We start from the raw sequence: 57,671 nt of genomic DNA on the forward strand, positions 1-57,671 counted from the left end.
GATAGATTCAATGCCGGGTGTTTACCATTTTTCTATAGATTTGCTTGTAGAAGAAGTTAAAGAAGTGCGTGACCTTGGAATTCCTGCTATTTTACTTTTTGGTGTGCCTTCATATAAAGATGAATTAGGGTCAGAGGCTTATAGTGAGGAAGGCATCGTTCAAAAAGCGGTGAGAGAAATAAAAGAAAAAGTGCCTGAAATTGTGGTAATAACAGATGTGTGTATGTGTGGGTATACAATTCATGGTCACTGTGGAATTGTTGAAAATGGACAAGTTGTAAATGACAAAACGATAGATTACATCGCTAAAATAGCCTTGTCCCATGTTGAGGCAGGGGCGGATATTGTAGCGCCTTCTGACATGATGGATGGAAGAGTAGCTGCCATAAGAAAGCTTTTAGATAGTAAAGGATTTGTAAACACACCTATTATGGCTTACAGTGCTAAATACGCTTCCTCTTTTTATGGACCTTTTAGAGAAGCAGCAAATTCTTTCCCACAATTTGGCGACAGAAAGTCTTATCAAATGGACTATGGAAACTCCAACGAAGCCTTAAGAGAAATAGCTCTTGACATTGAAGAAGGAGCAGATATTGTCATGGTAAAGCCGGCACTTTCTTATCTTGATATTATAAGGCGGGTAAAGGATAATTTCAACATTCCTATTGCTGCTTATAATGTAAGTGGAGAATATTCAATGGTAAAGGCGGCAGCTAAGATGGGTTGGATTGATGAAAAATCGGTAGTCTTAGAAATACTCACTTCAATTAAAAGGGCAGGGGCAGACATAGTTATAACCTACTTTGCAAAGGATGTTGCAAAATGGTTTATTACCCTATAATGCTTAATATAAAAAACAAAAAATGCCTTGTTGTAGGGGGTGGCAAAGTTGCTCTTAGAAAAATTTTATCTCTTGTTGAAGGAGAAGCTTTAGTTACTGCCATTTCTCCTTCTTTTGATGAGGAAATACTTAAGCTTTCAGCAAAAGAAAAGGTGGAACTTATAAGACGTGAGTATCAACAAGGGGATGTAAGGGGATTTTTTGTTGCGATTGCTGCTACAGATGATGAGAAGGTAAATAAACTTGTTGCGTCAGATGGAGAAAAATACAATGTGCTTGTAAATGTGGTTGATGATAAAGACCTTTCTTCTTTTATTGTACCTGCCATTGTAAAAAGGGGAGACTTAATTATTTCTATATCTACAAGTGGCAAAAGTCCACTTCTTTCGAGAATGATAAAAGAAAAATTGGAGTCAATTTTCAATGACGAGTATGAAAAACTATTACAAAAGCTATACCAGAAGAGGATAGAATTAAAGGAAAAAGATTTTGCTGAAGAAGAGAAAATGGCTATTTACAGAAAAATTATTGAGAAAAGCGGGCTGTTAAGAGGTGATTCTGTGAAAACTGATAAATCACAAAAGCTTTTTGAAAAAGCTAAAAAACTTATGCCGGGTGGTGTCAATAGCCCTGTAAGGGCTTTTAAATCAGTAGGAGCTACTCCTGTTTTTATAAAAAAGGGGCAAGGAAGTCATATATGGGATGAAGATGGCAATGAATACATAGACTACGTTCTTTCATGGGGACCGCTAATACTTGGGCATTCACATCCACAGGTGGTAGAAGCTATTAAAAAACAGGCACAACTTGGGACCAGTTTTGGAGCCTGCACAGAGTTAGAAGTTAAGATGGCGGAAAAAGTAATTGAGGCTGTTCCATCTGTAGAAGTTGTCAGAATGGTAAATTCAGGAACAGAAGCCACCATGAGTGCTATAAGGCTTGCAAGGGGGTATACGGGCAGAGACATCATTGTAAAATTTGAAGGATGTTATCACGGACATTCTGACAGCTTACTTATAAAAGCAGGCTCAGGGGCACTTACTTTTGGAATTCCTGATTCAAAGGGCGTGACAAAAGAGGTAGCAAAGGATACAATTATAGCGAGATACAATGACATCAAAATGGTAGAAGACATTTTTAAAGTTTATGGTGAAAATATTGCTGGTGTCATTGTAGAGCCTGTTGCCGGAAACATGGGTACTGTTTTGCCTGATGAAGAGTTTTTAAAAGGATTGAGAGAGATTACTACAAAGTATGGGGCACTTTTAATTTTTGATGAAGTGATGACAGGTTTTAGAGTGTCTTATTCGGGGGCACAAGGATTTTACAACGTCATGCCTGACATTACCACACTTGGGAAAATCATTGGAGGTGGACTTCCTGTCGGTGCCTATGGAGGAAGAGAAGAGATAATGAGGTTGGTTTCTCCTGATGGGCCTGTGTACCAAGCAGGGACTTTGTCTGGCAATCCTCTTGCAATGGCAGCAGGCTTTGAGACTTTAAAAATATTATCTGAGGATCCGACCCTTTATGAAGAATTAGATAAAAAAGCAGAAAAACTATGTAATGGGTTAAAAGAGAGCATGGTTCAAAATGGAATTGATGTTACAATAAATAGAATAGGCAGCATGATGTGTATGTTTTTTAATAAAGAGAGTGTGCATGACTATGATTCTGCACTAAAATCGAATACTACTTTATACGCTAAATATTTTAGAGAGATGCTTAAAAGAGGAATATACATGCCGCCTTCACAATTTGAAACCTTCTTTTTGTCAACTGCTCACACAGATGATGACATTGAAAAAACGATTGAAACAAGTTTTGAAGTGGCGAAAATTATAAGTCAGCAATTAGAATAAAGGCATTTCGGTTTGTGCAAAATGTCAAACTGAATGAGTTATCTACAAAATCTTAGCACAGATAGAATTCTTGCCTTTTATTGACAACCTAATTTATAAAATGATATGCTTTATTTAAAGGAAGAATTGAATAACAAGCAAATACAGGTGCCCAATTTTGCAGTCAAAATTGGGTTAAAAGGGAAGCCAGGTGAAAGTCCTGCACGGTCCCGCCACTGTGATGGTGAGCTCTTTACATTATGCCACTGTCCGGCACTCAGCGAATACTTGGTGAATGCCGGGTGGGAAGGCGTAAAGAGCGATGAACCTAAGTCAGGAGACCTGCCTGTATTTGTGTTACACTTACTCTACGGTCGATAGAGGAGGTGTTATAAAAGGATACCTATGTATTTTTTAACCTCTTAACGCCGTTGGTAAGTTAAGAGGCTTTATTTTTGCTTAAATTTCATAAAAAGAGGTGTGTAGTGTGAAAAAATGGAAATGGGTATTGTTTACAGCATTTGCGCTACTTTTAATAGCGCCGGAAATTGCCTATTCCATGCACATAATGGAAGGGTTTCTTCCTCTTAAATGGTGCATAATATGGGATATAGCTTCTTTGCCTTTTGTGGTTGTGGGACTTATAGCGATAAACAAAAAGGTAAAGGAAAATCCAAAGCTTAAAATGCTTTTGGGTTTTGCAGGTGCTTTTGCTTTTGTGCTTTCGGCCTTGAAAATCCCTTCAGTTACAGGAAGTTGTTCGCATCCAACCGGTGTAGGGCTTGGAGCTATACTCTTTGGACCTTTTGTTATGAGTGTTTTAGGCCTTATAGTGCTTTTGTTTCAGGCACTGCTTTTAGCTCATGGGGGTATAACAACTTTGGGTGCTAATACATTTTCCATGGCTATAGTAGGGCCAATTGCTTCCTATTATATATTTAAAGGAATAAAAAAAGCAGGTGGTCCAAATTGGCTTGCAGTATTTTTAGCTGCCTCAATTGGGGATTTGCTTACATATGTGACAACATCCCTCCAACTTGCTATTGCTTTTCCTACTGAAGTAGGCGGATTTACAGCCTCATTTTTAAAATTCATGGGGATATTTGCAGTGACACAGGTACCTTTGGCAATAAGTGAGGGGCTTTTAACTGTGCTTGTAATTAATATGCTAACTGCCTACAGCAAAGAGGAACTCATTGAGCTTAACGTTTTAGAGAAAGAAGGTAAGGCAGTATGAAGGATAAAAAGTTTTTAATGAAAAATTTGATATTAGGTTTGTTGGTCATTTTGCTGATCGTGTTTCCTCTTGTTACTATTAAAAACGCTGAATTTGCTGGCGCAGATGACAGGGCGACACAGGCTATTGCTGAGGTAGACAAAAATTATAAGCCATGGTTTGAACCAATTTGGGAGCCACCAAGCGGAGAAATTGAAAGCCTTTTGTTTGCGCTCCAAGCTGCAATTGGCGCAGGATTTTTAGGATATTATATAGGTGTTGCGAAGTGGAGAAAAAATGTTAATAGATAGTTACTCTTACACAAACAGGATGTACAATGTACATCCTGTTGAAAAACTTTTATTTGCCCTTTTAACAATGATTTTGTGCTTTGAATTTGATGCCTATACTAATATTGCAGTAATTATTTTGATGTTTGTGGTAACTGTATTTAAAGCGAAAATTCCAGCAAGAGTGTACATTAAGCTTATGCTAATTCCTTTTTCTTTTTTGATAATAAGCATATTGACACTTATCATAAATGTTATAGGGGATAAGAGTGTTGCATTAATAAGCCTTAATATTTTTGGAGTAACTTTAGGAATTACTGAAAAAGGCATTAATACTGCTGTTATTTTATTTTTCAGAGTTTTAGCAGTAGTGTCTTGTTTGTATTTTCTCGCTCTTACTACTCCTGTAGTTGACATTATAAATGTCTTAAAGAAATTAAAAATTCCTTCACTATTTTTGGAGTTACTTCAGCTAATTTACAGATTGATATTTGTTTTAGTCGAGGCTGCTGAGGAAATCTATATATCTCAGGATTCAAGATTGGGATATGCCACATTAAAAAATAGTTATAGGTCTTTAGGCTTTTTGATATCTTCTCTTTTTATTAAGTCTTACAAAGATTCACAGGATTTATATGTGGCTTTAGAAGCAAGGGGTTATAACGGAGAACTAAAAGTCATCGGTAAAGATTACAAATTTTGTTATAAAAATATAATATTTATTATTTTGATAGAACTAATTTTAATAAGCATATCAATGCTTTTAAGAAGGTGAACTATGAAAAAGCAATTTATATTAGAAGCGATAGATGTTACTTTTGAGTACAGCGACGGTACAAAAGCTTTAGATGGCGTAAATATATCGATAGAGAAGGGTAAAAAGACTGCAGTTTTAGGTCCAAACGGTGTAGGTAAAACAACACTGTTTTTGCACTTCAATGGAATTTTGAAACCTAAATCAGGAAAAATATTGTATAACGGGGAAGAAATAAAATACAATCGTACCGAACTTACCAAACTCAGAAAGAATGTGGGTATTGTTTTTCAAAATCCTGACATACAGCTTTTTTCTGCCAGTGTATACCAAGAGATTTCTTTTGGACCTATGAATTTGGGTTATCCAGAAAATATAGTAAAAGAAAAAGTGGAAAAAGCTATGAAACAAATGAGAATTATTGATTTAAAAGACAAGCCCACTCATTTTTTAAGCTATGGACAGAAAAAAAGCGTCTCAATAGCTGATATCATAGCTATGGAGCCTGAAGTCATTATACTGGATGAGCCAACGGTTTATTTAGATCCTAAGCATGTACAAGAAATCATGGGTTTGTTTGACAAATTAGCTGAAGAGGAAAAGACAATCATTTTATCAACTCATGATGTGGACTTTGCTTATTCATGGGCTGACTATATATATGTCATGAGGAAGGGAAAAGTTGTTGCAAAAGGCGAACCAGCAGTTGTTTTTACTAACGAAAAAGAACTCGATTGGAGTGATTTGAGAAAGCCTATGCTTTTGGAAATATATGAAATTTTAAAAGAAAAAGGAATTATGAATGGAAGTAATATACCAAAAAATATAGAGGAATTAAAAAAATGTATAAAATAAAAAGCTGCTGAAGCCTTAGCAGCTTTTATTCTATTTTATTTTCTTTTTGTCCTGAAGAGAATAATTGCTGTAAAATATCCAAAGAGAGCGCTGTCATCTTCCATTGACACGGGATGGGCAACGCCTATTCTACTACTAGGGGTATTACAGCAACATTTGCTGAAAGTGTTATAAAAGTGTCGGCAGAGCCCGCCCACGCTCCTACAGGGGAAGACACATACTACTTTTTACATTATCTCTTCCAAGGTCTTTTTAATTTCAAGAAGAAAACTTTCTGTATTTACAACAGTTTTATTTGGCAAATCAGAGAGAGCTGCTAAATCTTTTGTCATTATACCTTTTTCAATTGTTTGAAGAGATGCATTTTCCAGTTTGTCAGCAAAGTTTACGAGGCTTTCTATTCCGTCAAGTTCTCCTCTCTTTTTCAAAGCACCTGTCCATGCGAAAATTGTAGCAATAGAATTTGTAGAGGTCTCTTCTCCTTTAAGGTATTTGTAATAATGCCTTGTAACTGTTCCATGAGCTGCTTCAAATTCGTATTTGCCATCAGGAGATACTAGCACAGATGTCATCATGGCGAGGCTTCCAAATGCTGTTGCTACCATATCTGACATTACATCGCCGTCATAATTTTTGCATGCCCAAATCATTCCGCCTTCAGACCTTATAATTCGAGCCACAGCATCGTCAATAAGAGTATAGAAATATTCAATTCCCGCTTTCTCAAATTTTTCTTTATATTCATTTTCGTATATTTCCTGGAATATGTCTTTAAATCTGTGGTCATAAATTTTTGATATGGTGTCTTTGGTTGCGAACCACAAATCTTGCTTTGTATCTAAGGCATAGTTAAAACATGCTCTTGCAAAACTCTTTATCGATTCATCAGTGTTGTGCATGCCAAGGATGACACCAGGACCTTCAAATTCATGTATTGTTTGCCTTGACACTTCACCTGTTTCAGAGGTAAAAACAAGTTCTGCTTTTCCTTTGTTTTCAACCCGATATTCTACATCTTTATAAATGTCTCCATAGGCATGCCTTGCAATTGTAATGGGCTTTTTCCATGTTTTTACGAGAGGTTTAATACTTTCCACAATAATAGGTGTGCGAAAAACTGTGCCATCAAGTATTGCTCTGATTGTACCATTAGGGCTTTTCCACATTTTTTTAAGGTTGTATTCTTCAACTCTCTGGGCATTTGGAGTAATTGTTGCACATTTTACGCCGACACCATATTTTTTGATGGCATATGCCGCATTAACCGTGACCTGATCCTCTGTTTTATCTCTGTTTTTAATTCCAAGGTCATAATATTCCGTTTTAAGGTCTATATAGGGCTCTAAAAGTATTTCTTTTATCAATTTCCATATGATTCTTGTCATTTCGTCCCCGTCCATTTCAACGAGGGGTACCTTCATTTGAATTTTGTTAGCCATTTACTTCTCTCCTTTGTCTAAGATATAACAAAAACTTCGAAAATTTATCAATACAAATTGATAAAGCATAACTTGAATATTATTATATAGGATAAGTCATGTTTTCGCAACAGAAAAGTTATCTTATCCTAATTAATGGTCATTTTTTAATCAGTCCCTCCAAATAATAATCATAAAAGAATTTGAGAGTAATTCCATAGTCTCCATGGTATTTAAAAACTTTTTCTTTAAAATCCGCCAGTTTCAAATAATCACTGCAATATAATAATTCTCCCGTATAAATGACATTGTGTTGAAGGTTTAAAGGAGCTTTATTTAAATTTATCACATCAATGTCATCTCTTTTTGAATATTTCACTTATTTTAACTTCTAATGTAAGTTCTTCCTCCAATGAGACATTTTTATTGTATAAAACTGCAAAATCAATATCGCTGTTTTTGTTTTGATATTCCGTGGCACTACCAGATAACATTAGCCATATAATTGTAAAATATTAGGCGAAAAATGCATTTTCGTTCCCAAAAATGACACTTTCGTTCCAAAATCCACAAATTTAATTTCAAATATTGTATAATATTTAAAAAGTGTTTTTACATTTTTAGGGGTATAAAAAATGGACTTTTTATGTCCGCAGGAGGAATTACTTTCTTCTTATAAACGATGCAGTAAAATGGGTATTGACCATTCAATAACTGCGCCATTAATAATGCTAAAATCAAGCAGATTTAGAAATGATGTAATTATTCTTTCGATAGACAATAACAAGGAGGAATGAAAGATTTGCTTACTGTCAAAAATTTGTACAAAAAATACAATAAAAGCAAGATTATAGCTTTAAACAATGTATCCATGAATATAAATAAAGGGGAAATAGTAGGACTTCTTGGACCGAATGGAGCGGGTAAAACCACTTTACTTAAAATAATATGCGGTTTAACAATTCCTGATTCAGGTGAAGTTATTGTATCCAATGTCAAAATGGAGGATAAAACTCGATTGAAAATGATGGAAAAAATAGGCGTCGTACTCGAAGGCAACAGAAATTTATACTGGGCTATTTCGGTTCTTGATAATTATTATTATTTTGGAAGTATAAAAGGGAAAACAGGGAGAGAAATAAAGAAAAATATAGAAAAATACGCAGACATTCTAAAAACAAAAGAATTATTAACACGAAAAGTAAACACGCTTTCAATGGGTCAAAAACAAAGAGTAGCAATAACTGCTTCTTTACTTCACGAACCGGAGCTTTTAATTTTGGATGAACCTTTTAATGGATTAGATATAGAATCGCGTATTTTACTTACCAGTGCTGTTAAGACCTTGAGAGAGGAGATGAAAATAACAATATTGATTGCTTCTCATGATGTAGATTTTTTGAGAAAGACAGTTGACAGATTTATAATAATAAACAATGGGAACATCGTAGATGAATTCGCAAATATCAATATTACAGCAGAAGACATAGAAAATAAATATAAAATACATGCAAATTTAAAGGAGGCTTAAATATGTTCAAATATTTAAACATTGTAATAGCTGAAATAAGAAGAAGTTTAAAGGAAAGTTTTTCATATAAAATGGGTTTGGTCAGTGATATTGTAGTGTTAACACTTCTTTATGCTGGACTTATTTTCATGGATACGGGTAGTATGTTAGGAGAATATTATAACAATCCTGGAAATTCTAAAACGCTCCTTCTTTTGGGGTATATTTTTTGGAGTTATTCGATAGCAGCTATAAGTGGAGTAAGCAGTGAAATCAGTATAGAAGCAGTTAAAGGTACTTTGGAACAAAAATTTATGGCAGTAATTCCTTACCCTTTTCTTATAGCAGGAAATATAATTAGTAGCCTTCTATTAAGCAGTATCGTAGCTGCTGTAATAATTGCTTTTTCAAACCTAATTATAGGAGTGAGTATTACAGTAAATGGAAAAGTTATACTATCCCTTTTAATGACCTTAGTTGGAATGTATGGCATGGGTCTTATTTTGGGAGGACTTTCCCTAATAGCAAAAAGAATTAATCAATTAACACTACTTATACAAATCCTGCTTCTTTTTGTAACAGACACATTGAGTAAAACATCTCCTTCTAGCGCAATTAGTTGCATTATACCTCTTACAGTGGGAAATGATATAGCAAGAAAATCTGTAAGTAATATTGTTATTTCTTACAATGAGTGGCTGATGCTTATACTTGTGAGTATGCTGTGGTTTGTAGTTGGTTCGGCGATTTTTGGCATGAGTAGTAGATATGCCAGGAAAAATGGATTATTGGGTACATATTAGCTTTCTTTGGACTGGAGGAATCGCCGTTGTGAGCATGAGTTAATTAATACCTATCTCTAAGGAACAACCTATTTAACAACACACCACTGATAAATCCTCCTATGTGTGCCCACCAGGCTATTCCACCAACCGTTGTACTACCAATGACAGAATAGACCGTGCCGGAATAGAGCTGTGTCAGGAACCATAGGAAGAGGTAGACCACGGCGGGTATAGGAAGGAAGACTGGAACCAGGAAAAAGCTTGGTACCAGCGTAATTATCCTTGCCGACGGGAATAATACGAAATATGCACCCATAACGCCTGCAATAGCTCCAGAAGCCCCTACCACCGGCACTGGTGAGATGGGATTAAAAGCCATGTGAAATACACCTGCGATTACCCCACTAAGGAGGTAGAAAATGAGGAATTTTATATGACCCATCCTATCTTCAACATTATCTCCAAAAAGCCAAAGTATCCACATGTTGCTAATTAGGTGAAGTGTGTTACCGTGAAGAAACATACTGGTGATAAAAGGGTATAAGTCGCTGCTAGAAAAGGGTACACCGGATATAACCAGTTTTGTAACTTTTGCTGGTATAAGCCCGTATTTGTAAACAAACCCGGCAAAAGTGCTGTATGAAGCACTTGAAAGAGTGAAGAAGATGAGCGAATTTATTATTATGAGCAAGAGCGTAATGAGGGGTGGTCGTCTGCTTGGTATATTATCCCTGATTGGAAACATTTTTAACCCTCCACTTTTTTTATTCTACTTTTGCAGGAAAACCGAGTTCCGTATCAAATCAAAATTATATTAAGATTATAGCACAAGTAATTCTGAAAAAGTAATATTTTAATGATTAAGTAAATCTATTAAGTATCAAGAAAAGAGGAGGGCATTCTCCTCAATTTTTATAATTTCTAATTGTAAAATATTAGGCGAAAAATGCATTTTCGTTCCCCAAAATGACACTTTCGTTCCAAATTTCACAAATTTTGCTCTAAATATTGTATAATATTAAAAATGGTTCAATCTTTTTGGGGGTATAAAAAATGAATTTTTTATGCCTACAAGGGGAACTAATTTCTTCATATGAGCGATGTAGGGAAATTGGTATTGACCCTTCAATAACTCTGCCATTGGTGATATTAAATCCAGAAGATTTGCAAAAGAAAATACATACAAATAAAGAGCTCATAGAAGCTTTTCATATGAGTGTAGAAGAGGATTGGGCAAAAGGTGAGTATCTATTTTTGCTTAGCGATATTTACAAGGCATTATAGTTTAAAATACTATACGAAAGTATAGTGGATTTTATAGGAAGCGAGTGTTATAATTATAACGACTCTTTGGTTAATATTTTTAGCTCTTATATTTGCTTGATGTATGAAAAGAAAAAAGCTAAATGAAGAGAAAAACGTAATATAAGAAGGGAGAAAAATTTTGTGCGAGCAATAAATTTTTTAGGCAAAAATAACTGGTTATTTGCTGTTTTCACATTTATCATAAACATCATTTTTTATAAGGCATTGCCTGAGAATGTTGCTATTCAGTGGCACTTTGATGGTAGTATTTCAAATACTGTCTCTAAAATGACATTTGTTTTTATACTTCCTTTAATACAATTGTTATTTTATGGATATGTAAGGATCAAGACAAAAAGTATAGGGGAAACACTTTATACGTATTTATACGCTATTTTTGTTAATCTGCTTATGCTAATTGTAGATGTAATAATTCTTATAATAAATTTAAAAAGCGTTTTGAAAGGGTAATTGTAATTTTAACTTTTTGAAAACATTTTATAGTAAAATAAGTAAATAAAGGTGGATGGTACTAAAATGTCAAGAAGAATAATAAATTATTTTTATAAATGTGGTTATATTTTTCCAGTTATAACCTTTATTATAAATATTTTCGCATATAAGTATCTACCTGAAAGTATACCACTTCAAAGGGATACATTTGGAAATATAAATTATGCTGTATCTAAGTTGGAATTTATATTTTTTATACCTATATTGCAGTTGTTTTCTTATATTGCAATAAAATATCCTCAAGCAAAAGGGAAAAAGAAAATTTTTCATGGGACATATGATATTGCAGCAGGGGCTATACTTTTATTTTTTGACATTTTTCTATTGTATGTTTTTATACGAAAATAGTACCCTTTCTGATTATAAATAGTTAGAACTGTTAGAAGGCAACCTGATAGAGATATGTTAAAACTATGTTAAATTTTGCTACGCTTTGGAAATAAAAGAAGGATTTTAAGGAATTTTGTAGAATTTATAGTATTGTGTAAAAAATTTCTTGTCTAATAACTTCCAAATGGAGGTAATTTTATGGGATTAAAAATTAGAGAAGCTATTATTTCGGACTATGAAAATTTATTATTACTAGTGAAGGAAGTGCATGAGATTCATTATAAAGCTAGGCCAGATTATTACAAAGATACCGATATTCCACTGGACAAAGAAGATTTTATAAATAAGTTGTCTCACACAGAGTATAAAATTATGGTTGCAGAAAATGAAAACGATGAGATAGCAGGGTATATAATTTATAAAATAAAAAAGATTGAAGAGCATCCGCTTCTTGTTGACAGAGTAGTAGTATATATAGAAGATTTATGCGTAGCAGGAAGATTTAAAAGAAAAGGTATTGGAAAGAAACTTTTAGAAAGTGCTATTGAATATGGGAAAGAAATTAATGCTTCTTCAATTGAATTGACTGTATGGGCTTTTAATGAAAAAGCAATAAAATTTTATGAATCCCTGTCTTTCAAGCCTCAAAGTATAAAAATGGAAATGATTTTATAATCTAAAAGGGGTGCTTTAAATGTTTTTTGTAATGGTACTTGTTGATGTAATTATAGTATTTTCGTTCTTGTTTATAGCACTGAGAAAGGGAGATATACATATAAAAAACAAGATGTGGGTGTATTTGTTCATTTCTGGTTTTTTATTTCAAATAGTATTTTTATTGAGAAAGCACTGGGAAATTTATCTCTTAAGTTTAAACACTTCATTGTGGTATGTACTTACAATTGTGCAGGCGGATAATGCTTTTTGGGAAGAATTAGCCAAATTATTAGCTGTTTTGGTTGTAGTATACTTTCTTGATAAGAATATGATGGTACAATTTAAAGATTTAAAATATTCTACAGCGATTTTTACATATACAGGGCTTGCTTATGGTATAGGCGAAGCGATGTCTTTGATGTTTTTGCTTTATAATCCTCAATATGGTAGAGTTTTCGGAATGCAGTTTCCTGTAGGAACATTTGTCGGTTTTGTTTATGTTTTTGAAAGATTTCTTGCTATTCAAATGCACGGCATTATGGGAGGAATAATAGGAATAGGCTTTAGCAGGTATATTTTTAATAAAAAATTCGTTAGTCTCTTGATATATTTTGCTGTTGCAATGCTTTATCACATGTTTATTGACAACTTTGCGATGTTTTTTCAATATTATCCTGCTTTGCGTTCTGTTCTTATTTATGCTTATGTAGTATTTTTGCTGTCAAGTACACTGTTAGGCTATGTTTTGCTTTATTTTCTTTATAAAAATGCTATTAAAAGGGAAAGGAGAGTCTGAGTATGTTAAAAAAATTTTTACTGCCAGTTATAATTTTTACATTGTTTGTTCTTGCGGGCTGTTCATCAAATGCAAAGCCTATGGAGTTTGACAGGATTCCTTGGGGAGATTATCAGAGGCTTACCTATGATATTTTTGAAAATGACAAACTGGTAGGCACAGCAAAATTTACAATTGAAAAGTCTCAAAGCACAAGTACTTATGAGATATCGTCTATCACAAAGATTGATTCAACACAGCTGAATACCGGTACTACAGTTAAATCTGATACTTTAATGCCTGTAAGTTCTTACTACAATGTAATGTCACCACAAGGAGATATAAAAATAGAAACTACCTACAAGGATAAGTGGAATATTAAGGCTGAAACTTCCAAAGGGGAGCAGAATCTAACTGTTAAACTTCCTAAATATTATTATGACAATGACTCTATTCTTATGATTATGAGGGCATATCCCTTTCAAGTAGGAGCAGAGTTTACAATATATGATGCAATAGCTTCAACTGCTCAGATAGCACCTATTACAAATAAAGTTGTATCTAAAGAGAAAGTCATTGTCCCTTATGGAGAAGCAAAATGCTTTATGGTATTCAGATGATGAAAATAGGCTTTTGTATCAGTATGATAATGGAAAACTTGTGTATAAGCTTAAAAAGGTTGAAAATAACAAATAAAATATCCTGAACAAATCCTTTATAATGGTTTTAGAGTTAAGTCTATATAATTGCGTAAAAAGGAGTTGAGCCATTCCACCCTGGTTAGAATAGAAGAAGGATGAAAAGTTAGCTAAATTGTTGGAATTTGTGCAACAGATGAAAGGAACCGTCCCCTCTGTCTAATTAGTGACCTAGTATAATTTTAACATAAGGTTATAATTATGCATGTTAGGAGGAATTTGTATGAAAAAATTCTTTTGGTTGTTAGGCTTTCTTGGTTTTCTTGGTTTTTTAGGATTTTTTAAATCTTATATGTATTTTGCATTTTTTGCTTTTTTCTCTAACTTTTTTACTAGTCGATATATTAACATTCCACAAGATAAACAACTTCAAAACAAAATGGCAGAAGCGCATACAGTGAGTTTTGTTGTGACAAGTTTTTTCTTATCATTCATGCTAATAATGCTGATATTTAACGTAAGTTATGAAATTTTTAAAGCTATGTTTTGCATTGTTTTTGCTTTAATTTTTATTATAGATTCGTACTTACTTTATATAAATACACGGGAATTAATCAAAAATAAAACTTAGACTTCTGTTTTATCAGCCTATAACAGAATTATCAATTGGTACATAATTAACCTATGGGAGATGAAAAGAAATTACTCCACTACCTGCTGCAATATTTTTATGATTTGGATTACGCTTTAACTGTTAGAAATATAAAAAGGTAATAAGGTATAATTATGTTAAGCTTACGTTAAATTTTACTGTAGATTGGAAATAGAAGAAGGATTTTAGGGGATTTTGTAGAATTTATAGTATTGTGTTCCAGTGATTGTTCTTTATTATGGTTTGAGAGATTATAATTTGCATTTAAAATTCTGCATAAACGGAGGTCGAAGATGGATAGTGTACTTTCTGTAAAAAATCTAAAAAAGTATTATAGCAAGGTAAAAGCAGTTGATGGGATTTCATTTGAGATGTATCCTGGAGAAGTTGTAGTGCTTATAGGTCCAAATGGTGCAGGGAAAAGTACTACTTTAAAGATTTGATAGTGAGATGGGAGTGAGAGCTATGTCAAAAGAAAGAGAATATTATTACATAGGAAAGAGAAGAGGTGCTGATATATGGAAGCTTATACTTAAATATGGTGTACTTTCAGCATCTCATTTTGAAGTTCGATTTCCTGATGACCCAACAATGACACTTTCTGAAGGGGAAGAAGAATTTCTTGGGCTACCTGAAGTTTTTGTGGAGCCATGGAGTGGTATGAAGGGAGCTATTGCTGTAAAAGGGGAGATGACAAAAGAGGCAAGAGAATTATTCTTACAAATTATAGAAACTAGAAGAATAAGGCTTTGGGATTTTATACTTTTTAGAGATGAAAGAAAACTTCTATCAGTTTCAGATTTTGATGACCGCATTGTGACGGAGAATTTTGCTAAAGAATTTATGGAAAAACTCTTTCTTACTTGGTTTGAACCTATTCCAGAACCGGAAATTAAATCAGAGGGAATTTCAAAAGATTTTCTTGAAGAAGTCAGTCAAGCGATTCAAGAAGCATTATCTAAATTGGTACTAGACCTAGAAAATGATAAAAATTGAAGGTGAGGGATAATTTTGGTAGAAGTAAAGGGATTGACTAAAGTGTTTAAAAACATAAGAGCAGTAGACAATTTAAGTTTTAAGGTAGAAGAAGGAGAAATATACGGGCTTTTAGGTGAAAATGGTGCTGGTAAAACCACAACTTTAAGAATGCTTGCGACAATGCTTAAGCCTACAAGTGGAACAGCCATTATAAATGGGAAGGACTTAATAAAAGAACCAGAAGAGATAAGAAAAGAAATTGGGATACTTTTTGGAGGAGAAAGCGGTTTATATGACAGGCTTACTGCAAGGGAAAATATACTGTATTTTGCAGAGCTTCACGATATGGATAAAAAGGAGGCAAATAAAAAGATTGATATATTGGCACAAAAATTTGATATGACTGAATTTATTGATAGACCAGCAGGCAAGCTTTCAAAAGGAATGAAGCAAAAGGTAGCAATTTTGAGGTCAATAATACATGACCCTAAGGTGATGCTTTTTGATGAGCCAACGTCAGGACTCGATGTAGGTTCAGTAAGAGAAGTGCACGACTTTATAAGGTTTTGTAAAGAAGAAGGAAAGATAATTATTTTCTCAAGCCACAGCATGTCAGAGGTAGAAAAACTTTGCGACAAGATAGGCATAATACACAAAGGAAAACTTATAGAAGAAGGGACTATAAAAGATTTAAAGGAGAAATACAAAACAGACAATCTTGAAGAATTATTTATGGAATTGGTAGGTGAGAAAATTGAAGTTTAAGCATGTATACATAGTTTTAAAAAAAGAATTAAGGGACATTTTTAGAGATAAAAAGACATGGATTGTGACAATTTTACTTCCTGCTCTTTTTATTCCTATAATGATGTACATAGTAATAGGTGGAGCAGAAAGCATATCAGATCAAAAAATAAGCGATACAAAAATAGTAGTTTTGGATGAAGGAAATAATGTAAAATTTATAAATTATTTAAAATCAACAGGAATGAGTATAGTAACGGATTTGCAAAATCCCAAAGAAAGTCTTGAAAAAGGCGATATAAGGGCAATTGTAGTTATACCTTCTGATTTTGATAAAAATATAGAAGAAGGCAAAAACGCTGATTTGGTAATTCAGGTAGACATGTCAAATATGAAATCTTCAAATGCAGAGAATATGATAAGAGGTCTTATAAAAGAATATGCGAATAATATTGTAAAAGAAAGACTTATAGCAAAAGGGATAGATCCTAAAATATTAGATCCAATTGAAGTAAAAACTGAAAACATAGCTTCACAAAGTAAAATGGCAGGTTCTTTTTTAGCATTCATTGTACCAATGCTTTTGACTTTATGGACGGCAACAGGAGGTATGGGAGCAGCTGTTGATTTGGCAGCAGGTGAGAAAGAAAGAGGTACGTTAGAACCTTTACTTACGACTTCTGCATCAAGGCTTTCTATAATGGCAGGCAAATACTTAGCTGTAACAACCATGGCACTTATAAGTGCTATTGCTTCACTTTTGGGACTTTTTGCTTCCTTTTCTTTAAATAAAGATATGGCATCTTTAAATGCCGATTTTAGGTTGAGTACAACGGCAATAGTTGTCATGTTCGTGGCTGCCTTTTTTACAGCATCAATATTTGCTGCACTGGAGCTTGCTTTAAGTGCATATGCAAAATCTTTTAAAGAAGGGCAGACATATATTTCACCTTTAATGTTTATTGCAATAATTCCGGCATATTTGGTGATGTATAAAATGCCAAATGAAATACCTATATCTTATTTTGCAATACCTGTATTTGGGACTATTTCAATATTTAAAGAATTACTTTATGGAATTATTAATATGACACACATAGGGATATTTGTATTTTCATCAATAGTATATGTGGCTATTAGTATATATATAGCAGCACTAATGTTTAAACAGGAATGGGCATTATTTAGGGTGTGAAAATAGTCTCGGAATATATAGTTTCTCCTAATATTTTTAAGTATTCGTTAAGATGATGTTATTATAAATTGTTTGCTACGGATAACATTAATAACTTTTAAAATTTTTATTAAGAAAGGATGGCGAATAGGTTGTTTACAGGAGAAAAGGTAAAACTTAGGGCTTATAGAAAAGAGGATGTGGAACTGGCTTTGAAATTTATAAATGATCCGGAAGTAAAAAGATATTTGACTCCCGGGATTCCCTATCCTTTGACACTAGAAGATGAATACAAATGGTTTGAAAGCTTATCTTCTTCAAAGGACACATATAGTTTTGCAATTGAAACCCTTGAGGAGGGAAAGTACATAGGAGGTTGTGGAATAGATAAAATCGACTGGAAAAATAAGGTGGCGGTTGTGGGAATTTTTATTGGGAACAAGGAATATTGGGGAAAGGGATACGGCACGGATGCAATGAAAGTACTGATAAGATTTATATTTGAACAGATGAACATAAATAGAGTGGAATTATATGTCTATTCCTATAACACTCGTGCTATAAAATCTTATGAAAAATGTGGATTTGTCAAAGAAGGTGTATTGAGAAAGAGGTTGTTTAGAGATGGCAGATACTATGATGAGTATATAATGAGTATATTAAAAGAGGAATTTGACGAGATATATGGCTGAATACGGGGGAGATACCAAAATTTTGCCGTTATATTAATGAAAAACTGCTTATGTCCGAGATACCTAGGCAATTTAAATAAATGAAATAATATTGAATGGGGTATATAAATATGTTAATTTTTGGTTTCTTAACATTATATGAAATAATAAAACAGGTATGTTTTTACATGTATGAAATATATGAATATGAAAAAGATAAATTATCTAAATGGGTAGTGGACTTTGTAGAGAAAAGAAAGGCATTCTACAGCAGATGGCGTAATGTTCCGAATGATGATGATATTATTTATAAAATGATTAGAACTTCAAAGTTTGGATTTCTTATGTGGTTTATGACGACGGTGTATGGATATATTTACGCTAAAGGAATAAATAGTGCAATAGGGTTCTATGTAATTTTTGGAATTTTGTTGTTATTCGAAGGAATAGAACAAATCTACTTTTATAAGTACAAAAATTACAAAATGCATGGGTACAAAAATCTTTCAAAACGTACGATAAAATATGTAGAAACAGAAATAAAAACATACAATGTAGCCTATAAAATTCGGCGCGACACTCTAGACCAAAATAGGTTAAACAGCATCATAAGACACAAATGGATAAACATTGCTGGTTACAGTTTGCTTTTAATATTAGAGTATAGCGGTTTTTTCAAATATATATCAAACTTATTTTGGAAATATGTAACAATTTTAAGAGGATAAGATGAATGTAGGTTTCAGTTCTGTTCTGCTTAAAAAATATGTTGACAAGCTGTACAAGGGATTAAAGCCCTTGTATTTTTTATATTGCGACATTACATTAAGCAGACGCCGTGGACGGTTCCTCTCATCTGAACAATTTAACTTCAGATAAAAGGAACTGTCCCTTTTGTCTGTAACCATTTTGTAGCCAGAATTTAAGAATTTCTTAATAAATTTTAACATTTAAAGAGGTATAATGGAAGAAAAGAGAGAGGCAAGGAGGGGAAGGAGATGAAAGAAAATAAGGTGGAATTAGCTTTTATTGGGTATTTAGCTAGATATGTTAGGTTAGAATCTGTAAAGCTTAAAAAGAAATATCAAGAAGTAAAATATAGAAAACTTTTAATATTAGATGCACCAAGAAATAATGGGGATAGTGAGGGTAAAAAAGAGGTAATTGATAGCATCACATACAGTTGTCTCTCATTATAAAATTTTGTATCATGGAATATTTTTTAGAAATTTTAGATTTTATATAGATAAGGGGAAAATAAAAAAATGGGAGGTGAAAATGTTTATAAAACGTTACCCGGGAATAATATATGAGGGAGGAGAATGTAAATTATGAAAAAATTGTTTGTTACGTTCCTTTTAACACTATGCTTAATATGTGGAACATTTATTAAAGTAAATGCATGTTAAGATAATGAAATTAACGTGAAAAGTGAGATTGTGAACCTGATTACGAAAGCTTATGAATATAGAGCGAAATAAATAGTTAATCAATCTATTAGCGACGAATTGGGTCTTTTCTACGTAAAAGGTGAGAAAATATATGATTTTGAAAAGAATAGATATCAGAGTTACAATAAAATGGAAAATAAATTGGATTTAAAAATAATAGATATTAAATCTAGCATAAAAATTAATGATATTAAAATACTGAGTGATGATAAGGCCCAAGTAAAATTAAGGGAGATTGTAAGTTACAAATGGCTGTGCAAAAATGATAACCCAAGAACTATTAAACCTAATAGTTCTGAAATGGGGATTGACCATAAAATTGGTTTAGTTCAAAGACATAATTAGTAAATTTATTAATTGCCCAAAAAGAGGAGTGTATTCTCCTCAATTTTTTATGATTACCAATTGTAAGATATTAGGTGAAAAATGCGTTTTCGTTCCCAAAAATGACACTTTCGTTCCAAAATCCACAAATTTAACTTTAAATGTTGTATAATATAAGAAATATGTTAAAACTATGTTAAATTTTTGTTATAGATTGGCAATGAAAGGAGGATTATAGAGAATTTTGTAGAAATTATAAGACAACGGGCATTTAATCTATAAACTTAAAACAGTTGAAAATACACACTAAGATGGAGGTTTTAAGATGAACAGCGTACTTAGTGTAAAAAATTTAAAAAAGTATTACGGCAAAATAAAAGCGGTTGATGGCATTACTTTTGAACTTTATCCCGGTGAAGTCGTGGGTCTTATTGGTCCAAACGGGGCAGGTAAAAGTACTACTTTAAAGACTATAGTAGGACTTTTGAGAAAGACAGAGGGAGAGATAAAGGTATGCGGTTATGACTATAAAGACAAAGAGGCGCGAAAAAAGCTTTCCTACATACCTGAAATTCCTGACATATACCCAATGCTTACAGTTTGGGAGCATATGAAGTTTATTGCTCTTGCTTACAACCTTGACAATTGGGAAAAAGAGGCTTTGAGATATCTTGAAGCCTATGACCTTTTGGATAAAAAAGATGAATTAGGGGCAAATCTGTCAAAAGGCATGAGGCAAAAGGTGATGGTTATTTGCGGCCTTTTGCACAAACCTGAGGTAATGCTTTTTGATGAACCCTTTGTAGGGCTTGACCCTAAGGCGATTAGAGAGCTTAAAGATACCATACGCGAACTTAAAAAAGAAGGCAAATCTGTTCTTTTGAGTACACACATGCTAGATTCAGTTCAAAATCTTGGAGACAGAGTGCTTATTTTAAAAGCGGGAAAGCTCATCTATGAAGGTACTCTTGAAGAGGTTATGGAAAAAGCAGGACCTAATGGCACATTAGAAGACCTCTTTTTGGAGGTGACAAAATGACAGAAATAAAGGCTTTGCTTACATTGGACTTATTAAGATTTAAAAATTTTGTGAAGGATATAATCAAAAACCCCAAAAGAATATTTATATATCTTCTTCAATTTATCTGGTTTGTATTCATTTTAATACCCGTGATAACAAAGAGGGGAAAGACATTCAATGAAATAAGTACGATAAAATTTGAAGTTTTTAATGCAGTTTTGATAGCGGTCATGCTTTTGGGAGTTTTTGCTTCTTTATTTACCTCCTTAAGACAGCCGGGAATTATATTGAGCCCAGGAGATACAGCTTTTTTGTTGTCTTCCCCGATAAGAGAAAGAATGATATTTTTCTGGTACATGGTAAGGAGCATTTTTAAAAATTTATTTATTGCTGTTCTATTTATCATATATCTGCCTTTTTTAAGTGTTACAATGGAAATTTTCAAATATTCACAGAACTTAATTTGGGGATACCTCGGAGTATTTACTTTTTATCTTGCACTTAGTCCTTTAAGCTTTTTATTTTACTCCATTTCAATGAAGTTTAATGCAAAAGAGATAATAAAATACATTTTATGGAGTGTATTAGTCTTGGTTCTCGGTTCTGCAGTGTATTTTGCCTATAAAGAGCAAAACATTTATGGTTTTATTGAATATTTTGACTTAAAAGGATGGGATTATGTTCCTATTATAGGACCTTCAAAAGGACTTATACTTTCATATTTTACTGGTAATTCTCACAACGCAATAATACAGATAATTTTACAATTTGTAACAATAGTTTTGCTTGTATTTATAGGACTTTATTTTGCGACAGACTATTATGAGGAAGTTGTCACTTACAATGAAAAGATAAGAAAGATAAGAGAAAAGGCCGATAAAGGTGACTTGTCAGGTACGGAAGAAAATGTAAAAAAGAAAAAAAGAAAAGTAGAAGTGAAATTTTCACCAAAAGGTCCATGGGCTTTTATATGGCTTAAAATGGTAGAAAATAAAAGACAGATAGGCTCTATATATTTTAATTTTTATAACCTCTTTTTGCTTGTAATTTCAATTGCTTTTGGATATTTTCTTCCTAAAAATGATAGCACTATAATATTTGTTTTGGCTTTTATGTACGCTTATATGGCTTGGCTTTTGAGTATGGTCTCAACAATAGGGGCAGAATTAAATAGAATGTACATTTACATAATTCCGGGAGAAGGCATAGAAAAGCTTATTGCAGTAAACTTTGTACCTCTTTTAAAATCGTTTATAACAGCGATACTTCTTATAGTACCTGCTTCAATTTTTATAAAACCCGGCTTGCTTAATACTATTGCAGCTATACTGTTTATAATAAGTCTTTCGGTTTTACAGAATTTTTCCTACGCTTTTTTGCTTACTTTTATGCCATCAAAAGAAGACATTAAAATAGCAATACCTTTTTTTAGGTTGTTTGGATTATTATTTGTGCTTATACCTGTAGGATTAGTTTCCATTCCTTTGGGTATTGCGACAAAAAGTATGGGAATAGGCATTTTATCAGCTTCTATAATAATGCTTTTAGAAGCGGGAATGTTTTTGCTCTTTGCAAATTATATATTTGAGAGGTTGGAGCTGAAGTGAGGGAAAATTTTGATGGGAGATATAAAGTCTAATGAAATACTTTTTTCTTATAAAAAGTGTCTGGAAATAGGACTTACAAAATCGATAGTTACTCCATTAATATCTTTAGAAGAAGATGAATTGAAAAAGAGATTACAAGAGAATAAAAAACTTATAGAAGTTTTTAGAAAATGTGTTAATAGGGTACGTACACAATTGAAGAAAAGATATATTTTTTTGCTGGTAGATAGTGAAGGATACCTTTTAGATGTTTTATACAACAAAAAAATATACAAGGATATTACTGACTTAGGCATTAGGAGAGGAACCTCTTTTAAGGAGGAAAGCTGTGGGACAAATGCCATTTCATTGGCTATGAAATTAAAGCAGCCAATTTACTTAAAACCGGAAGAGCATTATTGTGATATTTTCAAACAATGGTACTGTATAGCCACGCCTTTTCACATAGATAATCAGATAGTAGGCTATTTGGATATATCAATAATAGAACATAATATGGCAGATGAAATGATGGGATTTATAGATTTATTAGTATATAAAATTGCCAACGAATATAAAAGAGAAATGGATTTAGAATCACAAGAAGACCTTGAAAAATTGACAGATAAACAGATTGAAATAATAAAAAAGTGTGCAAAAGGATACACAGAATTAGCTATATCGATGGAACTCGGACTAAAACCATCTACGGTAAAGTATCATAAAAAAGAAATTATTAAAAAATTGCGAGTAAAAAACTTTCAACAGGCGATTGCAAAAGCTATTAAGCTTAATTTAATAGATTAAATTTGGACTATACTTTTGTATAGTTTTTTTATTTTTTTGCTAAAACTATACAAAGATATAGTAGACATTGAAAAAAATGTATTATAAAATAAAAATGAATAAAAAATTAGTTGAGTTAGGGGATAGTATACTGGAATAAAATGCAAGTATATAAAAAATAAAGTTGGTACCCATAAAGGAATTAATTGTGATGTGTGTTATAGCTTCAATGATGCATGGGAAATTTTAGGGCAGATTCTAATTGTATTGAATATAACGCAGAAAGTTTTTAAAAGGAGAAAAAAATAGTTATGTTTAAACAATTAATGCTTCTTCTTTATCCAATTGATAGAAATGAAGATATTATATGTTATTAAACTGAGGGGAGAATGTAAAATGAGATTCTTTCCGGTAGTTTTACTATTTATATATATTAAAATAATCTTTCAATTTTTACTGCGTGTAATAGATAAAATTGGATGAATTATCATGTGAAAGAAACAAAACAAATTTTTGTGGTGCAGTAATTTTTTAATATTTTATTGTTCGATAAGATAGCACTATTTATTAGGCAAACATTTTTAATAAAGTTGTCAAATAAAAGAAACCTTATTTAGAAAGGTGTGAAGAAATTGAAAAGGACTGAAGGATAAAAGGAAGGAGGGCCTAATAACTATAAAGTTTTTTCTCAAACCAATGAGTAAACTTGTTGAATTATGTTGCTTTGGCTGGGGTAAACAGTGTAAATAATGATTGTGGAACACAGTGCTTAGATAAGAGGATATAAGCCAATGTGATTTTACGCATAAACAAGTAGAGTGTTATAAGCGATATACTGCTACATCATAGTATATATAAGTTTGAGAGATATAACAGATTGCGGTGCAGAATGTTTTTCTTTTGGGTTGCTGTGGAGATGAAGACTTAATATGAAAGGTATGTTGAGAGAGGGGAGAAATTAAAATGCATATTGAAAAAAATGAAAGAATAGAGTTACCTCTCACTTTTGGAGAAGATGTGAGGGAAATAGAAATTAAAGGAGTATATTTTTTGGTTAATCTCAAAGAAAAAACATGGCTTGCTATCAATAAAAAAGGGAAAGAGTTCTTAACAAAGTTAAGACAGGGGTATATTTTTAATAAGCTTAAAAAGGAGGAAAAGGAGTTAATTAGCATTTTACATGAGTTGCATATTATTAAAGGTGTTAAGCATTGTGAGGGAATACAAAAGATAGGTCCAACGATAGCTTACTTTCATATTACTCAACGTTGTAATTTAAATTGTCCGACGTGCTTTACGTTTTCACCTAAAAGAAACAAATTAAATGACATGCCTACTGAAAAAGTAAAAGAAGTTCTGCGAAAAATAAAAGAATTTGGCATTAATGAAGTAATTTTTTCTGGGGGAGAACCATTTTTAAGAGAAGATTTTATTAAAATTTTGGAAGAATCAAAAAAATTATCACTTAGTGTTGTAGTTTTAACGAATGGTACTCTAATTAATAAGGAGATAGCAAACAAAATTAAGGGTACAGTTGATGAAGTTTACATTTCTTTAGATGGAGTTAATGAAGAAATTTATGGTAGATTACGTGGAAAAGAAAATTTTAAAAAAGTAATTAATGCTATTGATTACTTAAAAAGTGAAAATATTAATATTAGTTTACTTCCTACAATTACATCTATTAATTTTGAGTTTATTGATCAGTTTAAAGAATTTTCGGATGAAATTAAGTGCCCTATCAACTACAGCCTTTTTGTTCCCATTGGTGCTGGTTTTTATAATACGGACTTAGCATTAAACGAAAACCAATTAGTAGATTTTGCTAAATGGATTGCAAACCAAAACAATGTGAGAAACTTTAGTGAAAGTAGTAAAATAAAGGGGAAAAGTATGGTTGGTGAAATTTCAATACGCAAAGGATGTGGCCTGGGGGAGGGTAATGAAATAAGTATAGATGCCGATGGTACAATTTATTGCTGTCATCTTTTACACTATTCTAAGTATAAATTAGGTGAGTTGCCAAGAAGCAATTTGGAAGAAATTTTAAGTTTGAAGACAAAATTATGTGAAGGTTGTTTGGTTGATGAACTTGAAAGTTGCAAAAACTGTAATTACAGGTATTTTTGTGGCGGTGGTTGTCGAGCACATGCATTAATTAAAACAGGAAGTCTTCAAGGTAAAGATCCACATTGTATTTTTTATCGCACTTTTTTAGATGAAGCTTTTTCCAATTTTTTACTTTAAAGTTTTCGATTTTTCCTTTCTTTATAGATACTTGAATTGGTTGATAACGCTCATTTTGAGTGTTTCTGCAAATAGCTAATTAACTTCTAAAGGAGTAGCGCTGTAAAAGGGGAGGTATTGTTGTGTTTTATTAAGGTAGTAAAAAATTCCAAATAGCTGCGTAATTTTAAGATATTTGCAGCTATTTGAAGATAATAAAAAATTTTATTGAGATAGGAGGTGAAGAGAATGATTTTAGGTTTTGGTAAAAGTGTAAGGAAAGCTGGGTGCGTTAGTATTGGTTACATTGTTTGTGTCAGTTATGGCCCACCTAGTTGGAGAGGTTTCTAATTGAAGAGGTTTATAGAAAGGGTAGAGTGAGCATGTAATTAACACTTAGTTACATGCTCGCTCCAATTAATTCTTTTTATAAAATTTCAATATTTATCCTTGAAGAATTATATTATTTGAAGAAAAGGTAATTTTATACATTTATAACTCATTAATATATATTGCTACTGGAAAAAATATTAAGATGGTGAGTCAAAAAGGATGGATTATAGAGACATTTCATAGTTATTTGAGGAGGGTGCTAATGAGTGAATTGATTTTTGAAAACGTGATAAAAAGGTATGGGAAAAAAGTAGTTTTAAAAAACATTTCATTTGAAGTAAATAAAGGTTCTCTTGTAGGGTTGATTGGTCCTAATGGAGCAGGTAAGACAACTACTATTAAGCTAATTGCTGGGCTTTTAAAGGTTGATTCAGGTAAAATATTGGTAAATGGCAGAGATCCTTTTACTCAACATGCAGATGCCTTAAAAGAGGTAGGAATACTAATAGAACCACAATTTTTCCCTTATTTAACAGCATATGAAAATTTGGCTTATTTATCTTCAGCTATGGGTTTAGACAAACATCAAATTGACTCTTTGTTAGAATTTGTAGGCTTAAAAAATGAAAGAAATAAAAAGGTTTCATCTTTTTCTTTTGGCATGAAACAAAGGCTTGGATTGGCACAAGCGTTATTAGGTAACCCCTCAATAGTTATATTAGATGAGCCCAACATTGGACTTGATCCAATGGGTATTATAGACCTAAAAAACTCATTAAAAAAATTAGTAGAAGAAAAAAAAATAGTTATTATTTCAACTCATATATTAAAAATGGTTGAGGACTTATGTACTGAGATAATTTTTATAAACAATGGTGAAATTATTTATCAAGGAGAATTAGAGAAATTATTTTTAATGAAAAAAAAATTTCGGTTAAAAGGAAAACCAGTTGATAAAATAAAAAGATTTTTAATACAAACAAACAAGAATTTTTTAACGTTTAATGATAGTAATGCGTTGGAATTTTATGCTTCAGATGAAGAGATGCGTGAAATAGTACAAACACTAAATTCTGAAAATTGTTCAATACTTCAAGTAGAGCAACTTTCAGCTGATTTAGAAGAAATATTCATTGATTTAGTAAGGAGGAGAAAGGATGGTAAGGATAATTAAAGCTGAATTTATAAAAAATATGAAAAGGAAGGATATTCAAACAACAATTTTTCTTGCTGTTTTATTGCCTTTTCTCGTTACATATTTGGCACATAAGAAGGTGGTAATTATTTCATCATGGCATTCTCCATTAGAGAATACGTTTATGATCGCTTTCCTCTGGGGAATAATGATATTTCCGTTACTTATTATTGTTAGTTCAGCCAACTCTTTATCAAAAGAAATTGAGAATGGAAGTATAAAATTAATATTATCTAAACCATTGCATCGCAGACATATATTTATTGCTAAACTTACTTTTCTTTTTTGTATATGTCTTGGTATTTCAATGCTTGTTTTTCTTTCTTCATACTTTTCGGGCTTATTATTTTATGGCTTTAATAAAGCAGCATCAGTAGATAAGATTGGAAATATATCAATTCCTCTGTGGAAAAGTTTATTATTTACTTATATACTGGGTTTTTTGGGGCTTCTATTCTGTAGTACCATTACCTTGTTTTTTTCTTGTTTTTTTCAAACGTCAATTTCAATTATGTTACCTTTAGTAATGTTGATTTTTTCACAAGTATTAGAAGGAAAAAAGGAATTGTGGTATTTTTTACCCACTTATCTTTACCAGTTTTCAACTATACAAGTGCATAGTAAAGACCCCATCAAAGATGGACTAATTAGTATGATTTTACTTATTGTTTATATCGGACTTTTATTTACAGCTGGAATTATGATTTTTGAAAGAAAGGATTTTAAAGGATGAAAAGCAAAGCTAAGTATTTACTAATAACTTTTAATGTTTTTATTTTATCATTATTTTCTATTTTATTTATTTCCTTTGTAGTTAGCAGACTTTTGGGAATAAATAAGACATGGATTACTTTTTCGTCTTTTCCATCCAATTTATTCTGGATTCCATCACTAATTTTATTTTTTTCGTTTGTGGTTATACCGTGCATATGGGAAAATGTTGTTGAACAAAAGTCTATATTAAATATTATCCGAGATATAAAACCCAAAAAGCCTTTATGGGATTTAATTCTATCAGTGGCAGCGGTACTTTTTCTATTGCTATGGGTTAAGTTTTGTCAACATATGTTAGGATTACCTTTTGAAAATGTTACAATTTCATATGTAGAAAAATTAAAATGGTTTTTTCATCTTACCGTGTTAGCATTTGCTGAGGAATTTCTTATTAGATCATTCTTGCAAAAACGCTTAATGGAAGTTTTAGGACCAGTTTTAAGTATTTTGATGAGTTCTTTTGTTTTTGCTTTTGTTTTACATGCATCCGAAATACCATTTATAAATCTAATTATTAGATTTCCATTGGGAATTGTTATTGGTTTTCTTTATTATATTAGAAGAAACATATTTTCGCCTTTTTTTACTCATTTAATATATGATTTTACAATACTAATAGGAGTGATGTAGAATGTTAAAAAGAGGTTTGGTATTAAGTTTGGGAATAGTAATTTTGGCAATGCTCCCTTTCTTGGCACTGCATTATACCCAAAATTATACTCATATGGTTATTTTAGGTTTATTAGAAATGATTATTGTAGTAATTTTTTCCATTATAGGTATTTGTATCACATTTAAAAATATAAATATAGATTCTACTTTAAAGGGAGCTACTTGTGCAGCAATTTTATATATTGGGCATATAATAGGTAATATAATAATTGTAAACCACCCTGATTATAAAATTATTGTAGAGAAAATTTCAAATCAGCTTGGTTCGGATGTTCAAATTGTAAGTCCATTGGCAATAAGTTCTCTTGTAACTTCTTTTCTGATTTTTCTTCTGCTTGGTTCTTTTGCTGGGTGGATAGTAAGAAAAAAAGGGGGAATGCAAGATGTCTGAACCGCTTTTTACTGGTAAGTATTTTGCAGCTTATGCTGAAGAACTGTCAGAGAAAAAGTCTCTGTTAGGTTTTGTTCATCCTTCTTTTCGATTTCCTCATAAAGGTGAAATAGTAATAAGTAAGGAAGGGCTAATATTGACCAATTTAGAAGAAATAAAGTTTAATGAGCTTTCAAAAATAAGTCTCCATTATGATTCTCTTTATAATCGTTTTTGGGCTGGTGGAATAGTTGGTCAGTATCCACGTCTTGCCTTTTTATGTCGTGGAGAACCCTTAGTGCTTGAATTTACCAAGAATGGTACGAGGAAAAGATTATACCTTTTAATTAACTGGCGTTTCTTTACAGGATTTACTGATAACCGACTTGTTTATGAGGTAATGATTCAATTTTTGAATCCAGAGGTACTATGAAAGAAGCAGAGTGCTACATGCTAAGTTGGGTAAAGGGTAAATTTTTAACTTTGGGATTTATTGCAAGATTTACTGCAGTTTCATTATTATTTATATGCACATTACAAATGAGCCTATATAATTATGTAGGGATGTGCAAAATTAATAAAAATAATTACGAATAAAAGCCAAAATATGTATGACATACAATATATAGTAATTAGGACTGACAATCGAACATAAAGAAAGTGGTAAAGGAAAAGAAAAGACAAAAAGAGGAGCTAAAAAGGGCATAAATATCCTGTAGAAGTCAAATGTTAAAAAGTGGCATGAACCAAATTCAGCAAAAGTTAAGCCGATTGCATCAGAACAACAAGGGACTTAAACTCATCAAATTTACCCAGTTTAATAGCTACAATAGTGACAGTAAGCAAAGTAATATGGCCCAAAGTATTAAGGTTGTTGAAGGAATTAATATTTCTGACATAAGCTTTTTCAAAATTCAGGGTTTTAAATCGAGAATTATATCTTTCTGATTCAATCCGCAATTTATAGACAGCCTTAAAATATAGGGAGTCTCTATTAATAGAGGACCTATAATCAGAAGATATAATAGTATACTTAGTACAGCCTCTATGCTTTTTGCCATTAAAATATTTAGGATGCTTTATAGGGCAAGCAGAGTCATCTTTAGAATTGCAGAACTTGCAAACAAATTTTTGCTTAATAAAACCATCAAAATATTGCTTGCCGTCTTTAAGAATTTTAATACCCGCTTCACAAACGATATAACCATCATCAGTCAGTGGGGGATTTTTAGAATTACGCCAGTTTCGAGGAATAAAACAATGACCATGGAGAGTATCTCTAACGTAATTATAGAGTTTCTTAACGTCATAACCTTTATCAGCGATAAAATTAGTACCAGTCAGTTTAAACCAATTATTAGTATCAGCGAGTAAAGACAAAGCGACATCAAAATCAGGGACATCAGCAGGAGTAATAGTTTCAGCGATAGGTATAAAAAAGATGGCATCAACAATAATATGATTTTCATAGTCCCAATAAAACTTATAACGTTTATTAGAAGAATCATTAGAAGCAGAATAAACGCCTAATTTACAATCCTAAAAAGACTTAGGCTTAATATCTTTAGAGAATTTATTTTTAGAAAAAAACTTAGGGTTATTTAACTTAGTGTTAGCTTTAATAGGGGTAGAGTCTATGGAAATAAACTTACCAGACTCCCATGTCGCAACAAATGCGACACCAGCAGAGAATGAAAATGTCCTTTTTTGATGATATAATTTGATAATATAATCATTATAGCGGTTGGTGAAGGCAGGTCGTTTTCATTTTGATGCTTCGAGCTCAATGTTAGACTGAACCACAATGACGGGGTGCACCACAGACTGTTGCTCCAATATGGAAGCACGCGGGATAGAATAATCGATAGAGGTTGTTGCACCAGCCCTTCAAATCTAAAAGCCGCTGGAGGATGATACAAATGGAAGTTATATATCCACACTGTTGTGGCTTAGACATTCATAAAAAGACTGTAGTAGCTTGCGTAATTACACTAAAAGAAAAAGAAATGCGTACATTCTCCACGATGACTGAAGATATACTAGCTATGGTGGACTGGATAAAAAATAAAGGGTTTACACATATAGCGATGGAAAGTACAGGTTCTTACTGGAAGCCCATTTACAATATTCTTGAGATTGAGAGGCTCAATCCAATGATAGTAAATGCTAATCATATTAAGAATGTACCGGGCAGAAAAACGGATGTAAAAGATGTATAGTAGATCGCAAGGTTATTACAGCATGGTTTACTGCAGGGCAGTTATATACCTTCAAGAGAGCAACGGGAATTGCGGGAATTAATAGGATATCGATGGAGCTTAATAGAAGAACGTGCCAGAGAAATAAACCGGATGCAAAAAGTATTAGAGGGAGCAAATATTAAACTTGCTTCTGTGACTGGAGCTATACTGGGAAAATCATCACGTGCGATGATTGAAGCTATAATTAATGGAGAAGAAGGTTCTGCCATTTTATCTGAATTGGCTCAGAAACGATTAAAGAATAAGAAAGAAGAACTAAAGAAAGCTTTAAATGGTTTAATAGGACCACACCAAAGATTGATATTAAAGGCGCAACTTGAGCATATAGATTTTCTCGATGAACAAATAGCCTTATTGGATGAAGAGATAAAGAGGCGAATGCTCCCTTTTGAAGAGGAACTAGAGCGTTTAGACACTATTCCAGGAGTGGGCAGACGCACAGCTGAACACATAATAGCTGAAATTGGTACAAACATGGACCAATTTCCTTCTGCTGCGCATCTTTGCTCCTGGGCGGGAGTAGCTCCAGGTAACAATGAAAGTGCAGGGAAAAGAAAATCGAGTAGAACACGAAAAGGGAACGAAAAACTACGGTCTGTGTTAGTAGAAGCTGCAAGAGCCGCTGCTCACACGAAAGATACATATTTATCAGCCCAGTATCACCGTATAGCTGCCCGGCGGGGAGTCAATCGCGTTGCAGTTGCTGTAGCTCACAGTATCCTTACGATTGTGTATTATTTATTAAAGCGAAAAGAGAGATATAATGAGTTAGGAGTAAACTATTACGAAGAACGTAAAAAAGAAATAATTGTGAAACAGTCCATCAAGAAATTAGAGGCATTAAGATTAAAAGCCACCGTGGAGAATGCAGTGTAAGGTTTATGCACAATTTAATACAATGCCTCATAATACCTATAGAGTAATTCTTTTAAGTGGAATACTATAGGGTTGTATAGTTATTGTTTTTTGTCTTTTTTAGCGGTGTTTTATTTTCGGGGTAGATAGATAAGAAATGATAATAATAAGCCATGAGATGCTTTTGTTGTGATGAGAAAATTAAAGAAAAACTAAGATATTAAGAGAAAATAAAAGATAATAGAGGGAGTGAGGTGTTGTGTAAATGGAGACGATAAAGAAATATATCTTAAAATACAAATTTTTAATTCTGATAAACGCTATACTTATAATTTTCGTGTCAGCCCTTAAAGCCCTGCAGGCAATACTTTTTAAAATAATTGTTGACACAGCAGTTGGAAATTTAAATTACAGTATTTCTAGCTTAATATGGTATTCGGTAGGATTTTTAATAGCAGTATTTACAGCTGAAACTTTGTCAAATGCAGCTTCAGCAGCTTTTAACAAGAAAGTTTTGGTAGACTACAAACAATCCATCATAGAAAGTTTCATAAATTCTAAAAGAAGGAAAATTACAAGCTCAGAATTGATATCTTTACTCAGCAACGATGTGAGAATGATAGAGAGTAATTACTTAACAAGCCTCATTAACATTATGGAAGACATTTTACTATTTATCGTGTCTTTATATTTGATACTTAAAATAAACGTTTATCTCACTATAGTCATTTTCATTTTTGGCTGGGTTCCAGTGATTGTACCTCAGCTTTTCACAAAAGTAAATCAAGGACTAAAGGGGCAGTACCTTAAAAAGCTTGAGAGGTTTACTAACAGAATAAAAGAGATGGCTCAGGGATTTGAAGTAATAAAAGCTTTTAACATAGAAAATAAAATTCTCAATATGGCATCAAAAGATAACAAAGATGCAGAAATGGCGGGGTATAAATCCGACGCATTTCAAGGATTTCAAGGGGCTTTGTCTATTGTGTCAGGATTTGCAATGTTTTTTGTGAATATTCTTGTAGCCACATATTTGGTTTTAAGAGGCTACATAACAGTGGGTTCTATGATTGCCGCTGTACAGCTTATGAACTACATAGTAAATCCTTTAATTTCTGCATCTTTGTATGCTACAAAGATAAAATCTGTTGAAAAAATAGCAGATAAAATCCAAAAAGAAATAATAGACGTAAGCAAAGAGGAAGTCTCACAGGGAGATAAACCTTTTGAATTTAGAAATTCCATAGAAATCAAGAACCTAACCTTTTCCTACGATGGGAAGAGGAATGCTTTGTCAAACATAAATATAAAGCTTGATAAAGGCAAAAAGTATACATTAGTTGGAGAAAGTGGGTGTGGGAAGACCACACTACTTAGAGTCTTATTAAATCACATTACAGATTATGAGGGGCAAGTGCTAATTGGCGGAGTAGACATAAGAGAATTTGACCCTGCCTCCTATTACAGGAAAGTTAGTATTATACAGCAGAACGTCTTTATGTTTAGCGACACATTAAAGAATAACATTTGTCTGTATAGTGAATGCAGTGAAGAGGAACTTAATGAAGCATTGAGACAATCTGGTTTAGTTCAGGTTGTTGAGAAACTTCCCAAGGGACTCGATACAATAGTAGGAGAAGGGGAAGTAGAGCTATCGGGAGGAGAGAGACAGAGGATAGCAATTGCAAGAGCGTTAATCAAGAAAGCTGAAATACTGCTTATAGATGAAGCTACGGCGGCTTTAGACAAAATTACGGCAAGCGATATAGAGAGGACACTTATAAATTTAGATGCGACAGTGCTTGCTGTAACACATAAACTAGACCCGGATATACTTAAAAGATATGATGAAATATTTGTGATGAGAGATGGGGAAATCATTGAAAGAGGCACATTAGATGAGCTATTAGAAAAGAGAGGATATTTCTATTATATGTATAATTATGGGATTGATGAGAAAGAAACAGTAGAGGAAGCTGTATGAAAGGATTCAAAATATAGCATTGAAGCAACTTACAAATGGTTGCCGACAAAAGCAAGTATCTATGAAAGAGTAATAGAGAAGTTAAGTGGAGACTTGTCAAGAATTTTGTGTCTGGTTAAAGTAACGTAACTGGAAAAGTTGTTGTATTTCATAGATATGGCCATTTATCATTGGAACCGGTTTTCTCCATTTTGTCTGTTTTAAATTTTTTCTCTGGAGATAAATATTAATTTCAAGGACCTCAACGGAATTGAAATATCCACCCGTTTTTATGCGGATTTTCTCAATCAGGCTGTTGACACTTTCTACAACATTAGTGGTATAAATATGTTTTCTTAAGGATTCAGGATATTTAGTAAAGGCTAAATAATACTCTGCTTTTTCCATAAGGAGATTCATATAACGGCTGTATCTCTCTTTGAATATATTACAAAGATTTTGAAATTTTTCTAAAGCCTCATCAAATGAAGAAGAGAGCTTTATTTTGTTGAGTTCTTTGTTGAATTCTGCAGCATCGGCTTTGGTCATGGATTTACGAATATTTCTTTGAAGATGGACAAAACAGAGCTGGTGGTCAGCATAAGGATATACAGCCTTGACTGTTTCAATTATACCTGGGAAATCATCACTGACAACTATTAAAACTTTTTTAAGTCCACGGTTTACTAGATCTTCGAAGACTTTATTCCAGTCGGCTCTGTTTTCTTTGCCGAAGAAGGTGTACAAGCCAAAGATATCTTTTTTGCCTTCCATGTCAATACCAAGGACTATGTAACAGGCAGCTTTTTTAACTTTTGAGCCATCTTTAATTTCACAATGGTAGGCATCAATTATTAGAGCAAAGACAGCTTCAGGCAATTCTCTTTGTTTAAAAAGATCCAATTCGCTTTTAAGGTCATTTTTAATCTTATTGAGTTCCTGTTCAGAGTAAGGCAGTTGAAGGTTTTTGAGGGTGTTTAGGAGAGAAGATTCTGAGTAACCATTAATAACAAGGGACATAAGAAGTTCAGTATATGATTCATCAACCCTTTTAAAGGTTTGAGGAGGATGTTAGGCCTAAACTCACCTGTACGAGTTCTTGGGACAGATATTTCTAAGTTACCTACATGAGTAGCAAGTTTTCTGTTGTAAAAGCCGTTACCTTTATCATTATCATTTTTCATGAGATAGATTTCACGTTAAGAATAAACCAATCAAGTAAATCTTCAAGGAGTTTCTTTAAAACAGGGGGGAAGGATCTTGAGCAGAGCAGTATTGGTTTAAGACTTTTTCGATAGCCATGTTTTTGACTGTTTCGTAGTAGTTATTTTTATCCATTATTACCAATCTTCCTTACAATTTCATTATACATCAGACACAATTTTATTTTAACATCCAGGATAATTTGACTTGATTTTGAAAGATAGAGGTCAAATAAATCATGAGAGAACTCATTAATAAAACGGCAGAAAGTCCAATAAGAAGGAAGATGAGAATAACCCTTACGGCCAGGACTAGAGGAAGGGAATTCAGGTATTGAAGACAAGTCTAGATTTTTAAGCATAGAAGAATAGAAATCAATTTTAGACTGAGAGGTAAAGAGTTCAGGTATATTTAAAAGTAATTGAAGCTGGTACATGTAAGATTTCCTTCTCCTTAAAAAATATTTTCATGCGGTATATATAATAATTCGACAAATGGGAGGGGAAATCCTACATAAAAGATAAAAAATTCAAGAGAGATAGAAAAAAGCATATCTGTAGAATGGCTTAAATGAAGGCTTTTGAATTTTGCACAAGTCTAATTGTGCAATGTTAGGAGGGATTATTGTATGAAAAAATTCTTTTGGTTGTTAGGCTTTCTTGGTTTTCTTGGTTTTTTAGGATTTTTTAAATCTTATATGTATTTTGCATTTTTTGCTTTTTTCTCTAACTTTTTCACTAGTCGATATATTAACATTTTACAGGATAAACAACTTCAAAACAAAATGGCAGAAGCTCATTCGATCAGTTTTGTTGTGACTAGTTTTTTCTTATCATTCATGTTAATAATGCTTATATTCAACGTAAGTTATGAGATTTTTAAAGCTACATTTTGCATTGTTTTTGCTTTAATTTTTATTATAGATTCGTACTTACTTTATAAATACACAGGAAGTAATCAAAAATAAAACTCAGACCTCTGTTTTATCAGCCTATAACAGAATTATCAATTGGTACATAATTAACCTATGGGAGATGAAAAGAAATTACTCCACTACCTGCTGCAATATTTTTATAATTTTTACGTTAAATTTTACTGTAGATTGGAAATAGAAGAAGGATTTTAGGGAATTTTGTAGAATTTATAGTATTGTGTTCCAGTGATTGTTCTTTATTATGGTTTGAGAGATTATAATTTGCATTTAAAATTCTGCATAAACGGAGGTCGAAGATGGATAGTGTACTTTCTGTAAAAAATCTAAAAAAGTATTATAGCAAGGTAAAAGCAGTTGATGGGATTTCATTTGAGATGTATCCTGGAGAAGTTGTAGTGCTTATAGGTCCAAATGGTGCAGGGAAAAGTACTACTTTAAAGATTTGATAGTGAGATGGGAGTGAGAGCTATGTCAAAAGAAAGAGAATATTATTACATAGGAAAGAGAAGAGGTGCTGATATATGGAAGCTTATACTTAAATATGGTGTACTTTCAGCATCTCATTTTGAAGTTCGATTTCCTGATGACCCAACAATGACACTTTCTGAAGGGGAAGAAGAATTTCTTGGGCTACCTGAAGTTTTTGTGGAGCCATGGAGTGGTATGAAGGGAGCTATTGCTGTAAAAGGGGAGATGACAAAAGAGGCAAGAGAATTATTCTTACAAATTATAGAAACTAGAAGAATAAGGCTTTGGGATTTTATACTTTTTAGAGATGAAAGAAAACTTCTATCAGTTTCAGATTTTGATGACCGCATTGTGACGGAGAATTTTGCTAAAGAATTTATGGAAAAACTCTTTCTTACTTGGTTTGAACCTATTCCAGAACCGGAAATTAAATCAGAGGGAATTTCAAAAGATTTTCTTGAAGAAGTCAGTCAAGCGATTCAAGAAGCATTATCTAAATTGGTACTAGACCTAGAAAATGATAAAAATTGAAGGTGAGGGATAATTTTGGTAGAAGTAAAGGGATTGACTAAAGTGTTTAAAAACATAAGAGCAGTAGACAATTTAAGTTTTAAGGTAGAAGAAGGAGAAATATACGGGCTTTTAGGTGAAAATGGTGCTGGTAAAACCACAACTTTAAGAATGCTTGCGACAATGCTTAAGCCTACAAGTGGAACAGCCATTATAAATGGGAAGGACTTAATAAAAGAACCAGAAGAGATAAGAAAAGAAATTGGGATACTTTTTGGAGGAGAAAGTGGATTATACGACAGGCTTACTGCAAGGGAAAATATACTGTATTTTGCAGAGCTTCACGATATGGATAAAAAGGAGGCAAATAAAAAGATTGATATATTGGCACAAAAATTTGATATGACTGAATTTATTGATAGACCAGCAGGCAAGCTTTCAAAAGGAATGAAGCAAAAGGTAGCAATTGTGAGGTCAATAATACATGACCCTAAAGTGATGCTTTTTGATGAGCCAACATCAGGTCTGGATGTAGGTTCAGTAAGAGAAGTGCACGACTTTATAAGGTTTTGTAAAGAAGAAGGAAAGACAATCATTTTCTCAAGCCACAGCATGTCAGAAGTAGAAAAACTTTGCGACAAGATAGGCATAATACACAAAGGGAAACTTGTAGAGGAGGGGACTATAGAAGGTTTAAAAGAGAAATACAAAACAGACAATCTTGAAGAATTATTTATGGAATTGGTAGGTGAGAAAATTGAAGTTTAAGCATGTATACATAGTTTTGAAAAAAGAGCTAAAGGACATTTTTAGAGATAAAAAGACATGGATTGTTACAATTTTACTTCCTGCCTTGTTTATTCCTATAATGATGTACATAGTAATAGGTGGAGCAGAAAGCATATCAGAACAAAAAATAAGCGATACAAAAATAGTAGTTTTGGATGAAGGAAATAATGTAAAATTTATAAATTATTTAAAATCGACAGGAATAAGTATAGTAACGGGTTTGCAAAATCCCAAAGAAAGTCTTGAAAAAGGCGATATAAGGGCAATTGTAGTTATACCTTCTGATTTTGATAAAAATATAGAAGAAGGCAAGAACGCTGATTTAACAATTCAGGTAGACATGTCAAATATGAAATCTTCAAATGCAGAGAATATGATAAGAGGTCTTATAAAAGAATATGCGAATAATATTGTAAAAGAAAGACTTATAACAAAAGGCATAGATCCTAAAATATTAGATCCAATTGCAATAAAGACAGAAAATATTGCCTCACAGAGTAAAATGGCAGGGTCTTTTTTAGCATTCATTGTGCCAATGCTTTTGACTTTATGGACGGCAACAGGAGGTATGGGAGCAGCTGTTGATTTGGCAGCAGGTGAGAAAGAAAGAGGTACGTTAGAACCTTTACTTACGACTTCTGCATCAAGGCTTTCTATAATGGCAGGCAAATACTTGGCTGTAACAACCATGGCACTTATAAGTGCTATTGCTTCACTTTTGGGACTTTTTGCTTCCTTTTCTTTAAATAAAGATATGGCATCTTTAAATGCCGATTTTAGGTTGAGCGTAGCGGCAATAGTTGTCATGTTCGTGGCTGCCTTTTTTACAGCATCAATATTTGCTGCACTGGAGCTTGCTTTAAGTGCATATGCAAAATCTTTTAAAGAAGGGCAGACATATATTTCACCTTTAATGTTTATTGCAATAATTCCGGCATATTTGGTGATGTATAAAATGCCAAATGAAATACCTATATCTTATTTTGCAATACCTGTATTTGGAACTATTTCGGTTTTTAAAGAATTGCTTTATGGTATTGTAAATATGACACATATAGGTATATTTGTATTTTCATCAATAATATATGTGGGTATTAGTGTATATTTGGCAGCTTTGATGTTTAAGCAGGAATGGGCACTATTTAGGGTGTAAAAAATCTTTTATAATTTGCAAATAGCAGGGGAAACCCTGTATTTTTTTGCTTGTATATAGGACAGCAATTTACATTGTAACCATTTTGTAACCAGAATTTAAGAATTTCTTAATAAATTTTAACATTTAAAAGGGTATAATGGAAGAAAGAGTCTTTGAGATATTAAAAAATATATGGAAAGGGTCAATAAATGATGTTTAAACAACCTTTAAAAATCATGCTTGTTTTATTTACTTTATCCGGATTATTATCGGCATGTGGTTATACATTTAAAAATGAAGAAGACCATGTTAAGTATACAATTGAAAAGTTTTACAATGTGCAGTATAAAGCGTACTTAAAAATGGAATATATTGACACAACACCATATCTGGATATGACAAAAATACAGAATCAAAATAAAGTAATAGCACTTAAAGAATTAACATTTAGAAGAAAATATGCTTTTGAAAAAGGGTATGGATACGTTGAAAGAAGGCGATTTCCTTTGAAATTTAATTACAAAAATATAGATATAAATGGTAACAGAGCAAAAGTTGTAGTGGAATTAGAAATAGATCGTACTAAGGCTTACCCAATGTTTATATGTCCAGGTGATAATATCTTTGAATTGGAAAAACAAGACGGGCATTGGAAGATAATAAATCATACATATCAAGGCTTGACACAGTATAAATTATGGATTGATAAAAAATTACCTGAACCAGATTATGAAAAAATAAAGCGTCAATTAGATAAAGAATTTGGCGAAACAAATGGTACAGTATACATAGGTTCTATGGATTCTTACTTCTACGCAATAGGAAGATAATAAGACAGATATTTTTGCAAATGTAAGGAGGAGTTTAAAATTGAAAAGAATATTGGTTCATGGATTACTTCAATTTTACTAATAACTTCATTAATTTTAAACCTGCAACACTATAAAGTTATCCAGAATTATAAAGCTCAAATGGATAGTATTAATGGATATTTTATGAATAGTTTACGCTTTTTAAGTTTAAAGGCTTAAGAAGAGACGATATAGTGGATGCTTTGATTTTACTTGCAACAGGGATTTTGGCTATTAAGAAAGAGGGAAATATATGCTCTTTCCCTACAAATTTTAAAGAAAAAGACCTTTTGGGGCTGCCAATGGAAATTTTCTTTGTAAAATTTAGCAGGTTAAATGAAATTTTTATAGAATAAATATTATTGTAAAAAAGTGTGAAGAGGGGGAGCAAAATGGCAGGTAATTATAGCGGTTTTTTTATAAAAGGGGAGGATGGGGCAGATATATACCTTCATCTTTGGGTGCCAGAGGAAATTCCCAGGGGTATTATTCAGGTATTTCATGGAATGGCTGAACAGGGGGGAAGATACCAAAATTTTGCCCGTTATATGAATGAAAAAGGATTTGTAGTATGTGCCGATGACCATAGAGGTCACGGGAAAACAGCAGGGAGCCTGGATAATGTAGGTTACATAGGAAAAGATGGCTTTAATAAGATAGTAGAAGATGAATATCTGATAATGAAGTTTTTGAAAGAAAAATACGGAAATCTTCCCATTGTTATATTTGGCCATAGTTTTGGATCTTTTGTGGCTCAAGAGTTTATGATAAGGTATGGCAAAGAAGTTAATGGCGTTATATTGAGCGGTTCCTCTGCAGTTAAGGAATTGCCTCTTAGATTTGGTTATGCTTTGGCTTTTGTCGAAAAAACACTTTTTGGTGAGAAAAAGAGGAGCAAAGTTTTAGATAAATTAACGTTTGGAAGTTACAATAAAAAAATAAAAGGAGATAATTTGAGCAAATTTGAATGGCTTTCAACGGATAAGGAAGAGGTTAAAAAATATGAAGAAGACCCTTATTGTGGCGGCGTCTTTACAGCGGGATTTTTTTATTATTTCTTTAGAGGGCTTTTAAATATATTTAAGACTCAGAGGTTAGTTAAAATACCGAAGGATTTACCTTTATTTATTATTTCAGGAGAAGAAGACCCTGTCGGTGAATACGGTAAATTGGTAAGGAGGTTGTATGAGCTGTACAAGAGCATGGGATTAAAACGGGTTGATATGAAGCTTTATTTGGGGAAAAGGCATGAACTTCTCAATGAAGTAGAGAGGGAAAAGGTTTATGAAGATATTCTTACATGGATTGGAAAGAGAGTATTAAATTACTCGTAGTAAGACCATCAAAAAGGGCATTATAACGACACTGGATATTGTTGTATATGTGATCATACTTGTGGCAAATTCATAATCTGCTCCGTAAACTCTTGCTATAATTGCAGAGTTTACCAGCACAGGCATTGCTGACATTATGACAAATACATCTCTCATAAGCTTTGGCACAGGGATGAATATGTTTAGAAGCAATACAAGGGCAGGAGTTATTAGGAATCTTCCAATAAAAACCAGAGCAACATCTTTGTTAAGTTTAAATTTATCAAAACCCATTTCATGAATGACTATGCCAATGTAGAATATTGATAAAGGAGTAGTGAGATTTCCAATCATTCTAAAGCTTTCAAAGAGAAATTTTGGAAGAGAAATATTTGCAAGCACAAAAATTACTCCTATTATAAAACCTAAAAGAGGAGGATTGAATATTCTCTTTATTGTATCCCAGTTTTCAACGTTTCTTTCTTTTCCATTTACATCTCTTATAACACTATATACTCCTAAAGTCCACAATATTGTAGTGTTTGCCATGTAATATAAAAGCGCGTAAGGTGTTGCTATATCTCCAAAAAGAGCTTGAGCCATAGGTAGTCCAACAAAAATAGTATTTGAGAGGGAGAATATCACTACAAAAACACCTTTTCTTCCCTTTTTTATTTTAAAAGTTTCAGCAAATATGTAAGCCACTATATAGGATAGAAGTATAGATAAAAACGGAATTAAAAGTCCTCTTACTGAGTGTTCTAGTTGTTCTTTAGAAAAAGTTGTAGAAATGTTTACAATCATATTAAGAGGTAAAGATACATTAATTACAAGCTTTGCAAAAAGGTCTGATGTTGATTTATCAAACCACCCTATTTTTGATAGATAATAGCCAAGTGCTAATATAAATACAATTATTAAAACTCCCTGAACTGCAGAGAAGAAAGTTTCCATCAAAAGAGCCTCCTTATGAGAGAATATAGCACTGTGTTAGACTTATTTATTAAGGATAACATAAAATGATAAAAATTTCAAAGAGGGAAGATATTATATGTAACAACAAAAAGATCAACTGGATGTATAATGTTGTTAAAGAAGTTTTAGGAGGAGTAAGTATGAAAAAAATATTTATTGGCTTGTTAATTTTAACTTTATTTTTTAGTGGGTGCCAGATTAATGTCAAAAATCATGGTAATTTAGCAAAGCCCCCCAACCAAAATGTAAGTGAAGATGTTACTCCTAATGATATCCAAAATGAAAAATGGAGATGGAGTTTCAAAGATAATAAGATTTCATCCTTGGAGGATTTGCAATTGTATAAAAGTGATGATGGGGGTAAAACATGGACACAAATTTATATCCCAGTTGATAAAATTCCTGAGAGTGCTTATAAAGATGCTGAGAATATAGTACCTTACTTTATGGATAATAATGTGTGGATAGCATGGATTGTCCCCCAAACATTACATATACTTAAAACGACAGATGGAGGTTTAAATTGGGATATATTTAAATTTGAAATCGGCAAATATGGAGAAGCTATATCAGTTCTTCAATTTGTTACTCCTGAAGAGGGTTGGATTTTGACCACAATGAATGGTGCAGGAATGCAGATAAACTATTTATTGAAAACCAATGACGGAGGTAAGACGTGGGAAAATGTGAATATAACAGGCAAAAAGAACTATGATGGGATATATAGTGCGGCAAATCGTTCAAATATGAAATTTTATGATAAAAATAATGGATGGATTAGTATTTCAAATAACTTAGCTCCTGACCCAATACTGTTTAGAACAACAGATGGAGGTAAAACCTGGTCACAGATAAAATTATCTATACCCAAGAGTTATAAAAATTGTTATCTCTCTTCTGCAAATGTACCTGTATTTACTGATAGTAAAAATGGAAAATTGATTTTAGAGATTTATGGGCCTAATAAAGATAATAAATTAGAAAAACATATTTTAGTTTATGAAACAATAGATGGGGGTAATACGTGGAGATTAAGAAAGAATTAATAATTTGTAACCAATTTGTAATATCTGACAAACGAAATAATGGCATAATGTTGGTAGAAGAATTTATGGGAGGTTTTGGTGAGGAATGAAAAAAGCTCTTGTAATTTTGATAATTTTAACTTTGTTATTTGGCGGATGCCAAACAAAAAGAGAGGTTAAGGAGAGTAATACGTTTCACAAACTAATTCCTAATTTTCAATATTTCCAAATGATAGATAGAAATAATGGATGGGCTATTGGAGAAAATATGGGAGAAAATATGGGAGAAAATAAAGTATTTATTACAAATGATGGAGGCACTACATGGGTGACTGCTTTGACTTCTGCCATAGGTGACATTCGTGAATGGTTTTTTATGGATTCTGATCATGCTTGGATACTTTATTCTAATGAGACTCTCTATAAGACGGAAGATAGAGGTAAAAACTGGGATGCTGATGAAGTGCCTTTTGGTATGGGTAAATTATTTTTTATAAATTCCGGTGGAGAATATCAAGGTTGGGCCCTTAAGGAATATGGGCCTGCGTCTGGGAATGTGCCTGTGGATGTTTATAAATTAATAAACAATAAATGGACTCTCATTCACGAAGGAGAATTGCCTAACAGTACTTCAGCATCTCCTAATCCACTTCCATATGAAGGGGAGAAAAAGAGCTTTGTTTTTTTGCCTGATGTAAAAACGGGTTTTATTACAGTGGAAAGGTGTGAACCAGGAAAATCTAGTTTATACATGACCACTGATGGAAGATATACATGGAATAAAAAAATTATTCCACTGCTTTCAAGATTTGATGAAGAATATATTTCTGTATATTCTCTTAAACTTGTTGATGGTGAAATCATTTGGCCAATATCTGCATTTGATGATGTGAGAGGGGATTTTGAGGAAGTGTTTTTAGTAAGCAAGGATAATGGGAATAGTTGGAAAGAGAAGGCTTCTTTTGTATCCAAGAATTCCCCCAAAGAGGTTTATGTAGTAGATGAAGAAAACTGGTATGTTTTATTTGAAGATGAATTATTTAAAACAAATAACGGAGGAAATACATGGGAAAAACTAAATATTCCTCAAGGTACATTTCAAATTCAATTTATAGATAATAAAACAGTGTGGGCTTTAGCTTCAACATCGGGTGGGACAAGTTATGGTTGGCTACCTGTAAGAACGGATATTTTGCATGGATATGTTTCTACTTCATGGGTAACACTTCATAGGGAGACTAGTAGTGAATGGGTGTTGATGTTAAATAATGGATATGTAAATTGATATTAAATTAAAAGAATTGAAAAGTATTACAATAACACAGAGGTATTCTTTTTTATAAAAATAAAAGAAAGGGAGAGTGTTAATGAAAGAAGAAAATGTAGAGTTTAAGATATTTTTTATATTGCTAATATATATTTATTTAATGGTAGGTAACATATTGTTACAAAAGATAATCCGTATTTCAGAAGTTACATACAACCAAATAATACTTGTGTGGGGTAATTTAATTTTTTATTTCGTTTTAGGAATATTATTAACAATTCCTTTCTTTTTAAGTGAAACAAAGAAAGAAGGGAATTGGATGATAAATTATAAATGTCTATTGGCTTTTATTTTACCCTTATTTGCAGTAGTTTTTTTGTATTTTTATCCCATCTTATTGGACCTTTCTTATGTACTAGGACATGTTATTAATGCACTATCTGTGGTAGCAGGATATTCATTGATTTTTATAGTCAGCAAGAAGTAAGAAATAGCTTTAAAAATAAATTGGTACACCAACTGTGAAAATACCCCTCTGAGCTAGATTTACATCTCAGAGGGGGAGAATCAAATAGATGTTTTATAGGAAAATCAATTTAAATTTCTTATTGTTACCTTGTTTATTAGGTACTTTTTAAGTAGCCTACAATTATTTGATTTAAGCGGGGATATTCACCTATATCTTCTTCAGTTTGTACTAAAACTTCGTTATTCATTACTGCGATTACTTTTGCCCCTTTTATGTTTTCATTTAGGCTAACTATTCTGTGTTTTTGTTTCGCTTCATCAATGGAATCTGTATATAGTATTTTTCCATCTTTTATTATGGCAAAACTTGTGGCGTATTCTTCTAATTCAAATATTTCATGAGAAGAAAGTAAAATAGTGCCCTTCTTTTCATTGACGTATTGCTTTATTATTTCTATAAGTTCAAACCTAGCAGCCGGGTCAAGGTGCTGTGTAGGCTCATCCAGTATTATGAGTTTTGCATTTGTTGAAAAAGCTAATATCGCTAATATAAGGGTTTTTTGACCCCTTGAGAATTTTTGCATCTCTTCATTTAAGTTAAAGCCATATCGGGAGAGAAAGTTTTTAAAAAACATATCATCCCATGATGGATACAGAGTTTTGTACAGTTTGTAATAGTCTGCCAGTTGTAAGTTGTTAAAGACTTTTCTGTGTTCTGTAACAAACGCTATATCTTTTTTTATAGAAGGGTGAAAAGGCTTTTCGAATATGAATATTTCGCCTGAATCCTTTTTTACTGCGTTCATTATGCATTTTAATGTTGTGGTTTTTCCTGCACCGTTTGGACCCACAAGTGCCATTATTTCTCTTTCTTCTACTTTAAAAGTTACATTGGAGAGTATTTGTTTTCCATCAATTTGTTTACTTAGATTCTTTACTTCTAATGTGTACATTAATTTTCACCGCCTTTTATTACATATGACCAAAAGCCTAAGAGACAAATGAGGGACGAGAATATTAAGGACAGAGGTAAATTTCCCTGCCGAGTAAAACTTATCAGGCTGTAAGGATTGAAGGCAAAGCTATTAATATCTGTTGTGCCCATATATCCGAAAAGTGCATCTAAGAAAACTATAAAAGCGCTCCAACCTAATCCATCCATCTCAAAGCCTGAAAAAGTCATTTGAAGTCCAAATATTGCAAGTAAAAGTATTAAACTTCTCAAAATAGGCTCAAATTTATTTATAAAAGGGCCTTCTAAAAATATTCCTTCAATAGCAGAGGTCACAATCACAACGAGGCTTAAAAAAATGAGATTGTAAAGGAACAATTCTTTTTTAGAAAAAGGTAGGAAGTATAAAAGTTCTGCATTTTGATGCTTTATATCATACACTATAAAAGTGGCAGATAAAAACAAAAGTGCAATTGTTTTGATTAATATTACTGGTATGAATAGTAGAAAAGTAAGAAAAAGTATTCTTACAGTTTTCTCCTTTAATTCTTTCTGTATATAAATATCCATTTTATTTATCACTTCATTCATTTTTCCAGACCTCCTCAAAAATTAACATAGAAGTATAATAGTCTATACGACTGTTTTTCAATTTTGTGACACATTCTCTTATAATTTTTATTACACCTTCTTCTACATCAATGTCTTTCTTTATAAAATATCCTATGCCTTGCTCTGACTCTATATATCCTTCGTTTTTTAATTTTTCTAAAGCTTTTATAACTGTATTTATATTTACGTCAAATATCACCTGTAAATCTCTGATAGATGGAAGTTGACTGCCTTTTTGAAGGTTACCTAATAAAATTTCTGATTTTATCATGTTTACTATTTGTAAATATGCAGGCACTCCACTGTGTTTATCTACTTTTCTTAGCATTTTGCACCATCACTCTCTGATTAATTTTATAATGCCTAAATTTTTTATGTCGATAGGAGCTTTGCTTTTGTTTATAATTTTTAAAGAACCGCCTGTTGCATCTATATAAAATTCACCAGTTTCATCAGAAGTATTTAAAATTTCAAGTGTTCCATTTAAAGAAGTGGCATTTATATTAAAATTATTAAATTTTGATTTTATATCAATATTTACACCAGTGGCGTCTAATATGATTTTATCAAAATCTAATTCTCCTTTTATGTTACTCCCTGTAGTATTGAGATTTAAGTTTTTACCTTTTAATTTGCCATTCAAGTCAAAACCAACAGTGTTTATATAAATGTTATTTTCTGATACAATATCAGCATTTATTGTAGTTCCAACAGAGTTTATATGAATGTCTTTAATGTTTCCACTACCAATTATCTTGACTGATGTACAATCAATATCAAGGTTTTTTTCAAGTGATGTACCTAATTTTATAACATAAGTAGAATTTTTTATAGGGGAAAATTCTTCTAAATGTAAAACTTTATTATCTCCGGTTTCTATCAATCGAGAAGAATAAGACAAAGTATCGCCCTCAACAAGTTCCAACTCAATTTCTGAGGAGACTTTAATAGATATGCTATCTATGTCTTTTACTGAAATTGATTTATCCGGCAGAAAATTTTCATGAGGGCGTAAGTCATAATTAGAACTATTCGGGATAGTTATTGGAGGAATATTAATATGAATACCTGGAATATCAATTTTTGTGCCATTGTCTTTTATAGTTTTTGTCTTAACATTAGTAAAAAATAAACCCATTCCTAAAATTGGTACGGTAATTACCATTATAAATAATACGAGTAAAACAATTGAAAGTGAAGAAGATAGCCCTTTTCTTATAGGGAAGATACTTATTAAAAGTACAAAAGATAAAATAAAAAGCAATACTTTTAAAGAAATCCATGGAGAAATCCAAGCTAATAAGATGCTAACTCCTGATGCAGCTACTCTTATAGTGGCACTTTCTTTAAAAGTTTTTACAATGGGCAAATTTGAAGTTTTGCTTGAGAACAGGAAAATAAAACCGGTTACTAAAGCTACAAAAGCCACTAAAAATACAATAGTTTCAATTAAATTTTGATTCATAAGACGACCTCCCAAAGTTTTATACTGTTATATAATTATATAACACTATAAAACTTTTTTGTCAATGAGTTTTAAAAAATTATTAAAACAATTTTTAAGCTAGAAAAAATAAGAAGGAATTTAAAGATCTATGTAGAAATAATAAACTTGTAGAGGTTAATCATTAAAATTTGAAGGTGGTTTAATAAAACTATACGGGAAGGGGTAGAAAATGGATTATAAGGATTTATTAAAAAAGCTTAGTGAAAGCTACGGGGTTTCTGGGCATGAGAGAGGAATTTATGACCTCTTAAAAAAAGAATTTGAACCAATTTCAGATGAAGTTAAAGAAGACAATTTTGGCAATCTTATTTTTAAAAAGAAGGGCACAAAAGGCAAGTACAAGGTGATGTTAGCAGCTCATTTAGATGAAATAGGCCTTATGGTGAAAGATATTGATGAGAAAGGATTTATAAAATTTACAACAGTAGGAGGGGTTGATCAGAGGACTCTTCCTTCCCAAGAAGTTATAGTTCACGGTAAAAAGGATTTGTTGGGAGTTATAGGAAGTAAGCCACCACATCTTTTGTCTTCTGAGGACATGGAAAAAGCTATAAAAATAGATGATATGTATGTGGATGTTGGACTTCCTAAAAAAGAAGTAGAGGAATTAGTCAAAATTGGCGACATTATAACGATAAAAAGAGACTTCAGAGAGCTTTTAAATGATTATGTTTCTGGAAAGGCCTTAGATGATAGAGCCGGGATTGTTGTGATGGCAGTATGCCTTGATGAACTGAAAAAATTATATCATTATCATGATGTATATGCAGTAGTTACACTTCAGGAAGAAGTAGGAGTAAGAGGAGCTACAACTTCCGCTTATAATGTAGAGCCAGACATTGCAATTGCTATTGACGTTACCCATGGAAAAGCAAGAGGGGTTAGTCTGGAGATAGAGTTAGGTAAAGGACCTGCAATTGGAAAAGGACCTAATATTCATCCGGCAGTATACAAAGGACTTGTTGAGGCTGCAAAGAATTACAATATAAACTATCAAGTAGAGCCGCTTCCAGGTCCATCAGGAACAGACGCTTGGGCGATACAGGTTTCAAGAGAGGGCGTGCCAACAGGATTAGTATCAATACCTCTAAGGTATATGCATACTTCAGTAGAAACTGCAAATATGAAAGATGTAATAAGTAGTGGTAAACTCTTAGCTTATTATATAGCCAATCTTCCAGAGGAATTGGAGGGACACTTATGTTATTAAAGGAATTGACAGAAATAATGGGGGCTTCAGGAGATGAGAAGGAGATAAGGGAGAAGATAAAAAGTATTGTTGAACCATATGTGGACAATGTTTATGTAGATAAAATAGGGAATTTGATAGCCTGCAAAAAAGGCAAAAAAGACAAACCTAAAATAATGTTAGCTGCCCATATGGATGAAGTAGGACTTATGGTAAAATCAGTTAATGAAGATGGGACTTTGAGTTTTTTTCCTGTAGGTGGTGTAGATAATAGAATACTCGTTGCAAAAACAGTAAAAGTAGGTGAAAAGGGAATAAATGGAGTAATAGGAGCAAAGCCAATACACCTTCAAAAGAGAGACGAACAGCAAAAGCCTCTTGACTTCGATTCTCTTTATATAGACATTGGTGCGACTTCAAAAGAAGAAGCTTTAAAACATGTTTCCCCTGGAGATTATGTTTATTTTGACTCAAATTTTGAGATATTAGGAAATGGCTATGTGAAAGCGAAGGCTTTGGATGACAGAATAGGCTGTAATGTGCTGATAGAAAATCTGAAAAACGAGTATGAATATACTGTTTGTGCAGCTTTTACAGTGGAGGAGGAAGTAGGTTTAAGGGGAGCAGGTGTTGCAGCATATAATGTGGAACCCGACTTTGCCATAATTGTGGAAGGGACAGTTGCAGCGGATGTTACTGATTCAGTACCCCATTTAGTTTCTACGGAATTGGGCAAGGGACCTGCAATTTCTTTGATGGACAGGACAACTCTTTATGATAAAAAACTTATTGATAAAATTGCGAAAATAGCCGATGAGAATAAGGTACCTTATCAATTTAGGAGAATAGCCAGCGGCGGCAATGATGCAGGGAAAATCCATCTTACAAAAGGTGGCATAAAAACAATTGCTGTATCTGTCCCCTGCAGGTATATTCATTCTTTTAATTCTGTAGCCTTTTTAGAAGATTTTAATAACACAGTTAAATTGGTTGATTTGATAATCAAAAATATTGAAAAGGAGGCTTTAATATGAGTTTAAATATAGAATTGATAAAAAAACTTACACAAACTTATGGACCCTCAGGAAATGAGGATAAAGTGCTTGAAATTATAAAAGCGGAAGTAAAGGATTTTTGTGATGATATAACTTATGACGCTTTGGGAAATATGATATGCAAAAAAGCTGGAAAAGGAAAAAAGATAATGGTAGCTGCTCATACGGATGAAATAGGGCTTATGGTTACACACATAGAAGATGAGGGTTTCTTAAGGTTTACTACTATAGGGGGAGTTTTTGTAGAGCAGACAATAGGAAGAAGAGTAATTTTTAAAAATGGAGTGCAAGGAGTTATAGGAGTAGAGCATTTAGAGGATAAAAAAGAGATAAAGACTGAAAAGTTGTATATAGACATTGGAGCGAAAAATAAAGAAGAGGCTCAAAAATATGTAAATATAGGTGATAGTGCCGCATTTGCCGGTGAGTTTATTGAATCAGGAGATAGGCTTATCTCAAAAGCATTTGATGATAGAATAGGCTGTTATGTGGCAATTGAGGTATTGAAAAATCTTAAGACAAAAAATGAGGTATATTTTGTTTTTACTGTTCAAGAAGAAGTTGGAACAAGAGGTGCAGCTGCAGCTGCCTATAACATACATCCAGATTTTGCTGTAGCAGTTGATGTTACATCAACTGGCGATACACCTAAAGCGAAAAAGATGGCAGTCTCTCTTGGTAAAGGGGCAGCTATAAAAGTGATGGACAGGTCAATAATAGTAAGCCCTTCTGTGAGGGAGATGATGATTGAAATAGCTCAAAAACACAACATCCCTTATCAGCTGGAAATACTTGAATTTGGTGGAACTGATGCAGGGCCTATACATTTGACAAAAGGCGGTATACCAGCTGGTGTCATATCAATTCCGACAAGGTACGTCCACAGCGTATCAGAAATGGTAGATAAAAATGACGTTGAGGCAAGCATTGAACTTTTGAAAAAAGTTCTTGAGAAATGATTGGTAAAAATATACAGACAAGGTGATGGTTCTTTTCTATAAGACAAGAGAACCCTCCTTTTGTTTGCTTGTAAAAGCTAGCAGGGAAGATAATAGAAAGCATAAAAGGGCAGAGGATTCTGCCCTTTTATGCTTGTATGCCAAATACATATTGTACCAAAGTGCCGAAAAGATATGATAAAGCTGCTGCGCCAAGACCTGTTACTACCATTTCTAAGACCTTTCCTTTGACAGACAGACTTTCTGAAGCGACAGATACTACAACTCCTACTATAGAAAGTGCTATTGCTGCAAAAATCACTGAAAATAAAAGTGCTACTAAAGACGATGAGGTGATTATAAAATAAGGTAAAACAGGGAATAGGAGTCCTACAAGGTATGCAATGCCGGTATATAGAGCAGATTTTATTTCGTTTTCAGAAATTTCTTCAGTTAAGAGGTTTGTCATGGCATCTTCATTGTTACTGAGTTTTTCTACGATTTCTGTTCCGACATCTTCGGGTATACCAGATTCCGACAGTTTATTTAAAAATTCTTCTTTTGCCCTGTCTTTTGAGACTTTAAATAAAAGCTCCATTTTCCTTTTTATTCCTTCATTTACTTGTCTTTGAGACCGTACAGAGGTGTATGCACCTATTGCCATAGAAAGAGCACCAGCTACTCCTACTACTAAACCTGCGGTTCCAACGGTGATGGGGCTTTTTGGATAAATAGCTGAAAGTCCTGTTACAGTTCCTAAGATTTCCACAAGGCCATCGTTCATTCCAAGTATGAAATCTCTTATGTTTTCTATGTTGAATTTATCTTTTTGTCTGCTAAACATTTTTTCATGTTCAAGCTCATCTTCTATGATTTTTGAGAGAATTAATTTTTCTTCTTCTGTAAGAGAAGCTTCGTTAAAATAGCGGTAATAGGATTCGGTACTTGTTATTTCATTCATCTCAAGTATTGTGACGAATAATTTGCTTCCAACTAAGGTTCTCAATATTTTATAAGTAAAAAGCTTAAATTTGTGAAATTTTTCTTCTAGAATTTCTATATTTCTGTCTTTTAAAAATTGATGCCAAAATTTTGCATGAGCATGCTCCATTTTTGCAAGTGCTTCAAAATTACTTTTAGTTTGTGGATTTTTTTCTATTTTCGCAAGGTATGTGTAAAGGTCAGCAGCTTCAACTTCTTCTTTGTAAAAACTAATAGCTTGGTCTATAGGATTCATTTGTAAACCATCCTTTCAGAGAATAATTTTTGCGAAAATACCAGAAATAAAATTCATATTTATTATACCATATTGTCATTTCTCAAATTAATTTAGCCCAAAACCGATAAAATTTTTCAGATTAAATAATCTTGTGATAAAATTAATGCTAAAGGAATTTAAAAAAATTTTTTCAGATTCCTTTAGCATTAATTTTAATTGGAGAGGTTACTTATGCAAATAATTTTCCATGTTGATAACATTGAAGAATATTTACATAAAGGTAAAGATTACAATTTTCCTGACCCACCAGATAGATGTCCTTATCCCGATTGCAAGTGTAGAGTAAAACTAAAAAAGCACGGGTTTTATTACCGTTACTATTTAGATGGACCTAACTGTATAAAAATAGCCATAAGAAGATATATATGTCCTGTGTGTAAAAGAACTCTTTCCTACCTTCCTGATTTCTGTCTTCCCCATTTTCAGTATTCTTTCAATATGATTGTAAAGTCTTTAAAAGAGACACTTACAAGAGAAAAAACTCTCAGTTCTTTCATAAGTGACTTAAAAAGAAACTTTCCCACCATACTATTTTCAAGACAGCATATATATTTTTACACCAAAAGGATAATGAATAATTTAAGTTTTATCATATACGGATTAAGGCAAATAGACCCTTACATAAAGTTATCTGAGACTGACTCACAAAGAGAGAGGGCCAGAGAGATTTTGGACATAATAAGCATTGTACCACTCTTCTCCCAACGGTTTTATGCTCATTGCCAAAAATCATTTCTGGCCTCTCTCACATAATTTTAGCATTAAATCCGAAAGATTTAAATAAAAATTTTGATTTTTTCTTAGCAACATAACTTTTTCCTTTAATGTCCCCCAGGTATGAGCTAAAATTACGATTAAGAAATCAAAAAAGTGAAGGGGGAACATATAAATGCTTGATGAAAAAGCGAGAGAAGCTATAGCATTAAAGAGATTTTCACTGATAAGTCCGGTGCTAAACGGACAGGTAAAAAATCAGAAAGAATATTTTGATGCTCTTTCCGATAAACCTATTGAGATACCTTATCTTGGAATGAGAAGATATACTCCCAAGACACTTAGAGGGTGGCTATATCAGTATTTAAGAGGCGGTATAGAAGCGTTAAAGCCGGGTTATCGAAGCGACAGAGGCAAATACAGAAAGATAAACTTTGAACTTTCAGAGAAAATAAAGCAAAAAAAGCTTGAACATCCTGAAATGCCAAACAAACTTCTTTATGAGACATTGATAGGAGAAGGAATAATCTCACCGGATAAAGTATCCCTTTCGACATTCTATAGGTTTTTGAAAAACATTCCTGTAAAATCTTTAGATAAAGAAAAAGAGGGTAAAACAAAGAGATTTTCCCATGAATTCATCAATGAACTGTGGCAGACTGATGTCATGTATGGGCCATATATTAAAGAAGGTAAAACAAAGAGACAAACGTACCTTATTGCATATATAGATGATGCTTCCAGGCTGTGTACCTATGCTCGCTTTTACTATACCCAGAATTTTTTAGCTTTAAGAGACTCATTTAAAGAAGCAGTGCTAAGAAGGGGAATACCCAAAATGCTCTACACTGACAATGGAAAGATATATAGAAGCACTCAATTTGAATATATATGTGCATCATTAGGTACATCTCTTATTCATGCTGAGCCCTTTTCACCTCATTCAAAAGGGAAAATAGAAAGATTCTTTCATACGGTGAGAATGAGATTTTTAAGCACAATAGATCCTACATCCATAAAGAGTATAGATGAGCTCAATATGATGTTTTTTAAATGGCTGGAGGATGATTACAACCGAAAAGAACATAGCAGTATTGGCATGAGTCCTTTAGATTTTTTCATGTCTCAAATATCAAGGGTAAATATGTGTGGTGACATAGATATGTTGAATGAATGTTTTCTCATAAGAGTAAATCGTAAAGTAAACAAAGATGCCACACTTAAAGTGGAAAATATACTTTACGAAACAGAAGAAAAGTTTAAAGGTATGCGCTTAGAAGTCAGATATGACCCGCAGTGGCTTAAGGATAATACACCCCTTTTACTTTTTCATGAAGGCAAAAAAGTAGGGGAAGCGTATAAGGTAAATTTTCATGATAATGCTAAAATTCCTGTAGAATATATCGAAGACAGAAAGGTTGTAAGCGAAAATGAAGATACTGTGGATTTTGCGGCAAAACCTAATTCCCCAGTAATATCCTTTAATGATATCATTGATTAAAAAAAGAGGTGTTTACAATGTTTACCCAATATTTTGGAATGAAATTTAATCCATTTTCTAAAGAGATAAGTGTAAACGACCTTTACATAAGTGAAGACATTGCTGAATTAAATGCCAGGCTAAAATATTTACAAGAAACAAGGGGTATAGGACTTGTCGTTGGGGAGGCCGGTTCAGGCAAATCTACCGCATTAAGAAAATATGCTGAAAGCCTCAATCGTTCTACATTTAAACCATGTTACTTTGCCCTTTCTACACTCACAGTGAGAGAATTCTATCAAGCATTGGCTATGATTTTAGGCGAAACCCCCTCATACAAAAAAGTAACGCTCTTTCACCAGATACAAAGAGCGATAACAGAACTTTACTATAGCCAGAAGATAACTCCTGTCATAATATTAGATGAAATACAACTGGTTTCTAATGATGTTCTTGAAGATTTGAGAATAATATTTAACTTTAATATGGATTCTCAAAACCCGTATATACTGATACTTTCAGGACAACCACACATAAGAAACAAACTAGCCTTGAATGTAAACAGTGCACTAAGGCAAAGAATTTCTATAAAGTATGTAATGCAAGGGCTAAAAAAAGAAGAAATTCAAGATTATATAAAAACAAGAATGAAAATAGCTGGAGTGATGGATGATATATTTACACCATCGGCATATGAAGCAATATATTCTCTAACAAAAGGGCTGCCAAGGATAATAAATAACCTGGTAACGGCTTCTCTTCTCTATGCGTATTCTAAAAGGCTAAGAGAAATAGATGAAGAAGTAATATACCAGGCACAAAATGAAATCAGTTTATGAGAGTAGTAGCTTTCGCTACTCTCATTTTTTATTATACTTCAATTAACCCAAATTGCCAATAACAGATATTAACATATTTTGGCGGTTATGCTCTTAAAAAGTGAAAAAAATTTTTAATCAGGCTGTGATAATTTGAGAAAAAATACTTTTATGCACTTAAAAAATGCCATTATAATTTGAAAATCTTTGGAGATTTAATTTGAGAATTGACACTTATTCTTACTTCGTTTTCTTTTGTGTAGAATGAAAATCCAAGAAATTTTCTTCTCCATGGTCTATCTACAGCACTTTTTGCTTCATTGATTTTTAATTTTAATTTGCTTTCTATGAATTTCTTTATGCTCTTCATTACTCTGTTTCCTGCAGACCTGCTTTTTACATATATGTTGCAGTCATCTGCGTACCGACAGAATTTGTGTCCTCTCTTTTCAAGTTCTTTGTCTAGTTCGTCCAACATTATGTTTGCTAATAGGGGACTTAATGGCCCTCCTTGGGGTGTTCCTTCTTCTGTTGATACTTTGATTCCGTTTATCATTACTCCTGATTCTAAGTATCTTCTTATTAACTTTAGTACTCTTTTGTCTCCTATCCGCTTTTCTAGTTTGGACATTATTATGTCGTGGTTTACTCTGTCAAAGAACTTTTCTAAGTCCATATCTACAACCCATGTATATCCTTCATTTATATATGCTTCTGCGGCTTTTATTGCGTCTTTTGCACTGCGTCCTGGTCTAAATCCATAACTGCTATCAGAAAATGTATGGTTGTAGACTCTATTTAGTATTTGGGCTATTGCTTGTTGTATTAGCCTATCTAGTGCTGTAGGTATTCCTAGTAGTCTTACTCCTCCATCTGGTTTGGAAATTTCTACTCTTCGCACTGGTTGTGGTTTGTATTTCCCCTCCAGCAGTTGTTGTTTTATGGTTGCCCAGTTTTCTTTGAGATACGGTAGAAGTTCATCTACTTCCATCCCATCGACTCCATGGCTTCCTTTATTTGCAACAACGCGCTTGTATGCTGCTCTCATGTTTCCTCGTTCTACTATCATTTCAAGCATCTTGCTGGTATATCTTTGTACATCGTTTCTTCTATCTTTTGACGCCGATGATATACTATGCACTTCCGTTGTCTTTTGAAATTCCATTTCTCTATTCAACGGATAGCCTCTTTGTTGAGTTGTCTGCAGTCTCTGCATATCTTTCGAGTCCATAAGATTTCCAAAACCTCCTAACGTTCGGCCCTTCCTTATCTATTCATGACTAGATAAGTACTATGACCTCTGCTGACTTCTCAAGGTTCAACCATACATCACTGTATGGGTTGTCACTTCAGAGTTCACTTTAGTGACTTATCCTTGAGACCTCCCCGGGTAAGAACGATAACTTTCATCTCATATATCTGCCAGATTTACTGTATGGGATTCGGGTAGTGTTGGACTTCGTTTTGTTACGCAAACTCATCCATCCCAATTCAGCCTCTTATCTGGTTCTTGTTCATCAGACCGAGATTTTGCCTTAAGCTTCCTTCAGATTCCACCTCACGATGGACACCCTTGCTCTTGGCTAGTGGTTCCCACTACCAAGCCCACAGCGGACTTTCACCGCCTAGCTATCGCCCATGCCGGGCGCACATAAAAAAGGAGGGAGCGTTCCCTCCATTTTTTATTCATCTTTTGCCAATTTTTCGTAGATTTTATACCTCTCTTGAGCTTGCTTCTCAGCTTCTTCAAAGAGCTTCTGTGCTTTTTCAGGGAAAGTCTTTTCAAGAGCTGAGAATCTGACTTCACCTTGTAAGAAATCTTTGACAGAGAGTTTTGGTGGCTTGGAGTCGAGTATGAATGGATTCTTGCCTTCTTTCTTAAGAAGCGGATTGTATCTATAGAGAACCCAATATCCTGCCTCTACGGCCTTCTTTTCTTCTAATTGACTACAGCTCATACCTTGCTTTATTCCATGGGCGATACATGGAGCATACGCAATGATGAGAGATGGCCCTGGATAGCTTTCTGCTTCTACTAGCGCTTTTATTAATTGTGTCTGGCTTGCTCCCATTGCAACTTGTGCTACATATACATAGCCATATGTCATTGCCATTCTTCCTAAGTCTTTCTTGCCGATTGGTTTACCAGCTGCAGCAAATTGTGCTACTGCTCCTACTGGTGTTGCTTTTGAGGATTGTCCGCCAGTATTTGAGTAAACTTCTGTGTCGAATACTAAAACATTTATATCTTCTCCCGAAGCAAGGACATGGTCTAATCCACCATAGCCTATATCGTATGCCCAACCATCGCCACCAAATATCCATTGAGACTTCTTAATGAGATAGTCTTTTCTTTCAAGTATTTCGTTAATAAGCTCTTTTACTTTTGCGTCTTCTGCTTTGTAATTTTGAAGTATCGGTAACA

At 32.9% G+C, this 57,671-nt stretch carries 58 protein-coding genes, 9 pseudogenes and 1 riboswitch (2 of these 68 running past the window's edge); of the genes and pseudogenes, 52 read left to right on the forward strand and 15 right to left on the reverse strand.

All coding sequences use genetic code 11. The annotated features are described in order from the left end of the window. The 7 genes and pseudogenes from hemB to TETH514_RS01645 form a co-directional block, all read left to right on the forward strand. A protein-coding gene (gene hemB / locus TETH514_RS01620) for a porphobilinogen synthase (protein ID WP_009051833.1) crosses the window boundary here: on the forward strand, positions 1-841 show its 3' portion. It extends 134 nt beyond the left edge of the window; the window shows 841 of its 975 coding nt (coding positions 135-975); the start codon falls outside the window, past its left edge; it ends in the stop codon at positions 839-841. After that, positions 841-1,266 (forward strand): annotated as a pseudogene (locus TETH514_RS12805) (bifunctional precorrin-2 dehydrogenase/sirohydrochlorin ferrochelatase); the annotation flags it as partial. The gene hemB and the pseudogene TETH514_RS12805, both read left to right, overlap by 1 nt. Before the next feature lie 135 nt (positions 1,267-1,401). Continuing rightward, positions 1,402-2,703, forward strand: coding sequence for a glutamate-1-semialdehyde 2,1-aminomutase (hemL, locus tag TETH514_RS01625; RefSeq protein ID WP_038016383.1), 1,302 nt, complete (start codon positions 1,402-1,404; stop codon positions 2,701-2,703). 128 nt (positions 2,704-2,831) lie between these two features. Continuing rightward, positions 2,832-3,047: riboswitch (cobalamin riboswitch) on the forward strand. 122 nt (positions 3,048-3,169) lie between these two features. Next, the gene (locus TETH514_RS01630) at positions 3,170-3,919 is read left to right on the forward strand and encodes an energy-coupling factor ABC transporter permease (RefSeq protein ID WP_009051831.1); all 750 of its coding nucleotides are present in this window, start codon (positions 3,170-3,172) and stop codon (positions 3,917-3,919) included. Next, positions 3,916-4,209: an energy-coupling factor ABC transporter substrate-binding protein gene (locus TETH514_RS01635; protein WP_009051830.1), complete on the forward strand. Its 294-nt coding sequence runs from the start codon at positions 3,916-3,918 to the stop codon at positions 4,207-4,209. The genes TETH514_RS01630 and TETH514_RS01635 overlap by 4 nt, the downstream gene beginning before the upstream one ends. Beyond that, positions 4,196-4,963 carry a cobalt ECF transporter T component CbiQ gene (gene cbiQ, locus TETH514_RS01640; protein WP_009051829.1) on the forward strand — a complete coding sequence of 256 codons (768 nt, stop codon included), beginning with the start codon at positions 4,196-4,198 and terminating at the stop codon, positions 4,961-4,963. Before TETH514_RS01635 ends, cbiQ begins: the two co-directional genes overlap by 14 nt. A 3-nt stretch (positions 4,964-4,966) precedes the next feature. Continuing rightward, positions 4,967-5,797: an energy-coupling factor ABC transporter ATP-binding protein gene (locus TETH514_RS01645; protein ID WP_009051828.1), complete on the forward strand. Its 831-nt coding sequence runs from the start codon at positions 4,967-4,969 to the stop codon at positions 5,795-5,797. Positions 5,798-6,024: 227 nt separating this feature from the next. On the opposite strand, the gene TETH514_RS01650 is transcribed toward TETH514_RS01645, so the two are convergent. The 3 genes from TETH514_RS01650 to TETH514_RS12815 form a co-directional block, all read right to left on the reverse strand. Then, positions 6,025-7,236 carry an NADP-dependent isocitrate dehydrogenase gene (locus TETH514_RS01650; protein WP_009051827.1) on the reverse strand — a complete coding sequence of 404 codons (1,212 nt, stop codon included), beginning with the start codon at positions 7,234-7,236 and terminating at the stop codon, positions 6,025-6,027. Between the two features lie 139 nt (positions 7,237-7,375). Beyond that, positions 7,376-7,594 carry a hypothetical protein gene (locus tag TETH514_RS12810; protein ID WP_012268589.1) on the reverse strand — a complete coding sequence of 73 codons (219 nt, stop codon included), beginning with the start codon at positions 7,592-7,594 and terminating at the stop codon, positions 7,376-7,378. After that, on the reverse strand, positions 7,572-7,709 hold the full coding sequence (locus TETH514_RS12815) for a nucleotidyltransferase domain-containing protein (RefSeq protein WP_232195878.1): 138 nt from the start codon (positions 7,707-7,709) through the stop codon (positions 7,572-7,574). Before TETH514_RS12815 ends, TETH514_RS12810 begins: the two co-directional genes overlap by 23 nt. A 308-nt stretch (positions 7,710-8,017) precedes the next feature. Between TETH514_RS12815 and TETH514_RS01660 the strand changes: the two genes are divergently transcribed. Together TETH514_RS01660 and TETH514_RS01665 are read left to right on the forward strand one after the other, a co-directional pair. Further along, positions 8,018-8,746: an ABC transporter ATP-binding protein gene (locus tag TETH514_RS01660; protein WP_009051826.1), complete on the forward strand. Its 729-nt coding sequence runs from the start codon at positions 8,018-8,020 to the stop codon at positions 8,744-8,746. 2 nt (positions 8,747-8,748) lie between these two features. Next, the gene (locus TETH514_RS01665) at positions 8,749-9,528 is read left to right on the forward strand and encodes an ABC transporter permease (protein WP_003867116.1); all 780 of its coding nucleotides are present in this window, start codon (positions 8,749-8,751) and stop codon (positions 9,526-9,528) included. Positions 9,529-9,571: 43 nt separating this feature from the next. Here the strand turns inward: TETH514_RS01665 and TETH514_RS01670 are convergent, their stop codons facing one another. After that, the gene (locus TETH514_RS01670; RefSeq protein WP_009051825.1) at positions 9,572-10,255 is read right to left on the reverse strand and encodes a rhomboid family intramembrane serine protease; all 684 of its coding nucleotides are present in this window, start codon (positions 10,253-10,255) and stop codon (positions 9,572-9,574) included. A gap of 308 nt (positions 10,256-10,563) precedes the next feature. On the opposite strand from TETH514_RS01670, the pseudogene TETH514_RS01675 reads away from it, so the two are divergent. The 24 genes and pseudogenes from TETH514_RS01675 to TETH514_RS01785 form a co-directional block, all read left to right on the forward strand. Further along, a pseudogene (locus tag TETH514_RS01675) lies at positions 10,564-10,779 on the forward strand (LuxR family transcriptional regulator); the annotation flags it as partial. A gap of 177 nt (positions 10,780-10,956) precedes the next feature. Then, positions 10,957-11,286: a DUF1648 domain-containing protein gene (locus TETH514_RS01680; protein WP_009051824.1), complete on the forward strand. Its 330-nt coding sequence runs from the start codon at positions 10,957-10,959 to the stop codon at positions 11,284-11,286. Positions 11,287-11,352: 66 nt separating this feature from the next. Continuing rightward, positions 11,353-11,676, forward strand: coding sequence for a DUF1648 domain-containing protein (locus TETH514_RS01685; protein ID WP_006569183.1), 324 nt, complete (start codon positions 11,353-11,355; stop codon positions 11,674-11,676). Positions 11,677-11,856: 180 nt separating this feature from the next. Beyond that, positions 11,857-12,333: a GNAT family N-acetyltransferase gene (locus tag TETH514_RS01690; RefSeq protein ID WP_003870917.1), complete on the forward strand. Its 477-nt coding sequence runs from the start codon at positions 11,857-11,859 to the stop codon at positions 12,331-12,333. Positions 12,334-12,352: 19 nt separating this feature from the next. Further along, on the forward strand, positions 12,353-13,111 hold the full coding sequence (locus tag TETH514_RS01695; protein WP_003870918.1) for a hypothetical protein: 759 nt from the start codon (positions 12,353-12,355) through the stop codon (positions 13,109-13,111). A gap of 2 nt (positions 13,112-13,113) precedes the next feature. Further along, positions 13,114-13,710, forward strand: a complete 597-nt coding sequence (locus TETH514_RS01700) for a DUF3108 domain-containing protein (protein WP_009051822.1) — start codon at positions 13,114-13,116, stop codon at positions 13,708-13,710. Positions 13,711-14,011: 301 nt separating this feature from the next. Beyond that, positions 14,012-14,359, forward strand: coding sequence for a DUF3796 domain-containing protein (locus TETH514_RS01705; RefSeq protein ID WP_006569170.1), 348 nt, complete (start codon positions 14,012-14,014; stop codon positions 14,357-14,359). A gap of 314 nt (positions 14,360-14,673) precedes the next feature. Then, a pseudogene (locus tag TETH514_RS12165) lies at positions 14,674-14,817 on the forward strand (ATP-binding cassette domain-containing protein); the annotation flags it as partial. A gap of 28 nt (positions 14,818-14,845) precedes the next feature. After that, entirely contained in the window at positions 14,846-15,376 is a 531-nt protein-coding gene (locus TETH514_RS01710) for a hypothetical protein (protein WP_009051801.1), read from the forward strand. 15 nt (positions 15,377-15,391) lie between these two features. Next, the gene (locus TETH514_RS01715) at positions 15,392-16,123 is read left to right on the forward strand and encodes an ATP-binding cassette domain-containing protein (RefSeq protein WP_009051821.1); all 732 of its coding nucleotides are present in this window, start codon (positions 15,392-15,394) and stop codon (positions 16,121-16,123) included. Further along, entirely contained in the window at positions 16,104-17,297 is a 1,194-nt protein-coding gene (locus TETH514_RS01720; RefSeq protein WP_009051820.1) for an ABC transporter permease, read from the forward strand. Before TETH514_RS01715 ends, TETH514_RS01720 begins: the two co-directional genes overlap by 20 nt. A 131-nt stretch (positions 17,298-17,428) precedes the next feature. Then, positions 17,429-17,968, forward strand: a complete 540-nt coding sequence (locus TETH514_RS01725; protein WP_009051819.1) for a GNAT family N-acetyltransferase — start codon at positions 17,429-17,431, stop codon at positions 17,966-17,968. 110 nt (positions 17,969-18,078) lie between these two features. Then, a complete protein-coding gene (locus TETH514_RS01730) occupies positions 18,079-18,675 on the forward strand; it encodes a hypothetical protein (RefSeq protein WP_009051818.1) in 597 nt (198 codons plus the stop codon). Between the two features lie 270 nt (positions 18,676-18,945). Further along, complete coding sequence (locus TETH514_RS01735) at positions 18,946-19,146, forward strand: hypothetical protein (protein ID WP_009051817.1); 201 nt, start codon at positions 18,946-18,948, stop codon at positions 19,144-19,146. Positions 19,147-19,527: 381 nt separating this feature from the next. Next, positions 19,528-19,743 (forward strand): hypothetical protein, encoded by a 216-nt coding sequence (locus TETH514_RS01740; RefSeq protein WP_009051816.1) that lies wholly within the window; start codon positions 19,528-19,530, stop codon positions 19,741-19,743. A 304-nt stretch (positions 19,744-20,047) separates the two neighbouring features. Next, a complete protein-coding gene (locus TETH514_RS01745; RefSeq protein WP_009051815.1) occupies positions 20,048-20,761 on the forward strand; it encodes an ABC transporter ATP-binding protein in 714 nt (237 codons plus the stop codon). After that, on the forward strand, positions 20,758-22,350 hold the full coding sequence (locus TETH514_RS01750; protein WP_009051814.1) for a putative ABC exporter domain-containing protein: 1,593 nt from the start codon (positions 20,758-20,760) through the stop codon (positions 22,348-22,350). The genes TETH514_RS01745 and TETH514_RS01750 overlap by 4 nt, the downstream gene beginning before the upstream one ends. 12 nt (positions 22,351-22,362) lie before the next feature. After that, on the forward strand, positions 22,363-23,136 hold the full coding sequence (locus tag TETH514_RS01755; protein WP_009051813.1) for a helix-turn-helix transcriptional regulator: 774 nt from the start codon (positions 22,363-22,365) through the stop codon (positions 23,134-23,136). 942 nt (positions 23,137-24,078) lie between these two features. Beyond that, positions 24,079-25,362: a radical SAM protein gene (locus TETH514_RS01760; protein WP_009051812.1), complete on the forward strand. Its 1,284-nt coding sequence runs from the start codon at positions 24,079-24,081 to the stop codon at positions 25,360-25,362. Between the two features lie 574 nt (positions 25,363-25,936). Continuing rightward, positions 25,937-26,848, forward strand: coding sequence for an ABC transporter ATP-binding protein (locus TETH514_RS01765; protein ID WP_009051810.1), 912 nt, complete (start codon positions 25,937-25,939; stop codon positions 26,846-26,848). Further along, complete coding sequence (locus TETH514_RS01770; protein ID WP_009051809.1) at positions 26,832-27,602, forward strand: ABC transporter permease subunit; 771 nt, start codon at positions 26,832-26,834, stop codon at positions 27,600-27,602. The genes TETH514_RS01765 and TETH514_RS01770 overlap by 17 nt, the downstream gene beginning before the upstream one ends. After that, a complete protein-coding gene (locus TETH514_RS01775) occupies positions 27,599-28,273 on the forward strand; it encodes a CPBP family intramembrane glutamic endopeptidase (RefSeq protein ID WP_009051808.1) in 675 nt (224 codons plus the stop codon). The genes TETH514_RS01770 and TETH514_RS01775 overlap by 4 nt, the downstream gene beginning before the upstream one ends. 1 nt (position 28,274) lies before the next feature. Then, on the forward strand, positions 28,275-28,706 hold the full coding sequence (locus TETH514_RS01780) for a hypothetical protein (RefSeq protein ID WP_009051807.1): 432 nt from the start codon (positions 28,275-28,277) through the stop codon (positions 28,704-28,706). Continuing rightward, complete coding sequence (locus tag TETH514_RS01785) at positions 28,699-29,118, forward strand: hypothetical protein (RefSeq protein WP_009051806.1); 420 nt, start codon at positions 28,699-28,701, stop codon at positions 29,116-29,118. The genes TETH514_RS01780 and TETH514_RS01785 overlap by 8 nt, the downstream gene beginning before the upstream one ends. A gap of 329 nt (positions 29,119-29,447) precedes the next feature. On the opposite strand, the pseudogene TETH514_RS01790 reads toward TETH514_RS01785, so the two are convergent. Then, positions 29,448-30,341: pseudogene (locus TETH514_RS01790) on the reverse strand (transposase); the annotation flags it as partial. A gap of 263 nt (positions 30,342-30,604) precedes the next feature. On the opposite strand from TETH514_RS01790, the pseudogene TETH514_RS01795 reads away from it, so the two are divergent. Together TETH514_RS01795 and TETH514_RS01800 are read left to right on the forward strand one after the other, a co-directional pair. Then, positions 30,605-31,822, forward strand: a pseudogene (locus tag TETH514_RS01795) (IS110 family transposase). Positions 31,823-32,066: 244 nt separating this feature from the next. Next, on the forward strand, positions 32,067-33,785 hold the full coding sequence (locus tag TETH514_RS01800; RefSeq protein WP_009051804.1) for an ABC transporter ATP-binding protein: 1,719 nt from the start codon (positions 32,067-32,069) through the stop codon (positions 33,783-33,785). A gap of 96 nt (positions 33,786-33,881) precedes the next feature. Here the strand turns inward: TETH514_RS01800 and TETH514_RS01805 are convergent. Both TETH514_RS01805 and TETH514_RS12825 read right to left on the reverse strand, forming a co-directional pair. Next, positions 33,882-35,102: pseudogene (locus TETH514_RS01805) on the reverse strand (IS256 family transposase). A gap of 63 nt (positions 35,103-35,165) precedes the next feature. Continuing rightward, a pseudogene (locus TETH514_RS12825) lies at positions 35,166-35,403 on the reverse strand (transposase); the annotation flags it as partial. A gap of 192 nt (positions 35,404-35,595) precedes the next feature. On the opposite strand from TETH514_RS12825, the gene TETH514_RS01815 reads away from it, so the two are divergent. From TETH514_RS01815 to TETH514_RS01840, 8 genes and pseudogenes are all read left to right on the forward strand, one after another. After that, positions 35,596-35,934, forward strand: coding sequence for a DUF3796 domain-containing protein (locus tag TETH514_RS01815; RefSeq protein WP_009051803.1), 339 nt, complete (start codon positions 35,596-35,598; stop codon positions 35,932-35,934). A 263-nt stretch (positions 35,935-36,197) separates the two neighbouring features. Further along, positions 36,198-36,341 (forward strand): annotated as a pseudogene (locus TETH514_RS12175) (ATP-binding cassette domain-containing protein); the annotation flags it as partial. Between the two features lie 28 nt (positions 36,342-36,369). Then, positions 36,370-36,900, forward strand: coding sequence for a hypothetical protein (locus TETH514_RS01820; RefSeq protein WP_009051801.1), 531 nt, complete (start codon positions 36,370-36,372; stop codon positions 36,898-36,900). Positions 36,901-36,915: 15 nt separating this feature from the next. Beyond that, a complete protein-coding gene (locus tag TETH514_RS01825; protein ID WP_009051800.1) occupies positions 36,916-37,647 on the forward strand; it encodes an ATP-binding cassette domain-containing protein in 732 nt (243 codons plus the stop codon). Continuing rightward, positions 37,628-38,821, forward strand: coding sequence for an ABC transporter permease (locus TETH514_RS01830; RefSeq protein ID WP_009051799.1), 1,194 nt, complete (start codon positions 37,628-37,630; stop codon positions 38,819-38,821). Before TETH514_RS01825 ends, TETH514_RS01830 begins: the two co-directional genes overlap by 20 nt. 191 nt (positions 38,822-39,012) lie before the next feature. Then, positions 39,013-39,633, forward strand: a complete 621-nt coding sequence (locus TETH514_RS01835) for a hypothetical protein (RefSeq protein ID WP_003867558.1) — start codon at positions 39,013-39,015, stop codon at positions 39,631-39,633. A gap of 215 nt (positions 39,634-39,848) precedes the next feature. After that, on the forward strand, positions 39,849-40,010 hold the full coding sequence (locus tag TETH514_RS12675; protein WP_003867557.1) for a hypothetical protein: 162 nt from the start codon (positions 39,849-39,851) through the stop codon (positions 40,008-40,010). A 36-nt stretch (positions 40,011-40,046) separates the two neighbouring features. Then, positions 40,047-40,988, forward strand: a complete 942-nt coding sequence (locus TETH514_RS01840) for an alpha/beta hydrolase (protein ID WP_009051798.1) — start codon at positions 40,047-40,049, stop codon at positions 40,986-40,988. On the opposite strand, the gene TETH514_RS01845 is transcribed toward TETH514_RS01840, so the two are convergent. After that, the gene (locus TETH514_RS01845) at positions 40,974-41,921 is read right to left on the reverse strand and encodes an AEC family transporter (RefSeq protein WP_009051797.1); all 948 of its coding nucleotides are present in this window, start codon (positions 41,919-41,921) and stop codon (positions 40,974-40,976) included. The two genes, TETH514_RS01840 and TETH514_RS01845, sit on opposite strands and share 15 nt — an antisense overlap. Positions 41,922-41,986: 65 nt before the next feature. Here TETH514_RS01845 and TETH514_RS01850 point away from each other — a divergent pair, with 65 nt between their 5' ends. The 3 genes from TETH514_RS01850 (at position 41,987) to TETH514_RS01860 (ending at position 44,721) form a co-directional block, all read left to right on the forward strand. Further along, complete coding sequence (locus TETH514_RS01850; RefSeq protein ID WP_003867553.1) at positions 41,987-42,988, forward strand: YCF48-related protein; 1,002 nt, start codon at positions 41,987-41,989, stop codon at positions 42,986-42,988. Between the two features lie 85 nt (positions 42,989-43,073). Beyond that, on the forward strand, positions 43,074-44,252 hold the full coding sequence (locus TETH514_RS01855) for a hypothetical protein (protein ID WP_003867551.1): 1,179 nt from the start codon (positions 43,074-43,076) through the stop codon (positions 44,250-44,252). An 82-nt stretch (positions 44,253-44,334) separates the two neighbouring features. Next, a complete protein-coding gene (locus TETH514_RS01860; RefSeq protein ID WP_003867550.1) occupies positions 44,335-44,721 on the forward strand; it encodes a hypothetical protein in 387 nt (128 codons plus the stop codon). A 136-nt stretch (positions 44,722-44,857) separates the two neighbouring features. Here the strand turns inward: TETH514_RS01860 and TETH514_RS01865 are convergent, their stop codons facing one another. Genes TETH514_RS01865 through TETH514_RS01880 form a run of 4 tightly spaced genes read right to left on the reverse strand, consistent with a single transcriptional unit; the run spans position 44,858 to position 47,731 of the window. Next, entirely contained in the window at positions 44,858-45,655 is a 798-nt protein-coding gene (locus tag TETH514_RS01865; RefSeq protein ID WP_003867549.1) for an ABC transporter ATP-binding protein, read from the reverse strand. After that, complete coding sequence (locus TETH514_RS01870) at positions 45,655-46,245, reverse strand: hypothetical protein (protein ID WP_003867548.1); 591 nt, start codon at positions 46,243-46,245, stop codon at positions 45,655-45,657. Before TETH514_RS01870 ends, TETH514_RS01865 begins: the two co-directional genes overlap by 1 nt. Next, a complete protein-coding gene (locus tag TETH514_RS01875; RefSeq protein ID WP_003867547.1) occupies positions 46,238-46,594 on the reverse strand; it encodes a GntR family transcriptional regulator in 357 nt (118 codons plus the stop codon). Before TETH514_RS01875 ends, TETH514_RS01870 begins: the two co-directional genes overlap by 8 nt. Positions 46,595-46,603: 9 nt before the next feature. Beyond that, complete coding sequence (locus TETH514_RS01880; RefSeq protein WP_003867546.1) at positions 46,604-47,731, reverse strand: hypothetical protein; 1,128 nt, start codon at positions 47,729-47,731, stop codon at positions 46,604-46,606. Positions 47,732-47,942: 211 nt separating this feature from the next. Here TETH514_RS01880 and TETH514_RS01885 point away from each other — a divergent pair, with 211 nt between their 5' ends. The 3 genes from TETH514_RS01885 to TETH514_RS01895 are packed head-to-tail and all read left to right on the forward strand — an operon-like array spanning position 47,943 to position 50,976. Further along, positions 47,943-48,983, forward strand: a complete 1,041-nt coding sequence (locus tag TETH514_RS01885; protein ID WP_003867545.1) for a M42 family metallopeptidase — start codon at positions 47,943-47,945, stop codon at positions 48,981-48,983. Then, entirely contained in the window at positions 48,974-49,996 is a 1,023-nt protein-coding gene (locus tag TETH514_RS01890; RefSeq protein ID WP_003867544.1) for a M42 family metallopeptidase, read from the forward strand. The genes TETH514_RS01885 and TETH514_RS01890 overlap by 10 nt, the downstream gene beginning before the upstream one ends. Next, on the forward strand, positions 49,993-50,976 hold the full coding sequence (locus tag TETH514_RS01895; protein ID WP_009051796.1) for a M42 family metallopeptidase: 984 nt from the start codon (positions 49,993-49,995) through the stop codon (positions 50,974-50,976). The genes TETH514_RS01890 and TETH514_RS01895 overlap by 4 nt, the downstream gene beginning before the upstream one ends. Positions 50,977-51,103: 127 nt before the next feature. Here the strand turns inward: TETH514_RS01895 and TETH514_RS01900 are convergent, their stop codons facing one another. Further along, positions 51,104-52,192: a VIT1/CCC1 transporter family protein gene (locus TETH514_RS01900; RefSeq protein WP_009051795.1), complete on the reverse strand. Its 1,089-nt coding sequence runs from the start codon at positions 52,190-52,192 to the stop codon at positions 51,104-51,106. Positions 52,193-52,405: 213 nt separating this feature from the next. Here TETH514_RS01900 and TETH514_RS01905 point away from each other — a divergent pair, with 213 nt between their 5' ends. The 3 genes from TETH514_RS01905 to TETH514_RS01915 all read left to right on the forward strand — a co-directional run bounded on the left by TETH514_RS01905 (position 52,406) and on the right by TETH514_RS01915 (position 55,267). Continuing rightward, on the forward strand, positions 52,406-52,987 hold the full coding sequence (locus TETH514_RS01905; protein ID WP_003870792.1) for a DUF6431 domain-containing protein: 582 nt from the start codon (positions 52,406-52,408) through the stop codon (positions 52,985-52,987). Positions 52,988-53,123: 136 nt separating this feature from the next. Further along, entirely contained in the window at positions 53,124-54,449 is a 1,326-nt protein-coding gene (locus TETH514_RS01910; RefSeq protein WP_009051794.1) for an IS481 family transposase, read from the forward strand. 17 nt (positions 54,450-54,466) lie between these two features. Further along, positions 54,467-55,267 carry an ExeA family protein gene (locus TETH514_RS01915; protein WP_009051793.1) on the forward strand — a complete coding sequence of 267 codons (801 nt, stop codon included), beginning with the start codon at positions 54,467-54,469 and terminating at the stop codon, positions 55,265-55,267. A 175-nt stretch (positions 55,268-55,442) separates the two neighbouring features. On the opposite strand, the pseudogene ltrA reads toward TETH514_RS01915, so the two are convergent. Together ltrA and nifJ are read right to left on the reverse strand one after the other, a co-directional pair. After that, positions 55,443-56,477: pseudogene (gene ltrA, locus TETH514_RS01920) on the reverse strand (group II intron reverse transcriptase/maturase); the annotation flags it as partial. A 451-nt stretch (positions 56,478-56,928) separates the two neighbouring features. Further along, positions 56,929-57,671, reverse strand: the final stretch of a protein-coding gene (nifJ, locus tag TETH514_RS01925) for a pyruvate:ferredoxin (flavodoxin) oxidoreductase (protein WP_009051791.1). Its footprint extends 2,785 nt past the window's final position; the window shows 743 of its 3,528 coding nt (coding positions 2,786-3,528); its start codon lies beyond the right edge, outside the window; its stop codon occupies positions 56,929-56,931.

Origin of the sequence: Thermoanaerobacter sp. X514 (genome assembly GCF_000019065.1) — a bacterium.
Classification (GTDB): Bacteria; Bacillota; Thermoanaerobacteria; order Thermoanaerobacterales; family Thermoanaerobacteraceae; genus Thermoanaerobacter; species Thermoanaerobacter pseudethanolicus.

What these genes read in the sequence shown, in the direction of transcription:
- TETH514_RS01635 (WP_009051830.1), top strand. Translation starts at nt 3,916, where the DNA reads ATGAAGGATAAAAAGTTTTTAATGAAAAATTTGATATTAGGTTTGTTG.
- cbiQ (WP_009051829.1), top strand. Translation starts at nt 4,196, where the DNA reads ATGTTAATAGATAGTTACTCTTACACAAACAGGATGTACAATGTACAT.
- TETH514_RS01645 (WP_009051828.1), top strand. Translation starts at nt 4,967, where the DNA reads ATGAAAAAGCAATTTATATTAGAAGCGATAGATGTTACTTTTGAGTAC.
- TETH514_RS01650 (WP_009051827.1), bottom strand. Translation starts at nt 7,236, where the DNA reads ATGGCTAACAAAATTCAAATGAAGGTACCCCTCGTTGAAATGGACGGG.
- TETH514_RS12815 (WP_232195878.1), bottom strand. Translation starts at nt 7,709, where the DNA reads ATGTTATCTGGTAGTGCCACGGAATATCAAAACAAAAACAGCGATATT.
- TETH514_RS01665 (WP_003867116.1), top strand. Translation starts at nt 8,749, where the DNA reads ATGTTCAAATATTTAAACATTGTAATAGCTGAAATAAGAAGAAGTTTA.
- TETH514_RS01670 (WP_009051825.1), bottom strand. Translation starts at nt 10,255, where the DNA reads ATGTTTCCAATCAGGGATAATATACCAAGCAGACGACCACCCCTCATT.
- TETH514_RS01685 (WP_006569183.1), top strand. Translation starts at nt 11,353, where the DNA reads ATGTCAAGAAGAATAATAAATTATTTTTATAAATGTGGTTATATTTTT.
- TETH514_RS01690 (WP_003870917.1), top strand. Translation starts at nt 11,857, where the DNA reads ATGGGATTAAAAATTAGAGAAGCTATTATTTCGGACTATGAAAATTTA.
- TETH514_RS01695 (WP_003870918.1), top strand. Translation starts at nt 12,353, where the DNA reads ATGTTTTTTGTAATGGTACTTGTTGATGTAATTATAGTATTTTCGTTC.
- TETH514_RS01700 (WP_009051822.1), top strand. Translation starts at nt 13,114, where the DNA reads ATGTTAAAAAAATTTTTACTGCCAGTTATAATTTTTACATTGTTTGTT.
- TETH514_RS01705 (WP_006569170.1), top strand. Translation starts at nt 14,012, where the DNA reads ATGAAAAAATTCTTTTGGTTGTTAGGCTTTCTTGGTTTTCTTGGTTTT.
- TETH514_RS01710 (WP_009051801.1), top strand. Translation starts at nt 14,846, where the DNA reads ATGTCAAAAGAAAGAGAATATTATTACATAGGAAAGAGAAGAGGTGCT.
- TETH514_RS01730 (WP_009051818.1), top strand. Translation starts at nt 18,079, where the DNA reads ATGTTAATTTTTGGTTTCTTAACATTATATGAAATAATAAAACAGGTA.
- TETH514_RS01735 (WP_009051817.1), top strand. Translation starts at nt 18,946, where the DNA reads ATGAAAGAAAATAAGGTGGAATTAGCTTTTATTGGGTATTTAGCTAGA.
- TETH514_RS01740 (WP_009051816.1), top strand. Translation starts at nt 19,528, where the DNA reads ATGGAAAATAAATTGGATTTAAAAATAATAGATATTAAATCTAGCATA.
- TETH514_RS01745 (WP_009051815.1), top strand. Translation starts at nt 20,048, where the DNA reads ATGAACAGCGTACTTAGTGTAAAAAATTTAAAAAAGTATTACGGCAAA.
- TETH514_RS01750 (WP_009051814.1), top strand. Translation starts at nt 20,758, where the DNA reads ATGACAGAAATAAAGGCTTTGCTTACATTGGACTTATTAAGATTTAAA.
- TETH514_RS01755 (WP_009051813.1), top strand. Translation starts at nt 22,363, where the DNA reads ATGGGAGATATAAAGTCTAATGAAATACTTTTTTCTTATAAAAAGTGT.
- TETH514_RS01760 (WP_009051812.1), top strand. Translation starts at nt 24,079, where the DNA reads ATGCATATTGAAAAAAATGAAAGAATAGAGTTACCTCTCACTTTTGGA.
- TETH514_RS01765 (WP_009051810.1), top strand. Translation starts at nt 25,937, where the DNA reads ATGAGTGAATTGATTTTTGAAAACGTGATAAAAAGGTATGGGAAAAAA.
- TETH514_RS01770 (WP_009051809.1), top strand. Translation starts at nt 26,832, where the DNA reads ATGGTAAGGATAATTAAAGCTGAATTTATAAAAAATATGAAAAGGAAG.
- TETH514_RS01775 (WP_009051808.1), top strand. Translation starts at nt 27,599, where the DNA reads ATGAAAAGCAAAGCTAAGTATTTACTAATAACTTTTAATGTTTTTATT.
- TETH514_RS01780 (WP_009051807.1), top strand. Translation starts at nt 28,275, where the DNA reads ATGTTAAAAAGAGGTTTGGTATTAAGTTTGGGAATAGTAATTTTGGCA.
- TETH514_RS01785 (WP_009051806.1), top strand. Translation starts at nt 28,699, where the DNA reads ATGTCTGAACCGCTTTTTACTGGTAAGTATTTTGCAGCTTATGCTGAA.
- TETH514_RS01800 (WP_009051804.1), top strand. Translation starts at nt 32,067, where the DNA reads ATGGAGACGATAAAGAAATATATCTTAAAATACAAATTTTTAATTCTG.
- TETH514_RS01815 (WP_009051803.1), top strand. Translation starts at nt 35,596, where the DNA reads ATGAAAAAATTCTTTTGGTTGTTAGGCTTTCTTGGTTTTCTTGGTTTT.
- TETH514_RS01820 (WP_009051801.1), top strand. Translation starts at nt 36,370, where the DNA reads ATGTCAAAAGAAAGAGAATATTATTACATAGGAAAGAGAAGAGGTGCT.
- TETH514_RS01835 (WP_003867558.1), top strand. Translation starts at nt 39,013, where the DNA reads ATGATGTTTAAACAACCTTTAAAAATCATGCTTGTTTTATTTACTTTA.
- TETH514_RS01840 (WP_009051798.1), top strand. Translation starts at nt 40,047, where the DNA reads ATGGCAGGTAATTATAGCGGTTTTTTTATAAAAGGGGAGGATGGGGCA.
- TETH514_RS01845 (WP_009051797.1), bottom strand. Translation starts at nt 41,921, where the DNA reads ATGGAAACTTTCTTCTCTGCAGTTCAGGGAGTTTTAATAATTGTATTT.
- TETH514_RS01850 (WP_003867553.1), top strand. Translation starts at nt 41,987, where the DNA reads ATGATAAAAATTTCAAAGAGGGAAGATATTATATGTAACAACAAAAAG.
- TETH514_RS01855 (WP_003867551.1), top strand. Translation starts at nt 43,074, where the DNA reads ATGAAAAAAGCTCTTGTAATTTTGATAATTTTAACTTTGTTATTTGGC.
- TETH514_RS01860 (WP_003867550.1), top strand. Translation starts at nt 44,335, where the DNA reads ATGAAAGAAGAAAATGTAGAGTTTAAGATATTTTTTATATTGCTAATA.
- TETH514_RS01865 (WP_003867549.1), bottom strand. Translation starts at nt 45,655, where the DNA reads ATGTACACATTAGAAGTAAAGAATCTAAGTAAACAAATTGATGGAAAA.
- TETH514_RS01870 (WP_003867548.1), bottom strand. Translation starts at nt 46,245, where the DNA reads ATGAATGAAGTGATAAATAAAATGGATATTTATATACAGAAAGAATTA.
- TETH514_RS01875 (WP_003867547.1), bottom strand. Translation starts at nt 46,594, where the DNA reads ATGCTAAGAAAAGTAGATAAACACAGTGGAGTGCCTGCATATTTACAA.
- TETH514_RS01880 (WP_003867546.1), bottom strand. Translation starts at nt 47,731, where the DNA reads ATGAATCAAAATTTAATTGAAACTATTGTATTTTTAGTGGCTTTTGTA.
- TETH514_RS01885 (WP_003867545.1), top strand. Translation starts at nt 47,943, where the DNA reads ATGGATTATAAGGATTTATTAAAAAAGCTTAGTGAAAGCTACGGGGTT.
- TETH514_RS01890 (WP_003867544.1), top strand. Translation starts at nt 48,974, where the DNA reads ATGTTATTAAAGGAATTGACAGAAATAATGGGGGCTTCAGGAGATGAG.
- TETH514_RS01895 (WP_009051796.1), top strand. Translation starts at nt 49,993, where the DNA reads ATGAGTTTAAATATAGAATTGATAAAAAAACTTACACAAACTTATGGA.
- TETH514_RS01900 (WP_009051795.1), bottom strand. Translation starts at nt 52,192, where the DNA reads ATGAATCCTATAGACCAAGCTATTAGTTTTTACAAAGAAGAAGTTGAA.
- TETH514_RS01905 (WP_003870792.1), top strand. Translation starts at nt 52,406, where the DNA reads ATGCAAATAATTTTCCATGTTGATAACATTGAAGAATATTTACATAAA.
- TETH514_RS01910 (WP_009051794.1), top strand. Translation starts at nt 53,124, where the DNA reads ATGCTTGATGAAAAAGCGAGAGAAGCTATAGCATTAAAGAGATTTTCA.
- TETH514_RS01915 (WP_009051793.1), top strand. Translation starts at nt 54,467, where the DNA reads ATGTTTACCCAATATTTTGGAATGAAATTTAATCCATTTTCTAAAGAG.